The organism is Campylobacter concisus (assembly GCF_015229955.1).
Taxonomy (GTDB): Bacteria; Campylobacterota; Campylobacteria; order Campylobacterales; family Campylobacteraceae; genus Campylobacter_A; species Campylobacter_A concisus_AT.
Genome location: NZ_JAAKYZ010000001.1, coordinates 688,203 through 745,873 on the forward strand (window position 1 = coordinate 688,203; position 57,671 = coordinate 745,873).

Sequence of the window (57,671 nt, forward strand, 5' to 3'; positions counted from 1 at the left end):
CACGACCACTTGACCAAGGTCATTTTGCATAACAGCAATAAGAAAGATAGCAACACCAAAAAGAATAATATAAGGCATAAGTATCTTAATCTCATCTAGCAAGGTCCTTTTGCCCTCACTAAATTTTCTAGTAAAACTCCAAGCCAAGAAGTAGACAAAACCGATTTTAAAAAACTCAACTGGAGCTAGTGAAAAGCCAGGTAGCCTAATCCAACGCCTGGCACCACCAGCGTCAGTCACCATTGAAGATGGCAATGCATGCATTAGCCCCATGGCGATACCGCAAGATATAAGAAGGCCAAACCCTATCCAAACAAGCGTTTTTTCAGGATTGAGCCTAGAGAGCCACCACATAATGAAAATTCCGATACAACCAACAATAAATTGGCGGATAAAAAAGTGAAACTCGTCGTAATTAAAAAATAAAACCGTAAAAACTGGCAAAGATAGTGAAAAAATAATGCTTATAGCGATCAAAGTCGAACAAAGGTAGAAAATGATCTTATCAACTGCCAAAATTTAACTCCAAGTTTAAAAAGTGCCAAAGTATAATAAAAAACGGCTTACAAAGATATTATTTGCTATAATTGCAGGCTTTAAGGAAGGACATGAAAATAGGTATATTTGACTCAGGACTTGGTGGACTGAGTGTCTTAAATGAAGCTTTAAGCAAGCTTAGCGAGCATGAATTTTTATATTACGCAGACGTTAAAAATGTCCCATACGGACAAAAGAGCAGGGATGAGATCTTAAAATTTAGCTTTGATGCGGTGAAATTTCTTATAGAAAATGGCGCAAACGCCGTTGTAGTGGCTTGCAACACGGCAACAAGCGTAGCGATAAAAGAGCTTAGAGCAAATTTAAATGTACCTATAATCGGCATGGAGCCAGCCGTAAAAAAGGCTCATGACTTAAGCCATGATGATGCCTTAAAAACGCTTGTCATAGCCACTCCGGTCACCGTAAATGGTGCAAAACTAAAAGAGCTGATCGCAAATTTACACGCAAAAGATAAAACTGAGCTACTTGCTCTACTGCGCCTTGTAAATTTTGCTGAAAATGGGGAATTTGATACCAAAAACGTAAAATCATATCTAAAAGAAGAGTTAGCTAAATTTGATCTAAGCAAATTTGGTTTTTTAGTGCTTGGCTGCACGCACTTTAACTATTTTAAAGATAGCCTAAGAGAAATTTTGCCGTCAAATATAAGCATAATTGATGGCAACGAAGGGACAATAAATCGCCTTATAAGTGAGCTTGGACTAAAAATTTCTACTTTAGATCAAGTCCCAAAAGTTAGATTTTTCTATTCTGGTGATGAAGTATTCAGTAAATTTGAGCTAGATAAAATTTCAAGAAATTTAACCCATCTAGAAAAGATGAGGGCGATTTGCTAGGTTAAATCTAACCAAATACCACAAATAAAAATTTTATAAAATACACTAAATTTTACATATTTTTATATGTATTTAGGCTTTTCTTTGCCTTATTATATAAACCACACTTATTACAGCAACTACAGCCAAAAGAGTGATCGTGATCAATAAAAGTGTCTGTTTGCTAGGATTTGAACCTAGAAAATAGCCAACTCCAAGCAAAACAGCACACCAAATCCCAGCTCCAAGAGTGGTAAATAGGCAAAATCTAAATATATTCATCTTGGCAAGTCCAGCTGGTAGGCTGATGTATTGGCGAATGCCAGGAATCAGACGTGAGTTAAATGTAGAAATTTCGCCGTGTTTATTGAAAAATGCTTCAAATTTATCCATTTTTTCGTGAGTGATTCCCACAAATTTGCCGTATTTTAAAACGATCTCGCGACCAAAAAAGTAGCAAAGATAATAGTTAAAAATAGCGCCAAGCAGGCTTCCAAGCGTGCCTGCAAGAAAGGCCAAAATTAAACTCATTTCACCTTTATGCGCCAAATAGCCAGCCGGTATCATTGCGACCTCACTTGGAAATGGGAAAAATGAGCTTTCTAAAAACATCATGATAAATATGCCAGCATAACCCCAGCTACTTACGCTCGCAACTATAAAATCAATAACATCATGCAGCATTTAAATTCCTGAAAAATTTTAAAGTGAGCCATTTTAGCAAAGCATAGCTTAAGCTTTTTGACAAAAATAAAGAGAGTTTATAGCTTATAAAACAAAATGAAATTAGAAACAAAATAGGGCGAAAGCTCGCCCCGTTTTTAAAATGCAGGTATAACCTCGCCTTTATAGCGAGTAATGATGAAATTTTTAGTATCAGGGCTAAGCACCGCATCAATCAAAGCTTTGATCTTAGGGTTATTTTCATTGCCAGCCTTTGTGACGATGATATTAGCGTAAGGACTATTGGCGTCTTCAAGCAAAAGTGCGTCTTTTGCCACGCTCATACCAAGGTCAAGGACGAAATTTGTGCTAATAGCAGCGATATCGACATCATCAAGCGTTCTTGGTATCTGAGCACCCTCAAGCTCTACAAATTGTAAATTTTTAGAATTTTTAGTTATGTCATTTATAGTTGCAACTTTCACATTTTTATCGATCTCGATAAGGCCAGCTTTTTCTAAAATTCTAAGTGCTCTATTGCCATTTGATGGATCGTAAGCGATCGCAACTTTTGCACCATCTTTTAACTCTTTTATGTTTTTTATCTTTTTAGAGTAAAAGCCAAGTGGCTCGACATGGACATTTGCAACACTTACAAGATGCAAGCCTCTAGCCTTGTTTTGCTCTTCAAGATATGGTAAATGCTGAAAAAAATTTGCATCCAAACTGCCATCTTCTGTTGCGACATTTGGGATAGAGTAGTCTGAAATTTCAGAGATAACAAGGTCATAGCCTTTATCTTTTAGCTTTGGCTTTACAAATTCTAAAATTTCAGCGTGTGGTACTGGCGAGACGCCAACTACGATAGTGTGGTCCTTGTCGGCTGCGTGAAGGCTTAGAGCAACTAAAGATGCGGTTAAAAGTTTTATAAATTTCATTGTTTTTCCTTTTTTGATTTGATTTGAAGCGACGCTAAAAAGGTAAAAGCTTTTACGTCGCTTTTTATAAATTTAATTAAAACGCTGGGATAATAGCGCCGTTATATTTTGTCTCGATAAATTTCTTAACTTCTGGTGAGTTGATCGCTTTATCAAGAGCCTTAGTTTTAGGGCTATTCTCGTTACCAGCTTTAACAACTACATAGTTTACGTATGGGCTATCTTTGCTCTCGATCACAAGCGCGTCTTTTGTTGGATTGAGATTTGCATTTAGAGCGTAGTTTGTGTTGATAACTGCGATAGTAACGTCATCAAGCGTTCTTGGCACTTGAGCAGTCTCGATCTCTTCAAATTTAAGTTTCTTAGGGTTATCAACTATATCAAGCGGAGTTTTTAGTGGGTTGTTGTTTAGCTTGATAAGTCCAGTACTTGCTATGATGTCAAGTGCGCGGCTCTCGTTTGTTGGGTCATTTGGAATAGAGACAACTGCGCCATCTTTTAGCTCTTTTATGCCTTTGATCTTTTTAGAATAAACGCCCATTGGCTCGAGGTGTACGCCAACTGTTTTTACAAGGTGAGTGCCTTTGTTTTTGTTAAATTCTTCAAGATATGGGATGTGCTGAAAGAAGTTTGCGTCAAGGTCGCCATCCTCTGTCGCAAGGTTTGGTGTGGTGTAGTCGTTAAATTCTTTGATCTCAAGTGCGTAGCCATCTTTTGCTAAAATAGGCTTTACAACCTCTAAAATTTCAGCGTGTGGGATAGGTGTAGCACCAACGATTATTGTTTTTGATTTGTCAGCAGCATTTGCGCTAACGCTAAGGCCTAGGGCAACTAAAGAGGTAAGAAGTAGTTTTTTCATTTGTTATCCTTTTTTAAAATTTGCCAAGCACCAAAAAAGGATAAATTTAAGCTAGAAGGTTAAATTTCTTTTTAAGCGCTTAAGCTATTTCTAAGCACTTAAAAAGAAATTCTGTGCTTAGAGATTAGTCTTTCGACGACGCGTTTTTTAGTAGGCGGCACATCTGGCACATATCTGATTTCATCTTTTGTCCTTTCAGCTAAAATTAATTTGGCAATTTTAAGGAAAAAAGCTTAAAATCAGATAAAAACAAAGGCTTATTTTTTAGAAATTTTATATAAGTAGTTACCTAAAACTTGAAAAATTTGAACCATAATGATAAGAATAACCACGGTGTAGAGCATGATATCTGGGCGAAATCTCTGATATCCGTAGTTTATAGCGACAGATCCTAGTCCGCCACCGCCAACTGCACCAGCCATCGCTGAAAAGCCGATATTTACGATAAGAGTTAGTGTGAATGCCGAGATGATGCCAGGAAGCGCCTCTACAAACATCACTCTAAAGATAATCTGAAATTTCGAGCTTCCAAAGCTTTGAGCAGCTTCGATGATGCCTTTATCAATCTCTTTTAGAGCATTTTCAATGAGCCTTGCTACAAACGGAGCTGCACCAATAGTTAGCGGAACGATCGCAGCCGTAGTGCCGATACTTGTGCCTACGATCATTTTTGTGACTGGAAAGAGCACGATGATTAAAATGATAAATGGAAAGCTTCTAAGCACGTTTATAACGATATCTAGCACAAAATAAAGCTGCTTGTTTGGCTTTAGTCCATCTTTGTCTGAAAGTATGAGCAAAACCGCAGGTATGAGGCCTATGGCAAAGGCGAGTAGGGTAGAGACTATGCTCATATATAGTGTTTCGCCGATAGCTGGCAACAGTATCCTAGAAAATACATCTGGAAATTTAGAAAAATCAATACCAAACATCAAGCGACCTCCCATAAAACGCCACTTTGCTTGATGTAGTTAAGCACGTTTTCTTTATCTTTTTCATCTATGTTTATGACAAGCGAGCCAAGAACATTTTCGTTTAGCTTTTCAAGCTTGCCCCAAACTATGTTAAAGTCGATATTTAGGCTTCTAGCCATATGCGTGATCACGCTATTTTGGGCCACTTCTTTTGGGAAAAATAGCCTAATATTTGTGCCAGTGCTTGGCAGAATTTCAACCTCGCCCAAAAACTCTTTCATCTTCTCATCTGGCTTTAAAAATAGCTCTTCAATGCTTCCAGAGCCTATGATCTTGCCGCATTCTAGCAGTATCGCACGTTTTGCGATCGATTTTACAACCTCCATCTCGTGCGTGACGATGACGACGCTTATGTCTAGCTCTTTGTTTATCTTCTCAAGCAGCTCTAAAATTTGATTTGTCGTGTTTGGATCAAGAGCCGAGGTCGCCTCGTCGCTTAATAAAATTTTAGGATTTAAAGCAAGCGCTCTAGCGATCGCCACACGCTGTTTTTGACCGCCACTTAGCTCGCTTGGATAGCTTTTTGCCTTATTTTCAAGACCGACTAAATTTAAAAGCTCTCTCACTCTTTTTTCAGTTTCATCGCTTTTATAGCCCCAAAATTTAAGCGGAGTAGCGACGTTTTCAAAAACATTTTTTCTAGCCATCAAGGCAAAATGCTGAAATATCATCCCAACATCCCGCCTTAAATGTCTCTGCTGCGTCTCATCTAAATTTTTTATCTCTTTATCAAAGACTTTTAGGCTGCCACCTTGATAGCTTTCAAGCCCATTTATGCATCTTAAAAGCGTTGATTTGCCAGCACCACTGTGTCCCACTATAGCAAAAATTTCACCCTTTTTAACTTCTAAATTTATATCAAAAAGGATCTGCGTATCACCATAAAATTTGGTTAAATTTTCTATCTTTATCACTATTTTTCTCCAAGAGCTTCTAATTCTTCACATACTTTTTTAAATTTAGCCTCAGCGCTTTGCAAAGCCTCTTTGTTTGTCTCTATAACTTCTTTTGGTGCGTTTGCTACGAAATTTTGGTTATTTAGCATGACTGAGAGTTTGGCCATCTCTTTTTCAAGCTTTGTCTTTTGAGACCTTAGTCTTGTGATGATACCGCTCATATCAAGCCCTTCAAGCGGGACAAATGACTCTAAATTTTCACTCACGTCTCTTATTGAATTTTCGATTTTCTCATCTACAAAGCCGATCTCTTCGCATTTTGCAAGCAGCTTGATGTACTCTTTAACCTCGTCTAGATCTATTTTTTCATTAAATTTAACAAAGGCTTTTTCTATCTTTGAGTTGCCAAGATCGATAGTCGCTTTTGCACGGCGAATAGCCACGATTGCCTCGATAACTAGCTCAAATTTCTTCTCAACATCTAAATTTCGCTCTTTTACCTCTGGGTAGCTCATCACCATTATTGATTTTGCGTTTTCAAGCTGTGTGCCGCTAAGTTCCTGAAATAGATACTCTGAAAGAAACGGCATGAAAGGGTTTAGCAGCTTCATCGTCTCTTTAAATATACTTCCAAGCTCTTTTACGCTCGCTTTATCAGCCTTGCTAAGCTCGATGCCCCAGTCACAAAACTCATCCCAAAGGAATTTATAAAGTGTGTTTGCTGCGTCATTGAAGCGGTAAGCGTCGATGTTTTCGCGCACCTCTCTCACGCACTCGTTAAAGCGGCTATTCATATAAATTCCAAGCTTTGTTTGAAGTTTGATATCCTCTAAATTTTCAAATTTACTCTCATTTAGCATGAGATATTTGCTCGCATTATAAAGCTTGTTGGTGAAATTTCTTACCTGCTTCATCTTGGCGTCGCTTAGCTTGATATCGCGTCCTTGAACGGCTAGAAGAGTTAGCGTAAAGCGCAATATATCGGCGCTATACTCATTTATACTATCAAGCGGATCGATGACGTTGCCAAGACTCTTGCTCATCTTTCTGCCAAATTCATCCTTTACAAGCGCGTGCAGATAGATATCGTAAAATGGCAACTTACCAAGGGCATTTTCACCCTGAAACATCATCCTAGCAACCCAGAAAAATAATATATCAAAGCCAGTGATTAGTAGGTTGTTTGGATAAAACTCGGCGAGGTCTCCCTCAAACCATTTTTCATTTTTAAGCTCATTTTCATTGCCCCAGCCAAGTGTGCTAAATGGCCAAAGACCGGAGCTAAACCATGTATCTAGCACGTCTGGATCTTGGTGAATGTTTTTACTTTTACACTTTTTACACTCGCACGGCTCTCCCTCATCAGCCCACATATAACCGCACTCATCGCAGTAAAATACTGGAATTTGATGTCCCCACCAAAGCTGACGTGAGATACACCAGTCTCTTAGCTCTCTCATCCACGCGTTAAAGCTGTTTATCCAGTGCGGTGGGTAAAATTTAGCAAGGCCCTCTGATACCTTTTGTATCGCCTCGTCTGCGATCTCTTTTTTGACAAACCACTGCTTTGAGATGTATGGCTCGACGACGTTTTTGCAGCGGTAGCAGTAACCAACTTGGTTTTCGTAGTCTTCTATCTTCTCAACATTGCCAAGTTTTTCAAGCTCAGCTACTACGATATCTCTAGCCTCAAGCCTCTCAAGACCTGCAAATTTATCGCACTTGTCGTTTAAAATGCCTTTTTCATCAAAGACAGTGATAAACTCAAGGTTGTGCTTTTTTCCAACCTCGTAGTCGTTTTGATCGTGTGCAGGTGTGACCTTAACAAGGCCCGTTCCAAACTCCATATCAACGTGCTCATCTGCGATGATCTCTATCTCTCTATTTATGATAGGTAGCACCACTTTTTTGCCGATTAAATTTTTATAGCGCTCGTCGTTTGGATTTACCATTACGGCGGTGTCGCCAAAGTAGGTTTCAGGACGGGTTGTAGCCACTACAACAAATTCGCTTGGCTTGTCTGCAAAATAGTATCTCAAATGATAAAGCTTGCCCTTATTTTCTTTGTGTTCGACCTCGATGTCAGAAAGCGCGCCGTCGTGTGTACACCAGTTTATCATGTAGTTTTTCTGAACGATCAGCCCTTTGTCGTACAAATTTACAAAGGCTTTTTTAACAGCTTTTCTTAGGCCCTCATCCATGGTAAATCTCTGGCGTGACCAAGCCGGAGTGATGCCAAGCTTTCGCATCTGATGTACGATCATGCCACCGCTTTTTTCTTTCCACTCCCACACTTTTTCTACAAATTTCTCGCGTCCAAGCTCTTCTTTTTTGATGCCTTGAGCTAAAAGCTGCTTTTCAACGACATTTTGAGTGGCGATGCCAGCGTGGTCAAGTCCTGGCTGCCAAAGTGTCTTATAGCCGTCCATTCTCTTGTAACGAGTCATGATATCTTGGAGTGTGAAGGTTAGGGCGTGTCCGATGTGAAGCGAGCCAGTCACGTTTGGAGGTGGCATCATAATGCAAAATTTACGTCCATCTTTTTGGATATCTTTGTTTGCGTCTATCTCGAAGTATCCGCGTTCTTCCCAAATTTTATAAAATTTATCTTCTGTCTCTTTTGCATTGTAAAATTCTGCCACTTTTGTTTCCTCTTTCGTTTAAAAAATGCTTAATGTTATCTAAAATTTGTTTAAAAAAATCTTTGCAAAAGTGGGGAAATATGGGCTTGGGGCGGTTAAACGCCCCGAAATTTATATGGCTTATTTGACAGTAAAGCTTCGCTGAGCTAGGTCGTAGTCGTTTTGTCTTTCGTTATACATATTTTCAGTAGTGACTGCGCCAAGTGAGCATTTACCACCAAGTCTTACACGATAAGGCGTATAAAGCACAGCCTCTCTCTTATCACTATCTAATGCATAAAAACTTAAAACGCGATCATCTTTTATACTTTGATATTCAAGCTCAATGCTATCTTTAAGGCTCTTATTAAAACCACTTAAATTTTCATTTATCGGCTCAAAGCAGCTACTTACTATCTCGTTTATTACGCCATTTTTAACCATAGCTTTAGAATTTATCACTATTTTTGAATAGACAACATCATTTACTCTTAGGCTGTCAAGACCTAGCTCTTTGCCTTTTTCATCGACAAACGTTCTATAAACATCAAGCTCTTTTGGTTCTATTTTATGTTTAATCTCAAGTGGCACATAAGCGTAGCTTAAAATAGTGGCATATAGCTTGTTTTCGCCAAGTGGCGTGATGGTAAAATTTCCATCTTTTGCTGTAAATGATACACTTAAAAGGCCGTCAAATTCTTTGCTTTCGCCATTGTAGCTAAGCTTAAATTTATTATTTTTCTCACCAACATCTTTGCCAAAGTAGGCATTTAGCGCTCTAAGGGTAAATGCACGCTCTTGCGTAGAGCTTAGCTCATTTAAATTTGTGATCAAGAAATTTGCAAGATCATCTGAGTAGTCGTTTTTCTCAAAATATTTTGCGTGCAGATACAAAATAAATGCATTGTCTCTCATCTTTGAGCCAAAGCTAGAATAATCCCTGCTATAATCAGCCGCCTGAGCTTTTTTGATATCTTTTAGCGCCACCTTTGCTTCGTCATTTAAGCCGTTTAGCTTTAGAGCCGCTGCCATTAGATATTTATTAAGTGCGGTAGTATTGTAAGCTTTGTGGTCATAAATTTTATTTAGCACCGATTTATCAGCAACATTTGCGCGGGAGCTTACATAAATAGCATATAGAGCTTCAATATCTGTGTTTGTATATTTTAAGAGCGAATTTAATGCTCTTTGCTTTACATTTTTATTTAGCTCATATCCAGCCTCTTCAAGATCAAGCAGCACATCAGTTGCATAGATCGAAGCAAATGCATTAGTACTACTTAGATCGCTCCAGTAGCCAAAGCTACCATCTGGTTTTTGCATCTTAATTAGCTCACTCATACCGCTTGCAATAAATCTCTTTTGATCATTTTTTTCAAGCTCATCTTTTGGCTTTAAATTTAAAAGTGCAAGCAGTCTTGAGCTCCTTTGCTCCGCACATCCATAAGGGTACTCAACTAAATTTTTAGAAGCTGCTAATAGCACGCTTGAGACCGAGCTTGACGCATCTATACTAACATTGTGAAAGCCTTTTGGAAGCGAGATCATACTCTCTTTGTCAAAGACGCTACTTTTTGCATAGGTGCTTATCGTATAAGGATTAACTACATCAAGTAAATTTTGAGCTGTTTTTGAGCTGTTTTTGTCGCTTATTGTTATATTGTATTCGCCAGCTCCAGCTTCAAGAGCTGAAATTTTAAATGTAAAGGCTTTATTTTCAAGCGGCTTTAAATTCGCATTTTCTTTTGTTTTAATGCTTAAATTTTTACTGCTAGCCACTTTTATGGTTAAATTTTTATCCTCATTTGTTGTGTTTATAAGCCTTAAGTTTGCATTTAGCTCATCGCCTTTTAGCAGATAAACTAACGCGCTTGGCTTAATAATCACATCATCTTTTACTAAAATTTCTTTATTTACCGCATTCATGCTATTTTCATTATTTGCCACGACATCTACTCTAATGGCAGAGTTAAAGCCATTTGGCGTTTTAAACTCGTATGAAATTTCACCATTATCGTCAGCTTGAAGACTTACTAAATTTGCATATGTTTTTATCTTTTTGCTATCGACTGGGCTAGCATGTTTTGCCATCTTTGCCTCCATGGCAAGTGCTGCCATATCACCACCAAAGCTTAAAGTTTTGCCCTCAACCTTATAGTTTGTGAGCATATTATAAATGTCATAGTCAAAGACACCATCTGGTAAAATTTTGTCAAAAAATTTAAGTGGATCAGCTGGCTTTTGTGACGTTATATCAAGCACGCCAACATCTGTGATAAATAAATTCACATAAGCTTTTGGCTTTGTTTTTAGAGAAATTTTTATATTTTCATCACTTTTTGCTGTATTTGGTGCATCAATGCTTAGATCAAGTATCCTTGATGACTTATCAGCTTTAGCATAAACCTTACCGTAAGTCCTAAACGGAGTTAATCCACTATCTGTCATGCGGTAGATATTTGCACTCACGTAAAGTCCACTAAAATCAAAATCAAGTTTAAATTTCACATTTGCTGAGTTGTTTTTTATCTTAACGACCTTGTAGGCTTTCACGCCACCATCTTCAAGTGTAACAAGGGCGATTCCTTCTTTTATAGCTGAGCTTATATCAGCACTTAGTTCATCGCCTTTTTTGTAGATATTTTTATTTAGTTTGATTTGAGATTTGCTAAGCTCTTTTGTAGGCGCTAGAGTCGAGTAATTGTAGCCACTTACGTCCATATCAAGGCTTGTGCTTGCTCCACTTACTAGATTTGTAGCGATGATCACATATGAGCCACTTTGTGTAAATTTATAGCTAAACTCGCCATTATCTTTATAAAAATTATCCACATCTTCTAGTGTTTGAAACCACTTTATATAGCCATTTGCATCTCTTTGGTATTGCCAAGTGACACGTTTTATATCAAATTTTAAATTTGATTTTACGGCCTTTTGACTTGACATATCTACTACAACCGTTCTTATTTTTACATCTTCGTTTGGCTCAGCAAATGTCGTGCTTGCTGCGATACCAACCATATCCTTGTAAGGATAGAGTGTAAAGCTTTTTGTATCGCTTACGTTTTTGCCATCATCATTTACATTAAAATTTATCACGCCTGTTATGATAGAAGAGGCATTTTTAGTGCTAAAGCTGAGATCTATCATTTGGCTTGATTTGCCATCTTTTGAAAGAGTGAGATCATTTTCAAAAGATGGATAAGCACTTGGTTTTAGCGTATTATTTTTAAATTTATACTCTTTAAACTCGCTATTTTTATATTCATCATCAAAAAAGCTCACCTGCATGCTGCCATCAAGCTCGCTAGCAGCGCCACCAAAGAGATAGTTACTAGCTAGATTGGCTCTAACAAGCTCATTTGCGAAAAATTTATCTCTCTCAAGTGTTATCTCATTTTTTATCCTATTTGGCATAAAACTCTCAACAAAAAATGGCACATTTGAGATCACTTTGTTTGCGTAAATTACTTGCATATTAAATCTACCGCTAAGATCACTTAGTATCTCTTTTTCAAAATTTACCATGCCAACGTCATTTGTATTTTTTGAAATTTCAGCACTACTTTTGCCTTGTGGATCGAAAAATTTTATCTTTATAGGCATATTTTTTAAAGGATTAAAATCTCTATCCCTTAGGTAGATTGCACCCTTTAAACTCTCATTTGGTCTTATGATATTTGAAGCAAAATGAACGTATGCATCGATGCTCTCACTGGCATTTTGGCTCATAAATTTCGCTTCATTTACAGCTTCGTCTTCTTTTAAAATAAGAAAATTTTGCTCTTTTCCAAGAGAGACAACCACTGAGGAGATATCTTTGTAAATATCTTTTTTGTTAAATTTAAAAACGCCTATATCATTTGTCGCACCAACTACAATTTCTTCGTTCTTTTTGCCATAAATTTTCACATTTGCGTTTGGAAGCATTGTATTTTCGCCAAGACGATTTGCAAATACGAAAATTTCATCCTTACCAAGCTTTGCATTTACGGCGATATCACTTAGATATACTACTTTTGAAACGCTCTTATCTTTGCCGTAGTTTAAATTTATCTTATAAACGCCGTCTCCAGCCCCAGCAAAGTCAAGTTTGATTTTATTTAGAGAAATTTCATTTAATGCACCATCAAGCTTATAGCTTTTGCTTGCCACTTTTGCGCTGAAGTTGCTTAACTCTTCGTTATTGTCATTAAAATTTAAAAAATATCTAAAATTTTGATCGCTTAGCTTTTCAATGCTTACATTTAGCTCAGGCAAATTTGCACTTCTAATACCGATCTCACCGACACTTGAGATATATGGTTCATTATTTATAAAATTTGCAAACGGAGTAAAATTGCCAGCTACTACTTCATAGCTATTTTCTTCTCTTACTACATTTCTATCATCGCCAAAGCCTGGTTTAATGGTGATTTCATAACTATTTTGTGGCTTAAAATCGTCACTTGTGATATCAATGTAGTAATAATATTCGCTAAGTTCTGAGTTTTCTTCATAGTTGTCACTATATTTAACGTCACTGATGCTAAAGTTTTTTACACCTTTAATGTTTATAAATTTTTTTAAGTTAATATCGTCATCAAGCCAATTTTTTAGATAAATTCTAAAGCCCAAGATGCCATTATCAAGGCTTACTGGATAAATTTCTGGTATCTCAAGACTCTTTGAATTATCATTTATATTTGCGCTTTCTTCACTTATTTCATCGGCAAAATTTACTATCGTTTCACCTGAAAGCGTTGCGCCAAATTTGCTCTCAAATTTTTCACCAAAATCAAAAACTGGATTGCTTAAATTTTTATCAAGATTAAGCTCAAAACTATTGTTAGAAAGCTCAATTGCTTTAAATTTCGCATCTTTTACGGCAATATTTTTGATAGCTTCAATATTTACTTCATCATTAAATTTAACTATATATTTGCTATCGCTTATTTTTTCTATCTTTGTTAGCTCAAATTCTTTCGTGGCAAAACTAGCAGTGCTTCCGTTTTCAAGCTTGCAGCTATAATCCAAACCAGCGTGCATATCTTTTGTAAAAAATAGCAAGCTTTGACTATTAAATCTAACCGTACCATTTAATGCTGGTTGGCACAAAAGTAGCTTTTTATCGCTTAGCATACCAACAAAATTTTTATCTACTTCATCTTCTAGTCCAAACTCTACGCTTAGGGGCGATTTTATCTGCGCAGTGCCATTTAGGCTCAAAGCATATAAATTTGTCATTCCCAAAAGTGCTAGAAGTGCTACTTTTTGCCACATTTTATCTCCTTATTTTTATTGTTATTTCACTTTGATTTGAGTTTTGATCAAGGCATTTTATGCTGTGCTCGCCAAGAGTTAGATCAAACTTTTTTTCGCTTGCGTTTTCTATCTTAGAAAAGTTCAAATCATCTATTTTTAGGTAAATTTCATCACCTAAAAACGCGTAGCATTTTACCATAACTTGTGTGATATTTTCATCTGTCACTATCTCTTCACCGTCATACGGATAGGCAAAAACTGGCTTTTTGTCTTTAAAAATTTCAGCACAAGGACTTGTTTGCATCTCATCTTTATCCAAAAGCTCATTTTTAACCAAAAAATCAAGCTCTTCGCCTCTTAAACTTTCGCACTTATCCTTTAAATCTACACCCTTTATCCTATCATCAAGCGCCATTTTTTTACACTTTTCATAGTTAAAGGCATCAAGGCAGGTTGGCAGCTTTTCTATGCCATCTGGCTCACTTATAAATCTTAACTTCTCTTTTTGAGCGATTATCTTAAACATATCAAAAAGACTCTTTGATACGTCATTTAGCCCTGTTAATTTATCAGTTTTACTGGCATTAAAATTTCCAATCCAAATAGCAATTGTGTAATTTTCATCAACGCCTATGGCATAAAGATCACGTGAGTTTGCACTTGTACCAGTTTTAAAGGCAATCTTTGGTGTATTTTGGGCATACTGCCAAGCATTTTTTAGATATGATCTTGAGGCTTCGCTTAGCATTTTAGCAGTTAAATAGGCACTTTGAGGCGAGATGAGAGTTACATTTTTCTCTTCATTTTTGTAATTTTTGCCAGCAAACTCAAGTGGTCTATAAATGCCGTCATTTGCATAAATAGTATAAAGATGAGCAAGATCAAGCAGGCTCATTTCAGCACTTCCAAGTGTTATAGAAGCTCCATAATACTCCTTATTTTCATCTACCAAATTTACCTTTTCAAGTAGTTCGTAAAGTGAATTATCTTTTAGTTTTAAGTTTAAATTTATAACCGGAATATTTAGGCTGAAATTTAGAGCATCTTTTGCGCTTACGATACCTAAAAAATCATTACTAAAATTCTTTGGAGCATACTCTTTTATATAAATTTGCGTGTCTATTAACTGCGAATTTGGCGTTATAAGCCCGCTATCAAGCGCAAGTGAGTAGATAAAAGGCTTTAATGTGCTGCCAGTATTTCGCTTCATATTTAGTGCTGAGTTTTTGCCATCCCGTGCGTGCTCATCATGTGAGCCGATAAAAGCAACGACGCTCATTTTTTTATTGTCAATGACTACTGCAGCGGCATTGTTTGCATTTTTTGCCTTTAGCGAAAACATCGCATCTTTTAAAATTTTAAGCATATCTTTTTGTAAATTTAGATCCAAGCTCGCCTTTGAAATTTGGTTTTTAAAAGCGACATTTGCATAATCTTCCGCGGTTACGATAGCTTTTGCTCTTACATTTTTAAATGGCTCAGCCTGCGCTCTTTTAAATGCACTAAGATCAATTAAATTTGCCTTATAAAGCATCTTTATGACCCTGTTTTTTAGAGCATTTATGTTTGAAACGCGGTCTAGTCTATTTTTGTTTGGATTTTTAGGGATCGTGCTTAAAAGTGCGGCCTGAGCGTAGCTAAGATCGTTTAGCTCCTTACCAAAGTAAAAGAAACTTGCCGCCTTTGCACCCTCGATATTGCCGCCGTATGGGGCTAAATTTAGATAAAAATTTAAAATTTCATCCTTGCTAAAGTGAAGCTCAAGCTGAAATGCTCTAAAAATTTCTTTTATCTTGTTTTTATAGCTTCGATCACTTGACTCAAGCATCCTAGCTACTTGCATCGTGATAGTGCTAGCCCCTATGCGGTTGTCGCTTCTTAGGTTGTGGAAAAATGCTCTAAAAATGGAGGCAAAATTTACCCCAAAATGGTAGTAAAAGTATCTATCTTCAAAAAGTACGACGCATTGTTTTAGCGAGTTTGGGAAGCTTTGCTCGTGAAATCTCCAAATTCCGTCGCTACTAAGCTTCATATTTATGATCTCGCCATTTTTATCAAGCAAAATTTTGGCTTCGTCTTTTTTAAGCGCATCTAAATTTAGTGGATAAATTTGATCAAGTATCAAAAAAATAGCGACCATTAGAGCCAAAAATAGGACAAGGAATTTTAAAAATTTAAACTTTTTCATCGGCGTGATTATAGCTGTTAAAGTTTAAGTAGCTATAATTAGACCTTTTTAAAAAAGAGGAAACAATGCCCTTATCTAGGTTAAACAAAGAACAATATACCGCCGCAACCGCGCCATTTGGACACAATCTCATCATCGCTTCAGCTGGCACTGGCAAGACTAGCACCATAGTCGCTCGCATCGCTCATCTTTTAAATTTAGGCGTAAAGCCAGAAAAAATTTTGCTTCTAACATTTACCAACAAAGCAGCCAGCGAGATGATAGAGCGCTTAAATAGGTATTTTGACAAACAAATCACCTCCAAAATCACTGCAGGCACCTTTCACTCGGTATCATTTTCGCTTTTAAAAAGCCTTGATAAAGGCGTCACGCTAAAGCAGCCAAGCGAGCTAAAGACGCTTTTAAAAAGTCTTGTTGAGAGGCGTAAATTTTACCATTTAAGCGACGTCAAACCTTACGGCGGAGCCTATCTATACGATCTTTACTCGCTATTTCAAAACAGCGAGCAAGGCACAACATTTGGCAAATGGATAAGCGATAAGAGCGAAGAGCAAGGCGTTTATGCTGAAATTTATGAAGATGTTTTAGAGGAGTTTGAGGCTGAGAAGGCCAAATTTGCCTACGCTGATTTTAACGACCTTCTCATAAAAATGCGCGACGAGCTAAAAAAAGGGGCAAATTTAGCTTATGATGAAATTTTGATCGATGAGTATCAAGACACAAACACGCTTCAAGGCAGCCTAATAGACGCATTTGCGACAAAGAGCCTCTTTTGCGTGGGCGATTTTGACCAGAGCATCTATGCATTTAACGGCGCAAATATCGAGATCATAGGCTCATTTAAAGATCGCTTCCCAAACGCAAATATCTACGCTTTAAATGTAAATTACCGCTCAAGCTCAAGCATCCTTGCCCTTGCAAATAAGGTCATAAATAACAACCCGAGGCTTTATGAAAAGCACCTCACAGTTAGCCGAGAGGGAAATTTCAAGCCGCCAAGGCTGCTTGTCTATAACGAGCTTTTTGATCAGTATCAAAATATCGCCGACATCATCTCGCTCTCGCCATTTAATAGAGAAAATATCGCCATAATTTTTAGAAATAACTCCTCAGCTGATGGCATCGAGGTTGCGCTAAAAGAGCGAGGTATTGGCTCAAAGCGAAAGGGTGGGGTGAGCTTCTTTGAGAGCCGCGAGATCAAAGCGCTCATCGACATCATGGGAATTTATGTCAATCCAAAAGATATAATGGCATTTATCCACATCTGCGAATACGCAAAAGGCGTTGGCAGCGCAGTTAGCAAAGAAATTTTTGACGCACTACTTAAGCTTGGGCATGGAAATTTGATAAAAGGGATAGTTGAGCCAGATGATAGTGTAAATATCTCATCAAATAAAAGGCGAAACTACCAGCTAGGCCTTTTTGACGATCTTGATGAATTTGCCGAAGTTTCAAGGTTTTCTAAGCTTGGCTTTAGCGATAAATTTCTAGGTCATCCGATACTAAAACTACAAAAGCTAAGTGAGAGTGGGGCGCAGTTTTTATATGAAATTTACAACTTTTTAAGAGGCATGAGAAATATCTCAAAGCCAGCCACGATGATAAATGAGATAAAAAATAGCAAAATTTACTCGTTAATCGTCGAAAACATCAGCACAAAAAGAGCAACTCTAAAAAACGGTAATGTTGATCTGGCGCTTAAAGAAGAGGTCAAAGAGCGCATAATGGCAAAGAGCGTGGTGCTAAGCGAGCTAGCTAAAAAGTATCAAGATATCAGTAAATTTTATAACTTTTTAGCCCTTGGAAGCAACGAGATGAGCGAAGGGCAGGGCGTTAGCTTGCTTAGTGTGCATGCGAGCAAGGGGCTTGAATTTGACCAAGTCTTTATCGTCGATCTCGCACAAAATCGCTTTCCAAATTTAAAGCTAATGAGCATGGGTGGCAGCCTAGAAGAAGAGAGACGGCTTTTTTACGTAGCAGTAACAAGGGCTAAAGACGAGCTTTATCTTAGCTATGCAAAATACGACAAGATAAAGAAGGTGACCTATCAGCCAAGTAGGTTTTTGATAGAGGCTGGCATGGCGAAAGAGGAAGTTTAAAGAGAATTTTAATCTTATTAAGTAAAATTGACCAATTTTTTACAAAGAGAAGCGATGAAAAAATCTAAAATTTTAATAATCCTGCTTATTTTAGGCGTCGGTGGATATTTTATCTATGATAATTTTTTTAAGATAAAAGATGAAAAGGTGGAGTTTATCACCAAAAAGGCAAAGAAAGGTTCATTCAGTAAAAAAGTCGATGCGACTGGAGAAATTTTTGCTACCGAGCTAGTTGATGTGGGTGCTCAGGTGAGCGGCCAGATAAAAAAACTCTACGTTAAGCTTGGAGATCAGGTCAAAAAAGGCGATATGATCGCAAGTATCGATAGCTCGACCCAGCAAAATAACATCGATAATAAAGAGGCGCAACTAGCTATCTACAAAGCCCAGCTAGAAAGCGCAAAAGTGGCTCTAAATATCGCTAAAACGCAGTTTGATAGAGAAAATGCACTTTTTGCCAAAAATGCCACTTCAAAACAAGAATTTGAAAGCGCAAAAAATACTTATAGTACAAATAGCGCAAAGATAAAGGAGCTGGAGGCTCAGATAAAGCAGACAAATATCGAGCTAAGCACAGCTAAGATAAATTTAGGCTACACAAAGATCACCGCTCCAAGAGACGGCACCGTAGTAAGCGTGCAGGTTGAGGAGGGTCAGACTGTAAATGCCAACCAAACTACGCCAACTATCGTAAATATCGCTGATCTTAGCCATGTGAAGATGAAGATGCAAATAGCAGAAGGTGACATCACCAAGATAAAAGTCGGCACGCCAGTTGAGTACTCGATCCTCTCTGAGCCAACGAAGAAATTTCAAACGACTGTTAGCTCGATCGACCCAGGGCTTACTACGCTAAGTGACGGCAGCTACGGCTCAAGTAGCAGCAGTAAGTCTTCATACTCAAGTAGCTCTAGCAGCAGCTCGGCGGTCTATTACTACGCGCAAAGCATCGTTGATAACAAAGATGGAATTTTAAGAATAGGTATGACCACACAAAACGAGCTTTTAATAGCAAACGTCAAAGATGCCATCATCGTGCCAAGCATCGGTATCAAAAAAGATGAAAACGGCACTTTTGTCTATGTGCTAAAAGATGGCAAGCCCGTAAAAACAGCGGTCAAAACTGGCATAAAAGACAACCTCGATACGCAGATCATCAGCGGCATAAATGAGGGTGACGAGATCATCACATCTCAAGGCTCATCAAGCGAGATCGCTAAGATGATCGCAAAAGAACATAAGAAGTTTTAAGTGATAAGCCTAAAAAACATCACTAAAAGCTTTAAGCTGGGTGACAATGAGATAGAGATCTTGCATGGCATAAATTTAGAGATAAAAAAGGGCGAATTTATAGCCATCATCGGTCAGTCTGGCTCTGGCAAATCAACCCTGATGAACATCCTTGGCTGCTTAGACAGCCCAAGTGGTGGGCAGTACCTGCTAGATGGTAAAGATATATCAAAATTTGATAGCGACGCACTTGCCAAGCTTAGAAGGGATAAATTTGGCTTTATCTTTCAAAGATATAACCTGCTTAGCACGATGAACGCCCTTGAAAACGTCGCACTGCCTAGCATCTATGCAGGTGCAAACAAGAGCGAGCGAGAAAAAAGAGGGATGGAGATCTTAGACTCTCTTGGACTTAGCGAAAAGGCAAAAAATTTACCAAATAAGCTCTCAGGCGGACAGCAGCAAAGGGTCTCCATAGCAAGGGCACTGATGAATGGTGGCGAGATCATTTTAGCAGACGAACCAACAGGCGCGCTTGATAGCAAAAGTGGGCTAAGGGTGATGGAAATTTTAGTTGATCTTTATAAAAAAGGTCACACCATCATCATCGTCACGCACGACCCAAAGATCGCAGAGTACGCTAGCCGTGTGATCGAGATAAAAGATGGCAACATCGTAAGTGACAATGTCAAAAATAGCAAAATTTATGAAGCCAGCAAGCAAACCCAGCCAGAAAAAAGTAAATTTACCTACTATAAAGACCAGCTCATAGAGAGCTTTAAAATGTCAGTAAATGCGATGCTAGCGCACAAACTAAGATCGCTTTTAACGATGCTTGGCATTATTATCGGCATTACAGCTGTAATTAGCGTCGTTGCCCTTGGCAAGGGCTCGCAGGAGCAAATTTTAGCTGGTATCAGAAAGATCGGCACAAACACGATCGACATCATGCCAGGTAAAGGCTTTGGCGATATGCTCTCAGGCAAGGTAAAAACGCTCTCCATAAGCGACGCAAACATGCTTGCCAAGCAGTCTTTTTTAGACTCAGTCACGCCAAATACAAGCACTTCAGGCGTGCTAACTTATGAAAATATCTCGCTAAGTGCGAGCCTAAAAGGCGGTGGAGTAGGGAGCTTTGATGTAAATGGGCTAAAGCTAGAAGAGGGCAGAATTTACGATGATGACGAGGTTTTAAACTCAGCTTCAGTCGCTCTAATAGATCAAAACACTAAAAATAGCATCTTTAAAAATGATGATCCTATCGGTAAGATCATACTTTTTAACAAAAGGCCACTTCGCATTATCGGCGTTTTGCAAAAGGATGATTTTAAGATGGGCGATTCAAGCACGCTTAAAATTTACGCTCCATACACGACTGTGCTAAACAAGGTCACAGGGGATAAATTTATAAGCTCGGTCACCGCCAAAGTAAATGAGGGCGTCAATGCGCAAATCGCCGAAAAAACGCTAACTGAGCTTTTAGAGATCAAGCACGGCAAAAAGGACTTTTTTACAAGAAACTCAGACAGCATCAAGCAAACGATCGAAGAGACCATCTCGACCATGCGCCTGCTCATCTCAAGCATCGCCGTCGTCTCGCTCGTAGTTGGGGGCATAGGCGTCATGAACATCATGCTAGTCTCAGTCACCGAGCGCACCAAAGAGATAGGCATAAAAATGGCGATCGGAGCCAGACAGAGCAATATCTTACAGCAGTTTTTGATAGAGGCGGTGCTACTTTGCCTTATCGGCGGAGCCATCGGCATCGTCCTATCCTACGCTATTGGCTACATCTTTAACAACTTCTTAAACGGCTTTAGCATGATCTTTTCAAACGGCTCGATCGTACTTGCACTTGTCACGTCGATGGCTATTGGCATCATCTTTGGCTACATGCCTGCCAAAAACGCCTCGAAACTAAATCCAATAGATGCGCTTTCAAGGGAGTAATATGAAATTTCTAAGCCTAGCTTTAGTGCTCGTTTTAAGCGGCTGCGCTGTTAAAAATATAGATGAAAACTATAAGCAAATTTTACTTGAAGATAATGCAAGCCGTGAGCTAAATTTAAACACTTCTTGGTGGAAGCAGTATGAGCAAAGCTACCTTGATGAGCTTGTAGAACTTGCTCTTAAAAACAACACCGACCTTGCAAAAGCTGCGATAAATGTAAATAAAGCGCTCGCTCAAGCTGGCGTTTTGCAGGCAAATTTAATCCCAAGTTTTAACGCTGGTTTTGAGGCAACAAGTAGCAAAAATATAAAAGAGGGCGGTGCTTCTAGTAGAAACTTTGGCTCAAGCATAGGGCTTAGCTACGAGCTTGACCTTTGGCAAAAGCTAGCAAATAGCAAAGACGCAGCGATGTTTGAGGCAAAAGCAACTAAATTTGATCTAGAAGCTAGCAAACTAAGCGTCATAAACTCAGTAGCAGACGCTTATTTTCAAATTTTATATCTAAATGAGAGCATCAAAACTTATGAGCAAATTTTAGAAATTTATAATGAGCTAAATAAGATAGTTGGGCTTAAATTTAGGCTTGGCAAAGAGGAGGCGCTAAGCCTAAAACAGATAAACTCACAGCTCTTAAGCGCTCAAAATAAGATAGAAAGTGCCAAAAAAGAGCTTGTGACTGCCAAGAAAACGCTTAGGATTTTGCTAAATGAGAGGCCAGAGTTTGAGCTTAAATTTGAAGATCTCACGCTAAGTCCCGTTAAAAGAGTGGGCGTTGATCTAGATGTGCCAACAAGCGCCATAGCAAACCGCCCTGATCTAAGAGCGGCCATTTACCGCATAGAAGAGGGCATCTTAAACTACAAAGCGAGCCAAAAAGAGTTTTATCCAAGCATCACGCTAGGAGCCAGCCTCAAAAGTAGCACCGACAAAAAAGAGGAAGCCTTTAGCCTTAAATTTCTAAATGGCAACATCGCCCTGAATTTACCATTTTTAAACTATGCTAAGCTAAAGTCAAATTTAAAGGTTAGCGAGGCAAATTTCGAGCTTGCAAAGCTAAACTACATAAGCACTCTAAATAGCGCACTAAACGAGATAGACGCATTTTACAAAGGCTACCTAAACGACGAAGCGCTACTTGCTAACTACCAAGAGCAGATAAAAAACTACGAGGAAATTTCAAAAATTTACGAGCTAAAATACTCCTACGGCAAAGTCGAGCTAAAGCAGTTTTTGGAGGCTAAAAATAGCGAGCTAGAGGCTAAAATAGGGCTATTAAAAGCAAAATACACGCTTTTACAAGACGAGCTAAATATCTACAAAGCCATGGCAGGCAAATTTAATAGATAAATTTATAAGCTTAGTTTGGAGCTAAGAGACAAACGAGTGTAGCGCAGATAAAACCAAAGCAAACAAAAAAGAGTTGTGGAATTTCTCTCATTTATGAGAAGATATGCTAGAAATTTTAGACTCACCAATCTTTATACTAAAAAATATACACTAAATGTCCATATATTCTTTCTTTAGTTAAATTTAAAAAACAGGGTAGCTAAATTTTCTGCCACAATTATTTTTGAAAATTGTAAAATTTTAACTAATTTTTTACAAATATTTTTACATCAAATTTAATGGATAAATTAAAATCATACAAAAGATAAAATCCAAAATAAACCTATAAATCAATATTTAAATTCATATAAAAGAAAAAATAAGAAAATTAAAATAGCAATTTGAAAATTATAGTTTTCAATACAAATATATAAAAAAGCTTGTATTTTACCTTTTAACATATTCATATTAAGTATTATGCTTTTAAATTATCTTTTTAAAATGAAAGTCATATTTGATTTTTTGAAAACTTACACATTTAGAAGTAAGTTTTCAAAAATTAGAAGTTTTATAAGATTGTAGATTTTAAGCCAAAAGCTCTTTTGCGATCATACTTATGCGTTTTGCTTCAGCACTTGCTCCGATCTCATCTTTTGCTATTTTCATTACAGCACCTAAATTTTTACCAGCTCTTTCAATAATATTTTTTATTTTCTCTTTAAGCTCTTCATCGCTTAGTTGTGCTGGCAAATATGCCTTAATAAGCTCAATCTCGCCCTGCTCTTTTTTAGCCAAATCCTCTCTAGCGCCTTTTATATAAAGCTCAACCGAGTCAGCCCTCTTTTTGATCTCCTTTTGAAGTAGCGGAAGTACCACTTCATCAGTCATTTCAATCCTTTGATCGACTTCAACTTGCTTAAGTGCTGCATTTAGCATTCTTAAAGTATCTCTTTTAAACTCATCTTTTGCCTTCATAGCCTCTTTTATATCAGATAAAATTTGCTCTCTTATGCTCATTTTCTCTCCTTTAAATTTTTGAAATATTAACTAAAAATTTGTGATAATTTCTTGAAATTTTCCTTGCAGATAGGCCACACCAACACCCTCTCTAAGCCCATCGTCAATAACTAAAAATTTTGCTTCTTGCTCGCCTAGAAGCTCCTCTAAAAGTAAGGTTCCAGCGATGAGCGGATACTTTCTACTTCTTCCAACCTCCACATCAGCGCTCTTATCATCCATCTTTAAAAGTTCATCTACAAACCAAGCAAGATCATCATTTTTAAGCTCAAATCCGCTTACTTTTTTTGGATCATAGTTATCGTAGTTAAGTCCAAGTCGCAGCGCTGCGATAGTAGTTGGTACGCCAGAAGTCAGCACAATAAATTTATTTTTTAAGCTATTTAAAAATTCTCTTGCATCTTTTGTATAAATTTTTGCATTTTCTTGCATTAAATCAAGCGTTTTAAATTTCTCAAAAAATGTAATAATGCCAAATTTAAAGCTCATAAAATTTCCATCTTCGCCGATCTCTGAGCTTGCTCCACCGATGTCAATGACGCTAAAATTTTCATTTATTCCAAGCTTTTTAAAAGCATTTTGAACACCCAAAAATGTAAGCTTTGCTTCTGCTTTACCACTGATGATATGAAAATTTATGCCAAATTTTTCTCTTATCTCGCTAAAAATTTCCTCACTATTTGACGCTACCCTAAAAGCCTCAGTCGCGACTGCTGCGCATTTAAATTTGTCAAAATCAAATTTATTTTTAGCCTCCGCTATCGCTTCAAAGAGCCTATTTTTAGACTCATCTGCTATCTTGCCACTTTCATTTAGCCCTCTAGCAGCTCCTACTATCTTTTCATAAATTTGCTCATTACTAAAGCCATTTTGCTCTTTTTTGACAAGTGCTACGCGAAATGTGTTTGAGCCAAGATCGATCGCTATAACCAAAATTTATCCTTAAAAATTTTTTCAGATTCTAACATATGATAATTTAGTATCATTTAAAGTTGAAAAATTCTAAAAACTTTAATATTTTTCAAGATATAATCCCTATCAAAAACCTTATAAGGGGGCTTGATTGCTTCGAGATAACTTATTGGCATTTGTTATTTTTGCAATTTGTAGCGTTGGATTTTTCGTTTGGGGCTATCAATACATCCCGACAAATAACTACTTTTTATTCTTGATCGCTGGCATGTTTGGTCTTTTTATGGCCTTTAATATCGGTGGAAATGACGTTGCAAATAGCTTTGGCACAAGCGTTGGTGCTAAGACGCTAACACTTAAGCAAGCTCTCATCATCGCAGCTATTTTTGAGCTTAGCGGTGCGATATTTGCAGGATCAGAGGTTACAAATACGATTAGAAACGAGATCGTGAAATTTCCAAGCGATCTAAACCCGATGAAATTTGTCATCATCATGATCTCAGCCCTTCTTAGCTCAGGCCTTTGGCTATTTTACGCATCCAAAAAAGGTCTGCCAGTCTCGACCACTCACTCGATCGTTGGCGGCATAGTTGGAGCAGGACTTGCTATGGGCTTTATGATAAAAGATCCAGAACCATTTAACATGGTCTCATGGAGCGAGATCGGCAGGATCGCCGTAAGTTGGGTTATATCTCCACTACTTGGCGGCGTGATGTCTTACATTATATTTGGCTACGTAAAAAGTAAGATTATCGAGCCAACACATGAACTTAAAATGAATCTAAAAGCGCTAAAGGCTGAGAGAAAAGCATATAAAGAAAGCTTTGTAAAAGCACTAAAAACAAAGCCGGCCGAGGAGCAAATAGCTACTCTTTCAAAGATCGCAGTTATCGACGAGGACGAAATCGAAACCACTGAATACAGCGAGTATCGCTCAAAAATTCGCATCATGAAAGATGGTGAAAAAGAGATAGACACTTTTAAAGCGATGAAAAAGCACATCCCAATCATCGCTGGATTTGCCGCGATGGTGATCTCGTCGATGATGCTTTTTAAAGGGCTTGAGCATATAAATTTAGCCTTTAGTATTATCCAAACAGTCTGGATCATCTTCGTCATCGGAGCTCTAGCATATCTTGCAAGCCTTGCTATCATAAACGTCATGAGTAAAAACGATAGTGAAAAGAGCATCAATAGAATTTTCTCATGGTTTCAAATTTTTACCGCTTCATCTTTTGCGTTTTCACACGGCGCAAACGACATTGCAAATGCAGTTGGACCATTTGCAGCCGTACTTGACGTGCTAAAAACTGGCTCTATAAACGAAAGCTCGCCCATACCTAGTATCGCAATGGTAACCTTTGGTATCTCGCTTGTCGTTGGACTCTGGTTTTTAGGCAAAGAGGTGATCACTACTATAGGCTCAAAACTAGCCGAAATTTTGCCGACAACTGGCTTTAGTGCGGAGCTTGCCTCAAGTATCGTCATACTTCTAGCTACAAAGCTTGGCATACCAGTTAGCTCGACGCATATCCTAATAGGCGCAGTTTTGGGCATTGGCATCGTAAATAAAAACGCAAACTGGAAAATGGTAAGACCTATCATCTTAGCTTGGCTCATCACTCTTCCAGCGGCTGCTATCTCATCGGCTATATTTTACTTTGCCCTTGCTAAATTTCTAGGTGTTTAGTCATATTTTTAAATAGCAAAATCGCCCTATTCTTTTGATGTTTTTTGTATAAATTTTATATGAAAGCTTGGCAAGTCGATCCAACCTGCCAAGTAAATTTGAAGTTATTTTTTCTTAATGATAATCTTCTCACCATCGCTATCAATGGTGATCTCATCGCCACTTTCAAGCTCATCTTTTAAGATCATATCAGCGATCTTATCCTCAACTAGCTCATAAAGAGCTCTTCTAAGAGGTCTTGCGCCATAAACTATGTCAAAGCCAGCTTTTGCGATAAATTTCTTGGCCTCTTCGCTTAAAACTGCCTTGATACCGCGGTTGTGAAGAGTTTTTTCAAGCTCTTTAAACATGATCTCAACGATAGAGATTAGGCCTTGTTCATTTAGAGGATTAAATATGATAGTATCATCAAGCCTATTTAAAAACTCAGGTTTAAAGTAGTTTTTAAGCTCGTTTTTAACGGCTACATCGCGGTCTTCACCCTTTAGCTCCATTATTAAATTTGAAGCGATGTTTGAAGTTAAAATGATGATCGTGTTTTTAAAATCAACCGTTACACCTTTGTTATCAGTCGCGCGTCCATCATCTAAAATGCCCAAAAGTATGTTAAATACATCCTTGTGAGCCTTTTCAACCTCGTCAAAAAGTATGACTGAGTAAGGTCTTCTGCGAACTGCCTCTGTTAGCTGACCGCCCTCATCGTAGCCTACATATCCTGGAGGCGCACCAAGAAGCCTGCTCACGCTATGTTTTTCCATATATTCGCTCATATCAAAGCGGATAAGCGCCTTCTCATCGTCAAATAAGAACTTAGCCAAAGCCTTAGCAGACTGAGTTTTACCAACGCCTGTTGGTCCAAGAAATAAAAATGAACCAATCGGTCTTTGACCCTCATTTAGTCCAGCTTTGTTTCTCTTAACAGCACGTGCAAGTGCGTGTAGTGCGTCATCTTGACCAACAACGCTCTCTCTTAGATGCTCTTCGATGCGCAGATATTTCTCTTTTTCGCTTGTTAGCATCTTTTTAACTGAAATTCCAGTCCATTTGCTCAAAATTTCAGCCACAAGCTCTTCATCGACTTGATTTTTAAGAAGCACGCCCTCTTTTTTCATGCCTTCCCATTTTTCTTCAAGCTCGTGTTTGTGCTTTTTAGCGTCAGCTATCTTGCCATATTCTATCTCGGCAGCTTTTTGAAGATCACCATTTCTTTTTGCTATCTCAGCTTGTGATTTTAAGCTATCTATCTCTTTTGTTGCTTTTGAAATTCCGCCAAAAACAGCCTTTTCGTTTTCAAATTTTGTATCAAGTGCTAGCTTTTTCTCATTTAGGTCAGCTATCTCTTTTTCGATCTCGCCAAGTCTTTCTTTGTTTTTATCAGCATCCTCCATCTTTAGAGCTTCTTTTTCTACTTGAAGCGTTACGATTTCGCGTTTTATCTTTGAAAGCTCGTATGGCTCGCTCTCTATTTGCATCTTAAGCTCAGCTGCTGCCTCGTCTATAAGGTCGATCGCTTTATCTGGCAAGAAGCGGTTTGCGATGTAGCGGTCACTTAACCTTGCTGCGGCAACTAGCGCGCTATCTGTTATCGTGATGCCGTGGTGAACTTCAAGACGCTCTTTTATGCCACGTAAAATTTGAAGTGCCTCATTTACGCTTGGCTCTTTAACGTCTATTGGTTGAAAACGTCTTTGAAGCGCCGCATCTTTTTCAAAGTACTTTCTATACTCTTTTAATGTCGTCGCACCAACAGCGTGAAGCTCGCCACGTGCAAGAGCTGGTTTTAGGATATTTGCAGCATCCATTCCACCCTCGCTCGCACCAGCTCCAACTATGGTGTGAATTTCATCTATAAAAAGTATGATGTTACCAGCTTTTTTGACCTCGTCGATGACAGCTTTTAATCTATCTTCAAACTCGCCTCTATACTTTGCACCAGCTACGACTGCACTCATATCAAGCGCGATGACACGCTTGTTTGCAAGGCTTGTTGGCACGTCGCGAGCCACTATCTTTTGAGCCAAGCCCTCAACGATGGCTGTTTTACCAACGCCTGGCTCACCGAGCAAGATAGGGTTGTTTTTGCTCTTTCTTATTAAAATTTGCATCATTCTAGTGATCTCTTCATCACGGCCAATGACTGGATCAAGCTCTTTATTTAGCGCTTTTTGCGTTAGATCGATACCAAATTTCTCTAAGCTATCAAGAGTATCATCGCCAGTTTGGCTATCTATCTTTTTACCGCCTCTTATGCTCTCAAGGTTCTTTTTGATCTCTAAGATGTCGCAAAATTTGCTTAAAATTTGTTTGATCTCACTAAGCTCAAGAGATGAGATGATCCATGTATCAACAGCTATGTAGCTATCTCCCATGCTTACCATCAACGCTTTTGCATTTTCAAGAGAATTTATAAGCTCTCTTGAAACTGAAACGTTATCTTTTGTAACGTTTGAGCTACTTGGAAGTGAAGAAATTTTACTTTTTACTTCAAGCTCGACGGCGTCTTTACTTACATTCATTTTATTAAACACTTGGTTTAAAATAGAATTGCTATCTGCAAGCAAAGCCCAAAAAATATGAAGCGGAACAACTTGCGGATTTTTAGAAAATATCGCTAAACTAATACCTTTTTCAAGAGTTTCTTGCATCTGAGCTGTTAAATTTTCTGTTATATCAGCCATTAAATCTCCTTGGATTATTTTATATGGTCGCCATTATATAACTTTAGTCTTATATTGTCAAGTATTTTTATAATGCTTGTCACTCTTTTTATTTAATTGCTAAAATTTGCTGTTATAAATTTGTATCAAAAACTATCTAAAAGCAAAAATATAAGCTTAAATTTATACTTTTTTTAGCCAAAAGCTAATAGAATTGAGCCAAAAGTTATAGGAGAAATTTTGAATAAATTTAGTAGATTTTTTGCACTAAAAATTACAGGTGCTTTGCTTATCTCAAGTGTAGCAGTGAATGCACTTTTTGCAAAGAGTGAAGACGAAGCAAGTGCGAAGCTTGAAGCACTTTCAAAGCTTACAAAAACAATTTCAACCGTTGAAAAATACTATGTTGATGATATTAAATTTAAAGAGATCATTGATAAAGCCATAGCAGGGTTAATGCAAAATTTAGATGCCCACTCAAGCTTTTTAAATGAAAAAGCTTACAAAGATATGCAGGTGCAAACAAGTGGAGAATTTGGTGGCCTTGGCATAACAGTTGGCATGAAAGATAGCGCACTAACCGTTATTTCACCGATAGAAGATACCCCAGCTGATAAAGCAGGTATAAAATCAGGCGATATTATCTTAAGGATAGATGGCAACTCAACTATCGGCACAACGATAGATGAAGCTGTAAATAAAATGCGTGGCAAGCCAAAAACTCCAATAACTATCACAATTTTGCGAAAAGGTGAGCAAAAACCATTTGATGTAAAGATCATAAGAGATCTTATAAAGGTTGAGTCTGTCTATGCAAAAATGATAGAAAATGATAACATTCTTTACGTGCGTGTCACAAATTTTGACAAAAATGTTGTTACAAAGGTAAAAGAAGCAATCAAAGAATATCCAAAAGCAAGTGGTATCATACTTGATCTTAGAAACAATCCTGGCGGACTTTTAAATCAAGCTGTCGATCTAGTGGATCTTTTTGTAGATAACGGCGTCATCGTCTCTCAAAAGGGTCGCGACGCATCTGAAAATGTAGAGTATAAAGCAAGTGCTAGTAAAACTCTTTCAAAACTACCGCTTGTTGCACTAGTAAATGGCGGAAGTGCTAGTGCTAGCGAGATCGTAAGCGGCTCACTTCAAGACCATAAACGTGCTGTAATAATTGGCGAAAATACCTTTGGCAAAGGAAGCGTTCAAGTAATCCTTCCAATAGACGATACAGAAGCATTAAGGCTAACTATTGCAAGATACTACTTACCAAGTGGCAGAACTATCCAAGCAGTTGGCGTAACACCTGATGTAGTCGTGCATCCTGGCAAAGTGCCACAAAGCGACGATAGTGCATTTAGTATCAAAGAGAGCGAGTTAAAAGCACACCTAAAAAGCGAGCTAAACAAGATAAATCCTACAAGCGAGGGCAATAAAACTGAAGCAAAAGATGATAAAAAGATAATCACGCAAAAAAAAGTTGATGAAGATATTCAATTAAAAACAGCAATTGATACGATCAAAATTTTAAAAATAAAACAATAAATTTAGAAGGAGATCTCCATGCAAAAAAGAGAGCTTATTTACGAGGGAAAAGGCAAAAAAATGTATGCCACAGACGATGCAAATCTGCTTGTGGCTGAATTTAAAGACGATCTAACAGCATTTGATGCTCAAAAAAGAGGCAACGAAGCTGGAAAAGGCGCATTAAATAATAAAATTTCAACACAGCTTTTTAGGCTTTTGGAGAGTAAAGGCATCGTGACTGACCTAGTTGAGACTATTAGCGACACTGAGCAAGTAGTCAAAAAATGTGAGATCATACCTCTTGAAGTTGTTGTTAGAAATATCGCAACTGGTTCACTTAGCAAAAGACTTGGCATAAAAGAAGGCACGGTTTTACCTTTTACACTTGTTGAGTTTTACTACAAAAACGACGATTTGCACGATCCATTAGTAACAGATGAGCACTGTATCATTATGGGATTAGTAAAGAGTGAAAAAGATCTTCAAACTCTAAGACACACAGCAAGAGAGATCAACTCTATATTATTTAAATTTTTTGCCGAAAGAGATCTAAAACTAGTCGATTTTAAAATAGAATTTGGTATCGATAAAGACGGCAATATCATTTTAGCTGATGAAATAAGTCCTGATAGTTGTAGATTCTGGGATGCTAAAACTAATGAAAAACTTGACAAAGATAGATTTAGACAAGACCTTGGTAGCGTAAAAGTCGCTTACGAAGAAGTTTTAAGAAGAATTTTATCGTAAGGACAAAAATGAAAGCTGTTGTAAATATAGCATTAAGAAGTGGGGTCCTTGACCCTGCTGGCAAAGCAGTGGAGCATGCTTTAAATTCTCTCGGATTTAGTGGTGTATCAAATGTCAGAATAGGCAAACAAATCGTTTTAGATATCGATGAGAGCGATAAAAACAAAGCAAACGAGCAGCTAAAAGTGATGTGTGAAGAGCTTTTAGCAAATACTGTCATCGAAGACTATGAGATCGTGCTATGAAAGTAGCGATAATACTTTTTCCTGGCACAAACTGCGAAGAAGATACAGCTCATGCATTTAAATTACTTGGTTGCCAAACAAAGATCATTTGGCACAAAGAAGATAAAATTGATGCTGATCTAGTCGTACTTCCAGGCGGTTTTAGCTATGGAGATTATCTAAGAACAGCTGCGATAGCCAAATTTAGCCCAGCGATGCAAGCTGTAAAAGAGCATGCAAAAAAAGGCGGCTACATCTTAGGGATTTGCAATGGTTTTCAGATGCTGCTTGAGCTTGGACTCTTAAAGGGTGCGATGAGAAGAAATGAAAATTTAAATTTCGTCTCAAAATATCACCATCTAAAAGTGATCTCAAATAACAATAAATTCTTAGCAAATTTAGCCAAAAATGAAGTGGTTAATATCCCTATTGCTCATGGCGAGGGCAACTATTATACTGATGAAAACACTCTAAAAAGCCTTTATGACAACGATCAAGTATTACTAAAATACTGTGATGCTAAAGGCAACGAAATAAATCCAAACGGCTCAGTCGATAGCATAGCAGGAATTTGTGATGAGAACAAAAAGATTTTTGGTCTCATGCCTCACCCAGAGCGCGCTTGCGAGAAAATTTTAGGTACAGATGATGGTATAAAGATGCTAAAAGGTCTAGTTTGGTAAAACATTTTCTTTTTATCTCCCTACTCGTACTAAATTTATTTGCTGTAAATACTGACGAGGTAAGCGTTTTTGACATGATGGACGAAGCTAGGGAGGATAAATTTGTAAATAGCCCTACTTCAAATCCAAAAACTCAAAAACCACCAAAAGAACAAGATTTTTCAAGAAAATTTGTGTCACCACAGCCAGAGCGTATCACTCCAGAGCAGATGCGAAACATCGTGCCAACAAACGAGCCAGATATTAGCGTCCCAGACAATCAGGTATATGACAAGATCAAAGTAAAAGAACTTCTTTTAAAAGCCACAAATGTACCAAAAAATGTTGTTATAGGAGAAATTTTTAGTGTTGAGATAGTGGCTGATACACAAAATGACTTTGAGTTTGAGTTTGAGACACAGCTTGATGAAACAAATATCAAATGGCTAAATAAGAAAAATTTTCAATGGGTAAAAAGCGAAGACAACAAATATGTAGGTACTTTTTATCTTGAGGCAACAAGCATTGATGCAAAGACTTTAAAAGTTAGCTTGGATCTAAAAAGAAATGGCGAGAACTATCAAAACTCTAGCATAAATATCTTTTTACCAAAGCTAAAAGAGCTTAGAAGCGATGAGAACTACAACCATATCGTCGCTGATAACCTTGAGGTAAAGAAATTTAAGACAACAAAATTTGATGATATAAACAATATCATGGTTGTAGAAATTTATGGCAACAACGTAGATCTAAGTGCTTTTAATATTGAAAATAAGACAATTTTAAAGCAAGGCGTAGATACTATAAATGGCGATTTTAACTCACAAAGTGCATATTATTTTGCAGTATTTAAGCCAAATAAAAAATCGCTTGACTTTAACTATTACAACCTAAAAAAGGCCAAATTTGAAAGCTTTTCTTTGCCAGTGAGTGTTGAAGATGACGATGTCAGCACACAAATCGGACTAAACCCAAAACAAAGCGAGTTTAGCACCTATAAAGATGTCATAATCTACTCTTGTGCGGTAATTTTTATATTATTAGCTATTTGGCGCAGAAGGCTTAGCTACTTTTTCGTAGCAGCCATTTTTATAGCACTTGGAATTTATACCTACAACCCTTTTGGTAAGGCTGTTCTAAGACCAGACATTAGCGTTTCGATCTTGCCTACAAAAAACTCAACCATCTTTTACACATCTCATAAAAATGAAAATGTAGAAATTTTAGACACAAAAGGTGACTACTCAAAAATTTTATTTGCTGATGGTAAGATTGGCTGGGTAAAAAAGGATAATCTTGTCAAAAATTAGAGCTTTATTTTTTGCTATTGAGTTTGTTATCAGCGTTGTTCTAGTCGTTTTTTTTATGTGGCTATTTAATGACAAAAATAGAGCCATAAGAAAATTTTGGGGAAGATCGCAAAGGTTTTTTGGTGGCTATAAACTTGAAGTGATAGGCAATTTTAGTGATGAAGCAAATATCTTGCTCATAAACCACCAAAGCATGCTTGATATCATCGTCATCGAAGAGCTACACCCAAAAAATGTATGCTGGATCGCAAAGGCACAGATCGGCAAAATTCCTATAATTGGTAAAATTTTAAGCTTGCCAAAAATGATAGCGGTTGAACGTGAAAATAAACACTCTCTTATAAAGCTTTTAAGTGAAGCAAAAGATAGAGTTGAAAATGGTCGCGTCTTAGCCATATTTCCCGAAGGAACTAGATCTCAAACTAATAAGCTTTTACCTTTTAAAGGTGGTGCAAAGATGTTAGTTGAAAAGCTAAATTTGAAAGTTCAACCTATCGTTATCGTAGGAAGCGATGCTATGAAAGTGAAAGAATTTAGCTTTAAAAAAGCAGATATCAAGCTCTTTTGCCTTGATTTAGTCGATACTTCAAAAGACAACTGGCTAGAGGCGACTAGAGAGAGTATGCAAAAAGTCCTAGACAAAAATAGAAAATAAATTTGGCTTTGCAAATTTACAAAGCCCCTCCTGCTCTATATCATTATCTATAAAAATTTGACTTTATACTAGAAATTTTTATCAATAAATTTAAAAAGGTCTAGCGGGAGCTAGACCTAAAAATATTAGCTTAAGAGGTAAGCTTTCAAGTCCTAAAGACACTAAGTTTTGAATTTAATGCATCTGTCATCTTGTTTAGATGTTCTGCTGCTGAAGCTATCTCTTCGACACTTCTAGCATTTTCAGATGAAATTTGGTTGATATTTGAGATGCCTTCCATGATTTCATTTACATTTTTGCCAGTTGCTATGTAGTCTTGCATAGTCTTATCAGACATTGCTATGGCATTATTCATTGTCTCACTCATAACATTTATAGTTTTTTCAACGTCGCTTGCCACGTGAGTTAACTCTTGGATCTGTTTAGAGTTGATACCCATTTGCTCACTGCTATCATTGATCGCTTGAACGATGACATTGATAGTTGCATTTATCTCAGTTAAACTCTTTTGAGTCCTCTCGGCTAGCTGTCTAACTTCATCAGCAACAACGGCAAAGCCACGTCCATGCTCGCCTGCTCTTGCAGCCTCGATAGCTGCGTTAAGTGCAAGTAAATTTGTTTGATCAGCTATATCATTGATAACAACAAGGACTGATTTTACCTGCTCGGCATCACGGCTAAGCTGATCGATCTTATCAGCCATTTGATTTTCTACATTAGCAGAATCAATAATCTGCGCCGATAGCGATCTTATAGCTTCAGTTGCCGTTTTTATATGCGTGCTTGCTTTTTGAAGATCGTCTTTGCCAGCCTGAGCTACTGCTAAAGATTCTTTCATATTTTCTTGCATTACTTTACATCTTTGATTTGTCTCTTCCACTATTTCGGTTGATTTTTCTACACGTTTGCCTGTCTGAAGAGATGTAGAACTAAGCTCATTTGCAACGGAGCTATTTTCACTTGAAAGGTGCTTTGTATCACTTATTAATATTCTTATTCTTTCAATAAAATCATTTATATCTTTACTTATTTTAGCTATTTCATCTTTACCATAAATAGGAATTTTAATTGTAAAATCAGATGTTATCGCATTTAAATTTGTTCCTAGTCTATCGATAGGATTTGCAACCATCTTTTTAAGTAAGAGCATCGAAACAGCTATCAAAAGTAAGGTAACTATGATGCTTGCTATGATGAAATTTTTGCTAACTACTTTTAGTGGTGTTAAAAAATCATCAGTAACAGCTGAACCTAAAACCATCCAGTCTAGTTTATCAAATGACTCAAAAGCAACTATGCAGTCAACCCCACCAATTATAATAGGCTCAATGCCCTTTCCTTTTTTAACAATATTATCCATAGTAGTTTTTAATTCACTACTTAGCTCTTGATTTGCCTTGGTTGGATGAAAGTCAAATTTACCAGTTTTAGTATTGTAAAGAGAAAAATATCCATGCTTACCAAGTTTCATCTCAGAAAAAGTCTTTTTCATATTGTTTAATCCCTCGGTAGGATCATAACCAACAAATAAAATTCCTATTACCTCGTTATTTTCAATAATAGGATCATAAATGCTCATATAGTTGCGTCCAAATAAATTTACAACGCCTATATACCTCTCTTTATTCATGATATTTTTATAGGCTTGACCGTTTTTGTCAATCATCGTACCAACAGCTCTACTACCATCAGTCTTCGTCACCGATGTACTAACTCTTAAAAAATTATCACCCGATTTTGCAAAAATGGTTGAAATTCCACCTTTTGTAGCTTTATTAAATTTATCCAGAATATCGTAGTTGTTGTTTAAAATACCATTTTGAGATATTAGATCTATCGCTTCGTATTTGTCAGTCTTGCTCATCTGGTGATTAGTTGAAATTTTTCCAATCATCTCTTTAAAAACACTCATTATTAGCTCTGCACTACTTACATTATCTTTTTCAAATAATTTAACCGTATTCATAGCAAGCTGGACGTTTTGTTCTACTGTTGTAAGCACACCATCTTTTATCTCGCGCTCTAAAATATTTGATGTATATACAACAAAACATGCCATAGATACTGCCAAAACCGTAGCAATCGTTGCTGAAACTTTTACCAAAATGCTTCGTAAATTCATTTTGTCTCCTTTTTCTAAAAATTTTCGTCTTGATTATAGCACTATTTTAAATAAACTTTATACAAGAATGCATAATTAATAATAATTAATAAATTATCATTATTATTTTATTCATAAACTATAACTTTTTTGAAATCATTTTAAAAAATTAATTTAAAAACCTTGATAGTTATGCTATCAAGGTTAAGTATATTTTTATCACTTTGTGTTATAATCTGCCAAAAATTTTAAAACAAGGAAAAGAAAAATGGCAGATAAATTTGAATTTCAGACCGAGGTCAATGACCTTTTAAATTTGATGATCCACTCTCTTTACTCAAACAAAGAGATATTTTTAAGAGAGCTCATCTCAAACTCAAACGACGCTCTTGACAAGCTAAACTACCTATGCTTGACCGATGAAAAGTATAAAAGCTTAAGCTACACTCCAAGGATCGATATCAAAGTAGATGATAAGGCTAAAATTTTAACTATCAGCGACAATGGTATTGGTATGGATAAAGACGAGCTTATCGCAAATTTAGGCACGATAGCAAGAAGTGGCACAAAAGGTTTTATGAAAAATTTAAGCGGCGATGCCAAAAAAGATAGCTCGCTGATCGGTCAGTTTGGTGTTGGCTTTTACTCAGCATTTATGGTGGCAAACAAGATCGAGGTCATAAGCAAACGAGCACTTAGCGACAAAGCCTATAAATGGACATCTGATGCAAAAAGCTACGAGATCGAAGATACTAAAAAAGATGGCTTTGGAACGGATATCATCTTACATTTAAATGATGATGAGTTTGCAAATTCTTGGCGTATTGAAGAAATAGTCAAGAAGTATTCAAATCACATTCCTTATCCTATATTTATGGACAAACAAAGCTATGTCGCTCCAAAAGAAGGCGAAAAAGAAGGCACATATGAGACTAAAAATGAGCAAATAAACAAGGCAAATGCGCTTTGGAGACTAAATAAAGCCAGCCTAAAAGAGCAAGACTACAACGACTTTTATAAGCAAATTTCTCACGATAGTAGCGATCCTCTTCTTTATATCCACACAAAAGCTGAGGGCAAGATCGAGTACTCAACTCTATTTTATGTACCAAGCACCGAGCCATTTGATCTATTTAGGGTTGATTATCAAAGTGGCGTGAAGCTCTATGTGAAAAGAGTCTTTATCACAGATGATGCAAAAGAACTCTTGCCGCCATATTTAAGATTCATCAAGGGTATCATTGATGTTGAGGATCTACCATTAAATGTAAGCCGTGAAATTTTACAAGAAAATGCGATCATGAGAAGCGTCAAAGAGCAAAGTGTGAAGAAAATTTTAAGCGAGCTTGCAAAGTTAAAAGATAACGACCGCGAAAAATACATAAAATTTTACAAACTATTTGGCAAGGTTTTAAAAGAAGGTCTTTATGGATTTAGTGCTGAAAAAGAGCAAATTTTAGATCTTTGTCTGTTTAAAAGCTTAAAAAGAGATGGTTTAATTAGCCTAAAAGAGTACAAAGAGGCAATGAAAGATGATCAAAAGTCGATCTACTACATCAGTGGCAACAACGAAAATATGCTAAGAAATTCTCCGCTTCTTGAGAGCTTTAAGAAAAATGATATTGAGGTTCTTATTATGGATGAAGAGATCGATACGATCGTAATGCCAATGGTTAATGAATTTGACAAAACACCTCTAAAATCAGTCTCACACGCTGATATAAATGACGAGATCAAAAATGATGAGAAGATCGATGAGAGCAAGGTTGCAAACACACTTATTAAAATGAAAGAAATTTTAAAAGATGAAGTCAAAGATGTAAGACTAAGCTCAAGACTCTCAAGCTCGGCTGCGGTGCTAATTTATGATAAAAACGATCCTGATTACGCTATGCAAGAGATGCTAAAACAAATGGGACAAGGCGTAAATGCTCCAAAAGTTAAACCGATCTTGGAGATCAACGCTGATCATGAAATCTTTGCAAAACTTGAGAAAAATGAGGCGATGGTTTATGACATCGCGCCTTTACTTCTTGATATGGCAAGGCTAAATGAGGGCATGAGCCTAGAAAATCCTGCTAAATTTTCAGAGCTATTAACGAAAGTCATGTTAAAAGCTATCTAAATTTATAAAGCCCAAGAGAAATTTTGGGCTTTACTCTTCTTTATAAAATTTAAATTTCTATAATAGATCGACCTGTACACCATCTTGGATCTCAAGAAAAACAGTGTGTCTTGTGTTTATTGTATTTCCATTGATAGTTTCTTGGCGATTAAATGTCGCTTTATAGACTTGATTTACTGCGTCACCCTCGCTTGTGACATCTACTTTGTTATATATGTCACCTACAACACTATGTTTTCTATTTAGCGTAGCAACATCAGCTTTTGTAGCTTTTACAAAGTCATGTGTGAGCTGTACTAGGTCTTTGCTATCGCCTATGACTTTTAACACTGTATTTACACTCTCACTAGCTGCACTATTGCTTGCATCCCTTGTGTTTCTGCTATCAATAATATCAAAGACACCATCTGGGCTAAATTTTATAGATACCGCCTGATCGGCACTTCCTAGCTGGATCTTTTCAAAGTTATTTATCTTTTTAACGTTATCTAAATTTGAAAAATCCACATCATCAACAACTATCAGAGTGTCCACGCCGCCTCTGCCATCTATCATTCTATCCTTACTATAAACAAAAGCATCGTCTAGGTTGCCACCTTTTATATCACCCTCTTGTCTTAGATATACTAGATCGCCAAAATTTGATTCGCCGTATTTACTAGCGTCACTTAGCTCGTAAGAATTTGTAGTCCCTATCTTTTTTAAATGTCCATTTTGAATAAGTGCTTCAACGTAATTATTACTAAAGAGATGCGTGCCGCTACCTTGTGCTCCAACTAGCATAGATGAAGGATATGGATCTTGAGGGCCATAAGTGTTTGCTACACTTTTTGGAAGCATATATAAAGATAAGTTCATCTCACCAGTTCCGTCCATATACTCCACATCAAGTTTATAAAAACCAGCTTTATCAAATGTAAAATCCCTACTCCACCACTGACCATTTTTACCATACGATGCTTCCGTCGTCGGGTTTATATATGTTGTTGGACTTCCAAATTTTTGTATCGTTCCATTTATAGTAAGCTCTGCATAGTTATGCAAATCTGCTGCTCTTACAGAGTATATTCCAGGTGCACTTACATATATCCAGCCATTCATCTTCATAACAAGATCAGATCCAACAGGATTTGACTCGCCAAGAGTATAATTGCCAGGCTTGCCCTTTAAAACTCCATTTGCAAAGCTTATATTATCACCTGTGCCAGCAGCAGTATCGACGCCATTTCTAAATTTCTTTGGTGCATATGGATTAGACGCATCATATAAGGCACTATCTTTATGCCTACCAACTCTAGCTAGGTCCTCCGCATGCATATTTCCTTGATTAGACAACGTCTTATAGTGTGTTCCTGAAGCAAACTGCACAACATCGTAGGTGGTAGAGGCACTTGGAGAATAAATTTCCATATAGTCTTTATAGATAGGCTTGCCGCCTTGCGTACTATAAACACCGGAATTGTTACCAACTCTAGCTCTCCATGACGGATCTACGTAGTTGTAAAACCACATATCAGCATCAAGACCGCTATTGCCAATAAATGTAACAGTACTAATAGATACGTTTCCTGCGGCGTCAGAATTTTTTATCATAAAATTTGCCCCAGTACTATTGGCTGATAGGGCAAAATTTTCAGAATAGCTATGTGTGTTATCAAGAGACGAGCTTTTGTGAACAGAATTTAGCAAATCATAAAGATCAACTTTATTTATGGTATTTTTATTAAGAGTGTTGTTACCATTTGAGTCGGTTCCGATACTGCCTGAAATATCTACACTAGTAACATTAGACGTAGCATTTGGTGTGCCTATCGCATCTGGAGTAGCATCAAGATCGACTCGAACCAAGAGATCATCATCTTTTGTTTCATCACTCTTTAAAACAGTCGCTCTAATATTTGAGTATCTTTCATCTAGCTTTATCCCAAGCGCTTCAAAGTCCATATTTACACGCTTGTCCGCACCTACAACTAGATCTATATAGTTTTGTCCGTTTGGTAAAATTTTAGCATTACCATGGTCATCTTCAAGAGCTAAACGAAGCTTGGTTCCAGGAGCACGGTCTACACCAAAGACTATATTTGGCTGCTCATCGTTGGTAAGAGAAATATTGTACTCTTTTATAGTTTTGCTCTCATTATCAAAGTTATTTTTCTGAATAACTTTTTCATTATCTCCTGCTCTTAAGTATTTTGCGATATTTATAACCCCTCCATCTATCTGCGTGGCAAGCTTTACATCGTCAATATACTCTAAAATTCCAAAATCAAACAATCTACCACGGATACCATCAGTCGTCGTAGCCTCACCAGGTGTTGTGATAGTAGCTCTAACCGGCGTAGAATGATCCATAGAAATAGGAACGTCTGGTATGCTAAATTTACCACCGGCTATTGGAAGCGGTGCCGAACCATCGCTTGGCACGGCTGTTAGTCCATCGTCGCTTATGGTATATTTGACAGTTGTTGTAACAGATGGTATGGTAGGGGTTGATATCGTGACGTTTATGCTGCTTCCTGGTTTTGTATTATTAGGTAGGTAGATATCAAGATCGCTTTGAGTCGATGACGAGCCAGAAGGAGTTGTAATGCTATCTATCAGTCCATCACCATCATTGTCTCTTGCAAACTGCACCTTTATGCTATTATCTAGAGTTATCTTGTCTGTGACTGGGGCTGCTTTGTTGCCAGCTTTATCAGTAAATGTAGTTGTAAAATTTGTTGTAAGCCCATAAAGCCTTGTGGTGGTCTCTATGGTGCCATTATTTACACTAATAGGCACACCATCATCTCTCGTGGCACTATATACACCAGACGCGTTTTTAGAAATTTTAATAGTGATTTTATCTGTTTTACCATCACTTCCTGCAATATCTATCTCAAATTTATCACCATCTTTTGCATCGTTTGGAATTTTTATCTTTATCGGTGTCTTTACGCCATCAGGGCTAAAGCCACTCTCCTTGCTGATTAGAACACCATCTTTATCGCTATCTTTTGCAAACTGTACATGTGGGGATTTAATAGGTGCAACTATATCGCTTGAAATTTCACTCACGCTTGAAGCTTTTGGGGTGCCAGTCGTGCCATCAATGATCGTCGTACTTAGCCTTTTTCTACTTGGATCGCTCGAGTTTGTTGGATCAGCAATTGTGATCTTGCCATTTTTGATAGGAATAATCTCTGTACCACCATCAAGTGTAGCACTAAGTCCGTCAGATGAGATGGTATATGTCTTTGTTACGCTTGTTGGTGTGCTAGCTGGATTATCAACTTTGATACGGATCTTGTCGCCAGCTGTAGCATTGTTTGGCACATAAATATCTATCATTAAGGCCGCGCTACCACTTTTTGCGAGCTCGGCTAAATTTATCATGCCATCTTTATTCTCATCAAGTGTAAAAACAGCGATTGGGTCATTGTTATTTGCTATGGTTATGGTTTCAGTTGCGCCTGGATTGCCCGACTTACTTATCATTTGGATATTTACATTTGTTGGAGTTGAAGATGAAATTTTAACCGCATTTGCTACGTTAAAACCGACATTTCCACCACTTTCACTTGTAAGCGGATAGCTCTCGCCACTCTCTTTATCTACAAGCATATTACCAGATGTTTTAACCAGCACTTTTTCATGTAAAGTTCCGTCAGGATCAGTGGTAGTTAGTTTTATCTTGTCACCTATTTTAATATTTGGCGATAATATGACCTTTGCATTATCACTTGGTGTGCTAATTGCTGGATTAAAGCTATTTTCGCTTGCATCTATGACGCCATCTCGGTTTAAATCTTTACCCAAAACTACCTTTTTAAAAGCAAGAGCTGGAGTGATAGTATCAACACTTGTGGCTATATTTGCCACAGATGAATTAGTGCCATTTGCTAGAGTGATGCTAGAATTTACACTAAATGTAGCATTTGGAGTGACAGTGACACTTGGAATGATAAATTCTTTTTGCACTGGGTTTGTAGCATTTGACGAAATAGGTAAAATTTCACTTGGATTATTTATATTTATCACGCTTGTACCAGCTTGATCAACTTTATAAACAAGCATAGTCTTTACACCGTTGTTTATGACTTCTAATGTCACTTTGTCGTTTGGCTTGAAGTCATTATTAAAAGCAACCGCTATACTTGTATGGTTTGGATCACCGCCTGCTTCTGCAATATTTATATAGCTGTCGCCATCAATGTCTTTTAAAATTCTAACGCTTGGTGCCACAATAACTGGAACACTCTCTTTTTGCTCTACCGCTGCTACCGCACCGCTAATAGACCTATGTGCCAATGCCGACTCTTTTAATATGACTGGCAGTACAACCGCACCACCATCAACACCAATAATATTTGAGATGTGACCTTGTGTATCAAAATTTAAACCATTTATGCTTGCGAAGCTACTGCTGTGGCTTGAGCCATGAGAACTATGACTTTCGTTATGAGGGCTGTCGTCTTCGCCTTTGTTTTTTGTTTCTTCATTCTCAACAAGAAAATTTCTCTTATCTTCTTCTATCTGGGCTTCGCTGCCTTGCGTATTAAAATTTGCTTTTGATAGCTCTTTTGTGATGACGATAGTTTGGGGCTCAAGTAGCGCAATAGGCGAAGCGTGATAGAAATTTATAACGACTGTATCACCGCTGCTTTGTGTTATGATCTCGTCGCCTAAAAATATCTCATCTCCCTGTTTTAGTGCGATCAACTTTCCATTGCGTTTTACAAATACTTTTCCACTTATTTTTGCGACTATACCAACGTTTTGCATATTTAGTCCTTTAAATTTAATAATCAATCCATTTAAAATTTCACGCGATTATAGCTAAAAAATATTTTATATAAATAAAAGAATTTACATAATAAATTTTATTATTTTTGACCCATTTTTATATTAAAAAATAAATTAAAATTTTTATAAAATGCCAAATTTGCTTTGTTTGTAATAGAAAAATAAATTTTAAGAATTTCCCACGCCAAAAGACGTGGGATAAAATTTACGCTATCTTGGTAGCGTCGATGATGTTTAGATCAAGTCCAAGGTCTTCAACAGATAGTCCAAGTGCAAGACCTACAAGCTGAGATAGGTGAATGATTGGCTTTCTCACATTTGAGTGGTTTTCATCTTGATACCTCTCTTGATAGATGTCAAGTTGCATTTGACAAAGCGGACATGGTGTGACAACTACATCAGCGCCGTTTTCATCGGCGTTATTTACGATCTGGCTTGACATTTTTCTTACAGATGTGCCAGCTGGGTAACTAGCGTGAAAACCACAGCAGTCAAGTCTTTTCTCAAATGGCACGATAGTAGCACCAAGTGCGCCTACAACGGTTTCAAAGCTCTTTGGATTGACTGAGCTTTCCCTGTTATGAAGATCTTTTTCAGGTCTTAGGCTATGACAGCCGTAAAATAGCGCTACTTTTAGCCCACTAAGTGGCTTAACAACCTTTGCTCTTAGCGTTTCTACGTTTTGATAAAGCACCCAAAGAAGGCTTGTGATCTCGGTTGAGCCATTATATTTCATATTACCTTCAGCCAAGAAAGTATTTATGCGGTCCTTTGCACCCTTATCAAGCGTAGTTTTAGCTCTTGTTAGAGTTAGCATACAAGTTGAGCATGTCGTAAGCATCGGCATATTCATCTGCTCTGCAAGTGCTATATTTCTAGCATTTGCCACAAGCGTAGCGATAGGATCTACGTCTTGTGCTTGTTGGGCACCACAGCAGCTCCAGCCTTTTATCTCGTGAAGCTTCCAGCCAAGTATCGGAGCGATAGCCTCAAGCGACATCTTAGCCTCTTTAGCTGCTTGAGAGAGTACGCATCCTGGGAAAAAAGCGAATTCGTTTTGCATAATTACTCCTTACTAGCAGCTTTGCGAGCCGCATTTATCATTTTTACTAGATCATCATGTCCTTCTATGTCCTCTTCGCCAAAAATATGAAGTGGATTCATCTTACCTGCAAGCATTAAATTTGCAGCGATATCCATTTTGCCCATATTTCTAAACACTCCCTCAGAGCGAAGTGCAAGCTTGATCTCATTTAGTCTGCCTGAGCCATCAACTAGATCGGTTAAGAATGCCTCAGCGTGATCTGGTCCCATGCCATCATCAAAGCCTTTTTGTATAGCCATGATGCGAAGATCGGTTATATCCTTGCATGCGCTTATGCCTTTTGGACAGCGATCAGCGCACTCTTGGCATTTTACACACATCCAAAGACCATTATCTATAGCTGGTTTTAGGTGCGGCATAGGATCTTTGTTGCGTGAGTCAAAGGCCGCTCTATAAGCATGCACAAAGACAAATGGCTGCATATAATCGCTCGCATCAGCTTCAAGTTTATTACACTCACTAGCGCACGCACCGCAAAGTATGCAGTCCCATTCAAGCGCTACTTTTTCATACTCTTTTTGACTTTGCTTACAGCCTTTTTCTGCGCTAAATTCTGACTTAGCAGTAATGCTAGGCTTTATCTTGCGTAAATTTTCGATACTTGGCTCCCAGTCCACCATAAGATCAGATATAACCCTGAAATTTCCAAGTGGAGAAATTCTTATACTCTCTGGGTTATCATACTCAGCTAAAAGCTCATTCATCTTCGTATCGCAAGCTAGATACGAGTGTCCATTTACCCTAACAGCGCACGCTCCACATATCGCTGAGCGGCAAGATGCTGTGAAATTTAGCGTCGCATCCTTTTTTTGTTTGATATCAAGAAGCACTGTTAAAAGAGTTTTGCCTTTGATCTCTTCATTTGTTAGCTCATAAGTTGATTCATATTTTTTAGTTCCGTCAAAACGGTCGATAATAATTTTCATCCTAGCTCCTTACTCTGGCTTCTTGCCGTCAAGTGAAAATATGCCTGTCACAACGTCTTTGTAGCTAAGTTCAAGCTTGCCGTCTTTTAGTGTGACTATGCTGTGTTTTAAGAAATTTACATCATCTCTTTTTGGATAGTCCTCTCTTGTATGAGCACCACGACTCTCAAGACGATTTTGCGCTGCAAGACATGCTGCACGAGAAAGAAGTATAAGGTTGCCAAGCTCGACATAGTCAGTAAATGCTGTGTTCATTACTGGGTTTTTATTTGGCACTTTGATGGTGTCATATTTTGCTTGGATAGCTTCTAAATTTTTAGAGAGCTGATCAAGTTTTGCGCCAGTTCTAAAGATACCCATTAGATCCCAGTTGTTTTTACCAAGCTCCTCGCGAAGAGCATACATGTCGTTTACACCGCCTTCGCCTGTTGCTATGGCTTTAAATTTATCCTGCCACATTTTTGCTAGCTCAGAAGTCTTTTTACCGCTTGCAAATTTTGCATTTTGAGCATAAGCACCAGCACCCTTGCCAGCTAGATCGCCAGTTACAACTGCGTCAGTTAGGCTATTTCCACCAAGGCGGTTTGCACCGTGGATAGATACGCATGAAGCCTCGCCACCTACATAAATTCCAGGGATTTTTGTGCTCATATCGTCAAATTTTGCTACCTCTATACCACCCATTGAGTAGTGAGCTGTTGGGCGAATAGGCACTGGTTGCTCGATTAGATCGATATTTTGGAAAAGCATAGCTGTGTGGCGAATTTTTGGAAGCTTTTTCATAATAGTATCTTTGCCAAGGTGGCGAACGTCACAAAGCACATAAGCGCTCATACCCTCGCCAAAGCCTCTACCTTCGCGAATTTCTGTCTCGATCGCACGAGCAACGACGTCACGAGGAGCTAGCTCCATCTTTTCGTGATAGTTTTTCATAAAGCGCTCGCCCTTGTTGTTTAACAAGTATCCACCTTCACCGCGAGCAGCTTCTGTGATTAGTGTGCCACCATTTTGAACGCCAGTTGGGTGAAACTGAAGCATCTCAGGATCTTCAAAACCAAGACCTGCTTTAAGCGCAGCAGCGATGCCATCACCAGTTGCTATAAATGGAACTGATGTGCGGTTATAAAAAATTCTAGTGTATCCGCCAGTTGCGATGACAAGAGATTTGCAAAGAACTGGGTAAATTTGACCATCTTGGATGTTGCGAAGAACGACGCCTTCAACCTTGCCATCCTCAAGACCGATCTCAAGTAGCTCATGATCCATTAAAAATTTAACGCCAGCTGTGATAGCGTCGTCAAGACAGGCATGCATCAAAACGTGGCCAGTTTTATCAGCTGCGTAGTTACAGCGTTTTTTGCTAGCGCCACCCATGAAACGAAATGCCACGTCGCCATTATCTTTACGGGACACGTCGCCATTGTCTATACGAGAAAAGAGCATGCCATTGTGGTCTAGCTCGTGAATGACTGCGCCTGCTGCCTCGCAAAATTTCACAACTGCATCTTGATCAGCAAGATAAGCCGCACCTTTAACTGTGTCATAAGCGTGAAGCTTAAAGCTATCGCCATTACTAAAGTCAGTAACGCCGTTTATTCCGCCCTCCGCCATACAGGTCGCATTACGTGATGGCATCATCTTTGTAGCAACAACGACGGTTGAGTTTGGATATTGCTTGCGAACGGCTGTTGCTGCACGAAGTCCAGCACCGCCAGAGCCGATTATTAGCACATCAACAGATGGTAAGCCACTTTCATTGCCTTTTGGCAACTCACCAGCAAAAACATTGGTTGCACCAGCTGTTGTAGCTAGCGCACCTACGCTGATACAAGCACTTTGTAGAAATTCTCTTCTGGTAAATTTTTCACTCATTGATAACTTCCTATCTTAGTAAATTTTTAGCGTTTAAAACGCACCGCCAGTTCATTTCTTAATATTTTTTAAAACAACTATATTAATTAAATAATTAATAATGAAAGATTACATTAAATTTACTTAAAAGAAACATAAAGATTTATTTTAGATTAAGAAATGAGAGCTGATATTAAAATCAAAAAGGATAAAATGGGCTATTCAAGGTAGTTTATATAAATTTAGTGGTAGAAAAATTTATAAGATATATAAAAATTTCTACCGATTTGAAGTTTACTTTTATTTTTGAGTTTTTAAGCTTTAAAAGCTCTTTTTTTAGGATATTAGAAAGATAAATTTACTTTTATACTTAAATAAATATATTAAATATAATAAATAACATTATTTTTGTCCTATTATCAAAATTCACCCTTTGGGTGCAAAATTTCTTTTAGCTCGCTATCACTTAGCTTGTAGTTATAAAATCTCTCGTAAAACTCTCTTGTTTTTTGCTCTAAATTTAGATCGCTAAACTGCTCTGGGTAAAATGTCTTAGCCAGCCAAAGCGGATAAAGCGCACCTTCAGCACTTCTTACGCTCCAAAGATAAACGCCACTTGGCACTACAAAAATTTCTCCATTTTGCACAGCTTTTAGCTTGGCAAATGATGCATTTTTAGCGATAGCATCGGCGCTTTTTTGTGAATTTGTGATGATTATGTCTGGGTTAAAGATGATGACTTGCTCTTCATTTATCGATTTTGAAATTTTAAAATCCCCATCGCTTAGCTCTGAGCTTAAATTTATACCACCAGCCACACTAATATACTCAGCGCCGATATCTTTTGAGCTGATGGTGTTAAAGTTTCCTGAGTTATAGTTAAGCACCAAAACTCTCTTTTTTGGCGTTAAATTTGCTGTTTTTTGGCTTACAAATTTTATGTTGTCGTTAAAATAGTCATTAAACTCACGCGCCCCTTTTATGCTCTTTTCGCCCCAAATTTCAGCGATCTTGCTAAAGCTATCTTGTATCTCTTTGATGCTTTGAAATTTATCTATCTTTACAACCGCGATACCAGCGCTCTCTAGCTGAGCCTTGCTATTTTTATCAAACATCATGCCAATTGGCCCAAAAACAACTTGCGTTTTTGACGCTATGATAGTCTCGACGCTACTACTTAGCATGCCGCTTTTATTGTTGTTGCTCTTTATTTTTGGGAAAATTTTTGACATGAGCGCAGGCAGTTTTGGCGCACTGATCTTCGTTGCCAAGCATCGCAGAGACCTGCACAAATGCCCCTATCAAAGGCGTCGCACGCTCGATTACATCAGGCACTTCTACCTTTTTATCGTCGCTATCAAGCACCACTCTTGCTTGCAAACTAACAAGCAAAAAAGCCAAAAGCAAAATTTTCTTAAACATATCTTCTCTTTTCAATCCACCATCACGCAAGAGTAATGCTCGCGCTCATCGATGATATTTTTCACCACTCGTATATCTACGCCGTAAATTTTCTTTAAATTTTCGCCATTCATCACCTCGCTAGCCTCGCCGTAGATGTAGTTTTTATCCCGTCCAAGCATCGCAACCTTTGCATTTAGATAAAAGACCTGCTCTGGTTGATGAGAGGTTAAGATGATGATATAGCCTTGCTTTGCGAGCTTTTTTATCTCTTTTAAAACTCGCATTTGATTGCCAAAGTCTAAATTTGCCGTTGGCTCGTCAAGTAGCATCACCTTTGAGCGTTGCGCTAATGCCCTAGCTATCAGCGCCATTTGCCGCTCGCCACCACTTAGATCGGTGTAAATTTTATCTTTAAAGCTCTCTAAATTTAGCGTCTTTAACGCGTCTAGCGCTATCTTTTCATCCTCTTTGCTAGGGCGTTCAAATATACCAAGTCTTGCATTTGCACTCATCATCACCACGTCAAAAACGCTAAAGGCAAATGGCGGAGTGTGAGCTTGCGGGACGTAGCTTATAAAGCTTGCTCGCTCTTTCTCGCTCATCTTTAGCGCGTCTTTGCCGTCTATTAAAATTTCTCCCCCAAGTGGCTTTAAAAAGCCAAGTATCGTCTTAAATGTTGTCGTTTTGCCAACACCGTTGCTACCAAGCAGGCAAAAAATGTCGCCATCTTGTAAATTTGTATTGAAATTTTCTATAACGACCTTTTTATCGTAGCCGCAGCTTAAATTTTTTATCTCAAATTTCACGCAAAACCCTTTTTACTCTTATAGAGCAGATAGACAAAAACAGGCGCGCCAACTAGCGAAGTGATGACGCCAAGCGGGATCTCGCTTGCCATTAGGCTGCGTGAAGTGGTATCGACTATCAGTAAAAATAGCCCTCCGCAAAGCAGCGAAGCTGGAAAGAGTGTGATGAAATTTGCCCCCACGACAAAGCGCATGATGTGAGGGATGACGAGCCCAACCCAGCCCACGATACCGCAAAATGAGACTCAAGTAGCGGTTAGAAGTGTTGAGGCGATGATGATTATGATGTTGTAAAATTTGACATTTAGCCCCATCGCCCTAGCCTCTTCTTCGCCAAAGCTAAGCGTATTTAGCTTGTAGCGAAGCATAAAAAGTGGCACAAGACAGATCATAACTACGCAAAAAAGCAGAGCCAAATTTTTATATCCGCCACTTCTTGCTAGGCTTCCCATCAGCCAAAAAGTAACTTCTGGCAATTTATCTTCGCTATCAGCTAGAAATTTTATGAGCGAGCTAAGCGCTCCAAAAAGAGATGAGATGACGATGCCAGTTAGCACCATCACGAGTAAATTTAGCCTGCCCTTTGCGATGACGCTACTTATAAAAACAACAGCAAAAACGGCAAAAAGACCACAGCCAAAGGCACTAAGCTGCACGCCTATGTAGTTGAAATTTAAGATGATAGCCACGCTAGCTCCCACAGCTGCGCCACTTGAGACGCCAAGGATGTCAGGCGAGACTAGAGGATTTTTAAAAAGACCTTGATAGACAGCTCCAGAGCTAGCAAGCGCTGCACCAACAAGGACGGCAAAAAGTACCCTTGGCAAACGAATGAGCGTAAAGACCGTATATCCTTGGTCATCGCTTGGCTGCTCGTTTAAAATGGCTGTTTTTATAAACTCAAAAATTTGAGCGTAACTTATCTCGTAGCGTCCGATACCCAATGAAAAAAAGAGCACCAGCAAAAGAAGCGCAAATAATGCGAAAATGATCTTTTGGCTACTCAATTTTCATCTCCCGCACGTCCCACCAGATGAGATAGCTCTTTGTTGCTCTTTTAAATTTATATCCGTCATTTGTTTTAATAAGATACTTCTTCTACGTTTCGTTTGTAAATTTCTTCTTTTTCGGGCGCGATCTCACCGACAAATCTAAAATAAGAAAACGCCTCTTCAAGGCTAGCAAAATCCCTCTCAAAAATGGTATCTATTATCTTTAAATTTGGATTTGCTCCCATGTCGTAAGCGATGTTAAAGATAAAGTTGTAGCCAAATCTCCTATCACTAAGACCTGCCTCTTTTTCATCTTTTATCCCTTTTAAGAAGTCTTGCCAGAACGTTTTTAAGCTTGGATAATCCATTAAAAAAGAGGTCATCACGACATATTTTTTAGCAAATTTGCAAAGCTTTTTTATATCAAAAAGCCCAACTGAGCGTGATGCTAGTACGATATCGTGTTTTGGTATATCTTTTAAACTCTGCTCATCACTCCAGTCTTTTTGGATGAAATTTATATTTTTCGCTCCAGCCTCTTTTGCATTTTTCTTGGCATACTCAAGCATTTTTGCAAACGGATCTAGCGCACTTACGCTCTTTGCTAGCTTTGCAAGTGGCACGCTAAGCCTTGCTGGACCACATCCCACGTCAAGCACGCTATCATCTTTTGTGATAGGCAGGTTTGAGAGTAAATTTAGCGTAGAAGCTGCCTCCATGCGCGTCATCTCGTTATACATATTTGCGACATCGTCCCAATTTACGCCACCATCTTTGCCCTTTACTTTTTGCAAAGTAGGCAAAAACACTCGCTCCAAAATCGCTTGATAATCAACCAGCCCTTGCATCTTTCTCCCTTTGGTTATTTAAATTTACCCTACAAAAAGGACAAATTTAAAGAGCCTAAAGCCAAAATAAATTTGGCTTTAGTTTTGGTTTTAGAATTTAACTTGAGCTGAAAGCATGAAGGTTCTGCTTTGTCCTAAGAAAAGCGAAGTTCCGCGTCCAGCAACTGCACCATCCACATCAGATGGGAACATTCCCGCCCAGTATTTTTTATCAAAGAGGTTATTTATGTCAAATCTTATAGCTGTCTCTTTGCCTAGCCAAGCTTTTGTAGTGTATCTAGCTCCAATATCGGTTGTGAAGTAGCCATTTACGCTATGAGCATTAGCATTGTCGATGTAGCGTTTGCCTGTGTAGTGGAAATTTGTTGTAAATGCAAGTTTGTTTGTATTTGGCACAGCATAATCAAACAAGACATTTGCTTGAAATTTTGGCTCACCGATAACTGTTTTGCCTTCAGATACGCCATCTTTAGCATTTTTTATCTTAGCATCAAGAAGTGTAAAGCCACCATACATACTTAATGTATCAACAAGCTTTCCGCCAGTAGTTAGCTCAAAGCCGCGGTTTCTTTGTGTGCCTTGAATTTTATACTCTGCATTTGCTCCGCTACCGACTAGATATGCTACTGGACGTTTGATCTCAAAGATCGCAGCTGATAAATCAAGCTCACCTAGTCTAGCTTTTGCACCGATCTCATATTGTTTGCTTCTTACAGGATATACAAATAAAACATCACCTTTTCTAGCCCCCCCTCTAAACTCATAAATAGAGCCTTCACTTGTAATACTATCTGCATAAGTAGTATAAAGACTTATGTTTTCAACTGGCTTATAGACAAGGCTTACACCGTAGTTAAAGCCACTTTTATCATAGTTTTTCTCTTTAGATGGATCTAGCTTATAGCTTGTAAACCAGCTTCTTGAGACTGACAAGATAGTGCTAAAGTAGTCATTAAATTTAATATCATCAACAACAGAAATATTTTTCATATCGCTACTACTATTTTTATACCTACCACTTCCTTTTTTTACATGTGGATTATTAAATATTACTGGATGATATAAATTTGAGTTACCAAGTACTCTTTCTTCACCTCTATTTCTAGCACTATAAATAGTCCAGCGGTATCCATTTGTAGCTACGGCAAAATTATGTGATAAAGGACCTGTTTCAAAATTTGTCAAACCTTTTAAAAACCAGCTGTCTACATCAAATCTACCAGATGCACCACTACCACCACTTTTAGTAACTTCATAATCTCCATTTTGATTTAAGAATTTTCCATCGGTGCCATACATATCACGGATAGCCTTTTGCCACTGATAGCCACCTTCAAAATACCAGTTCTCTGTTGGAGCATATTTTAGTTTTACGCTAGCTGTCGTTGTTTTAAGGTGATTGCCACCAAAAGACTGCTCAAGTCCTCTTTTAGTATCTTTTACAGGGCTTGGTACATCAAAATTCGCCACTCCATTAGTTAATGGCATACTAAATCCACCCGGCATACCTGAATTTTTATGCTCGTAATGGCTAAAGTTTGTCTCAAGTGTTAAATTCTCTGTAAGGTAAAATCAAGTCCAAGTGAGGCTAAACGACGAGAAAAATTTACTATCTTTGGCATTCTTTTCACCGCCTGAATAGTAAAAGACACCTCTATATCCGACTTTTTCAAATTTATTTGAAGTATCAAGACCTAAGCCCAAATTTGACCTTGAGCTGTAATCAGTCCAGATGATATTTTGAAGCGGGACTGGGCGCTTACGAGAGTAGAGGAAATATCCAGAAGGCGTGGCACCACCATAAAGCGAGCCAGCAAGTCCGTTTTGGATTTGTAAGCTCTCAAACATCGCCATAGGTATAGCTGTGGTTGATGTAGAGTAAAAGCCGTCCCAAAGGACGTTACCTACGACTGAACCTTGAAAACCGCGAGTTTGCGGACGACCAACATCGCCACCGCCACGATATTGAATAGAAGCTGAAGGAAAGTACCTAACTGCATCTTCAAAACCTTGAACGCCTTGGTTATCAAGAACCTCTTTTGAGATCGTATTTACTTGATAAGGCATATCTAAAACTTTTTTGTCAGCCAAAGGACCAGCGGCTACTCTTTTGCTTAAAATTCCCTCATCGATACCACTCTCGCTGATGTTGTCACCAACTGAATTTACTTCGATACCCTCAAGTTTTGTCGTTTGCACAGCAAAAACTTGACTTAAAAAACCACTGCACATCAAAAGTGCAGCACATGTTGCAACCGAGATTTTGTAACTCAATTTTTACTCCTTTTATAAAAATTTTACATCTGAAATGTTACTAAAACGAAATATTAAATATAATTTATTAACTTATTAAATATTTAAAAATATATTTTATTTAAGAAAGCTAAAATAAGGCATCATAAGAACGATTTTTAAAAAATTTCATAGCTTTAGCAAGATAAATAAATACTATAAAATATAATCTTTTATATCGACAAATAATGCTTTAGGTTTTAAGAAAAGTAATAATTGATAAAAATATAATAAAGGCTAATTTTTTTATTTTTAGTAGGAATTTTGGCTAAAAATTAGCCAAAATTTATTCTAAAAGCTCTTTTGCGTATTTTAGACCTAGCTCGTAAGCTTTGGCATTTGCCTCTTTGACTTTCTCAGGCACGCTTGCTAGCATCTCTTCACGCACTAAATTTTCATCCATGCACTTGCTCATAGCCACAGCCACACCAAGGGCCACGACGCTTTGTGTGATGACATTTCCGACCTCGTCTTTTGCGATAGAGATGATAGGGATTTCATAAATTTTCCAGCGCTTTTTGTCTTCATCGCTCACTTTTACCAAATTTGGCTCGACAACGATCGCACCGCCCTCTTTCACACCGCTTTTAAAGGCGTTATAGCTTATCTGTGCAGTAGCAAGCATAAAGTCTATCTCGCCCTCGTTTGCATAAGGATATAAAATTTCTTTCTCGTCAAGTATGATATCGACCTTCGTTGGGCCGCCACGCACCTGAGATGTGTAGGTAGAGGCCTTCACACCGTATCCGCCAGCTTTTATCTTGGCAGCTGAGAGGATCTCGCCTGCTAGTATGACGCCCTGTCCGCCAACGCCGACAAATCTTAGTTGTGACTTCATGCTAGCTCCTCAAAATTTATCGCTTCATTGCTCATTGCAGCCCTTCTTACCATGTCGTAAGCCTTGGTGTATTCGATCTTTTCTTCATCTTTGTGAAGCACGCCAAGTGGGAAAATGCCCTTTTTTTCTTCGCCATCTAGCATGTCAAATTTGACCTTGCTAGTCGTGCGACCCTTTATCCACTCTAAATTTTTCACCGCCTCGCCCATTTTGTTCTTGCGGCCTAAATTTATGTGGCAGTTTGAAAATACATCAAAAAAGCTGTATCCATCGTGGCTAAAGCCCTCTACAAAGAGCTTTGTAAGCTTCTCTGGCTCGATGACGCTTCCACGCGCGACAAAGCTAGCTCCTGCGGCAGTTGCGAGCTTACAGGCGTCAAAGCTAGGATCGATGTTGCCGTATTGCGCTGTGACCGTCCACATGCCCTTTGGAGTGGTTGGGCTGGTTTGCGAGTTGGTTAGCGCATAGATGAAGTTGTTGATTAATATATGATTTAGCCCGATATTTCGGCGGCATCCATGTATCGTGTGGTTGCCTCCGATCGCTAGTCCGTCGCCGTCGCCAGTTACTACGATGACGTGCTTCTCTGGGTTTGCCATCTTTACGCCAGTAGCATATGCTACGGCTCTACCGTGAGTTGTGTGGATGGTATTGCAGTCAAGATATCCGCTAAAGCGGCCAGAGCAGCCTATGCCTGAGACCACGCAAACGTCGTTCATATCCCAGCCCATGGTATCGATAGCGCGGATAAGCGCTTTTAGTATGACGCCGTCGCCACAGCCCCAGCACCAAAGAGTAGGCATTTTATCTGTTCGTAAATATTTATCATAATTAAAAGCCATAAATTTCTCCTATTTTCGCCTCGATCTCGCTTGGGCTTATCGGCCTACCATTTGCTTTTAGCAGTTTTGCAAAGTCATCTCTTAAGGTGATCTTTGAAATTTCGCCACTATACTGACCTAAATTTAGCTCGCAGACTAAAATTTTCTTAAATTTATTTGATATCTCTTTTAGCTTTTTAGTTGGAGCTGGAAAAAGTGTGAGTGGCTTAAATAGCCCTACTTTTAGCCCTTTTTCACGTAAATTTAATATCGCTTGCTTGGCTGAAAGCGCCACACTACCAAAGGCGATGATACAAATTTCTGCGTCGTTAAGCATAAATTCTTCATATTTCTCGCACTCATCAGTGTGTAAATTTATCTTATTAAATAGCCTATTCATCGAGTATTCAACGATCTTTCCATCTTCTGTTGGAAAGCCAGTAGCTCCGTGATGAAGCCCTGTTATATGGTAGTGATAGCCTTTAAAGAAAGGATTTAGCGTGGCTGGCTCATCTGGTGCGGCCTCGTAAGGTTTATACTCTTTTGGCTCGCCACTAAATTCTCTTCTTTTATAAATTTCTAGCTCGCTAATCTCTGGCAAACGCACCCTTGCTTGCATATGGCCTATCGTCTCATCAAGTAGCAGCATAACTGGCGTCATAAACCTAGCTGCAAGGTTAAACGCACGCACAGTCTGCGTATAGCACTCCTCTAGACTGCTAGGGGCCAAAACAATCATATTTACATCGCCGTGAGTTGGGTTTTTAGCCTGCAAGATATCGCCTTGTGCGACGCGGGTTGGTAGGCCAGTTGAAGGGCCACCGCGCATGACATTTACTATGACGAGCGGTATCTCTGCGATAAAGCCAAGGCCTATTTGCTCAGCCTTTAGTGAAATTCCTGGACCAGAACTTGCAGTCATCGCCTTAGCGCCACTCGCACTTGCGCCAAGAGAAACTGAAATTCCAGCTATCTCATCTTCCATTTGTATAAATGTGCCGCCATGTTTTGGCAAAAGCACACTTAGCTCGTGGGCGATCTCGCTACTTGGAGTGATAGGATATCCGCCAAAGAAGTTACAGCCACACTCGACCGCAGCCCTTGCTACTAGGGCGTTTCCAGTTGATACTAGCTCTCTCATGCGCTCTCTCCAAGCTTTGCAAATTTATTTGCCTTTACGGCCGCAGCTCGCTCTTTGCTCTCAGCAGTTAGTTTTGCAAATTTAAAGCCTTTTTCAGCCACATAAATGGCAAAATCAGGACAGTGAAGCTCACAGTCGCGACAGCCTATACATGAGTCAGCATAGACGACCTCTATCATCTTACCAAGCACCGCCTTTGGCTCAAGCCTCATCGCTAGCACGCCTGCTGGGCAGTAGCTCACACAGACATCACAGGCTTTACACCTGCTCTCATCGACCCAAACAGGTACATTTTCTTTTATTATCATCTATATTCCTAATCCAAATTTTCTTTTAAAAATTTAATGTTTTTTCTAATATCAGCTTCGCTTTTACTTAGCTGCTCTTGCTCGCTTTCATTTATATTTAGCTCTAAAATTTCTTTTAAGCCCTCACGTCCAAGCCTTACTAGCCTGCCGCAACTTAGCTCATCATCAAGAAGCACGCTAGCACTTAAAATTTCATCACTCTTGCCCATGATCGCTTCACACATTTTCACAACTGCAGCCGCTGGTGCGTAGTAAGCTGAAGTGCCAAGAAGCTTAACGATCTTTGCGCCACCTGTGCTTGTCTCTTTTTTAAGAATTGCCAACTCATTTTCGTTTAAGCTTTCGCTAATGTTGCTAGCAGATACGATCATCTCGTCGTTGTGAGCACCAATTATCTTTGTCTTTAGCTCTTTTGCATCTTTATCTTTTAGAAGCGCTAGCTCATATCTGCATCTTGCGCCATCAAGCTCACCAGCCATGCCGATCACTTTATTTTTACTAAAACCACTAAATTTATGAGCCGTCCAGACCATCACATCAAGCGGATTTGTCACAACTATTATCACCGCATTTGGTGCAAATTTTGCGATATTTTGAGCTGTTTGTTTTACGACTACGGCGTTTTTAAGGAGCAAGTCCTCTCTTGTTTGACCCTCTTTTCTTGGGCTTCCAGCAGTTACCACTACGATATCACTGCCCTCTATTAGCATAAAGTCATCGCCACCGCAAACGGTAGTTTTAGCATTAAAAACGCAGCTTGACTGCGCTAGATCGATCGCTTTTGCACGTGCCACGTCACCAAATATATCCACAAGCGCGATCTCATCGCAAACTTCTCTCATACAAAGCGCATATGCTATGCTCGCACCGACGTTTCCAGCTCCAACTATACTTATTTTCATTTTCTCATCCTATTATTTGATTTAAAATTTTACTTGGTCTCATGACCTCATTTGCCCTCACTTCATCTGGCAAATAATATCCGCCAAATTCCACGCTTGCACCATCATCTTGTCTTATCTCTTTTAAAATTTCGCTCCCATTTTTTTCTAGCTCGTCTGCTAAATTTTCAAAATTTTCACTTAAAATTCCGCCACTTTTTGCCATCTCTCTTGCCCAAAATAGCGCTAGATAGAAGTGTGACTCCCTGGTATCAAGAGTGGCATTTGGCGTTTTGTTTTCATCTAGATAGCTAGCAACCGCTCTATTTAGCGCATCACTTAGCTCTTTTGCCTCTTTTTTTTGCTTAGCAAATGCTAGATGTTCAAGCGAAGCACTAAGCGCTAAAAACTCGCCTAAGCTATCCCAAAGTAGATGGTTTTTCTCTTTTAGCTCTTTTACAAGCGTTGGGGCCGTTCCGCCAGCACCTGTTTCAAACATCGCTCCACCAGCAAGTAGCGGCACAACTGAGAGCATTTTTGAGCTGCCACCTAGCTCAAAGATCGGAAAAAGATCGGTTAAATAATCTCTTAAAACGTTACCAGTTACGCTTATAACGTTTTTGCCAGCTCTTATTGCCTCAAGCGTTTTTGTAGTCGCTTGCTCGTAGTTTAAAATTTCAA

The 57,671-nt window shown here is 38.3% G+C and carries 41 protein-coding genes and 3 pseudogenes (2 of these 44 cut by a window edge); 13 read left to right on the top strand and 31 right to left on the bottom strand.

The genetic code is table 11. The features are described from left to right. A protein-coding gene (locus G6W45_RS03580) for an FtsW/RodA/SpoVE family cell cycle protein (RefSeq protein ID WP_103619258.1) crosses the window boundary here: on the bottom strand, nt 1–516 show its beginning. 645 nt of this gene lie to the left of the window's left edge; only the first 516 of its 1,161 coding nucleotides appear in the window; it begins with the start codon at nt 514–516; the stop codon falls past the left edge of the window. 92 nt (nt 517–608) lie between these two features. Here G6W45_RS03580 and murI point away from each other — a divergent pair, with 92 nt between their 5' ends. Then, entirely contained in the window at nt 609–1,397 is a 789-nt protein-coding gene (gene murI, locus G6W45_RS03585) for a glutamate racemase (RefSeq protein WP_194167543.1), read from the top strand. A 72-nt stretch (nt 1,398–1,469) separates the two neighbouring features. Here murI and G6W45_RS03590 read toward each other — a convergent pair whose 3' ends face one another. The 8 genes from G6W45_RS03590 to pbpC form a co-directional block, all read right to left on the bottom strand. Further along, entirely contained in the window at nt 1,470–2,060 is a 591-nt protein-coding gene (locus G6W45_RS03590) for a DedA family protein (RefSeq protein ID WP_194167544.1), read from the bottom strand. Between the two features lie 137 nt (nt 2,061–2,197). After that, nucleotides 2,198–2,977 (bottom strand): MetQ/NlpA family ABC transporter substrate-binding protein, encoded by a 780-nt coding sequence (locus G6W45_RS03595; RefSeq protein ID WP_021091343.1) that lies wholly within the window; start codon nt 2,975–2,977, stop codon nt 2,198–2,200. A 76-nt stretch (nt 2,978–3,053) separates the two neighbouring features. Further along, entirely contained in the window at nt 3,054–3,836 is a 783-nt protein-coding gene (locus G6W45_RS03600) for a MetQ/NlpA family ABC transporter substrate-binding protein (protein WP_194167545.1), read from the bottom strand. Between the two features lie 257 nt (nt 3,837–4,093). Then, on the bottom strand, nt 4,094–4,768 hold the full coding sequence (locus G6W45_RS03605) for a methionine ABC transporter permease (protein ID WP_194167546.1): 675 nt from the start codon (nt 4,766–4,768) through the stop codon (nt 4,094–4,096). Continuing rightward, complete coding sequence (locus tag G6W45_RS03610) at nt 4,768–5,724, bottom strand: ATP-binding cassette domain-containing protein (RefSeq protein WP_194167547.1); 957 nt, start codon at nt 5,722–5,724, stop codon at nt 4,768–4,770. The genes G6W45_RS03605 and G6W45_RS03610 overlap by 1 nt, the downstream gene beginning before the upstream one ends. Continuing rightward, on the bottom strand, nt 5,724–8,348 hold the full coding sequence (locus tag G6W45_RS03615) for a valine--tRNA ligase (RefSeq protein WP_194167548.1): 2,625 nt from the start codon (nt 8,346–8,348) through the stop codon (nt 5,724–5,726). Before G6W45_RS03615 ends, G6W45_RS03610 begins: the two co-directional genes overlap by 1 nt. A 120-nt stretch (nt 8,349–8,468) precedes the next feature. Continuing rightward, a complete protein-coding gene (locus G6W45_RS03620) occupies nt 8,469–13,589 on the bottom strand; it encodes an alpha-2-macroglobulin family protein (RefSeq protein WP_194167549.1) in 5,121 nt (1,706 codons plus the stop codon). 1 nt (nt 13,590) lies between these two features. Continuing rightward, entirely contained in the window at nt 13,591–15,759 is a 2,169-nt protein-coding gene (pbpC, locus tag G6W45_RS03625; protein WP_194167550.1) for a penicillin-binding protein 1C, read from the bottom strand. Nucleotides 15,760–15,824: 65 nt separating this feature from the next. Here pbpC and G6W45_RS03630 point away from each other — a divergent pair, with 65 nt between their 5' ends. From G6W45_RS03630 to G6W45_RS03645, 4 genes are read left to right on the top strand one after another with little or no spacing between them, the layout of a single operon-like run. Then, entirely contained in the window at nt 15,825–17,858 is a 2,034-nt protein-coding gene (locus tag G6W45_RS03630; protein ID WP_194167551.1) for an ATP-dependent helicase, read from the top strand. Nucleotides 17,859–17,912: 54 nt separating this feature from the next. Beyond that, nucleotides 17,913–19,109, top strand: a complete 1,197-nt coding sequence (locus tag G6W45_RS03635; RefSeq protein ID WP_194167552.1) for an efflux RND transporter periplasmic adaptor subunit — start codon at nt 17,913–17,915, stop codon at nt 19,107–19,109. Continuing rightward, nucleotides 19,110–21,038 carry a MacB family efflux pump subunit gene (locus tag G6W45_RS03640; protein WP_194167553.1) on the top strand — a complete coding sequence of 643 codons (1,929 nt, stop codon included), beginning with the start codon at nt 19,110–19,112 and terminating at the stop codon, nt 21,036–21,038. 1 nt (nt 21,039) lies between these two features. After that, nucleotides 21,040–22,386: a TolC family protein gene (locus G6W45_RS03645; protein WP_194167554.1), complete on the top strand. Its 1,347-nt coding sequence runs from the start codon at nt 21,040–21,042 to the stop codon at nt 22,384–22,386. 564 nt (nt 22,387–22,950) lie between these two features. Here the strand turns inward: G6W45_RS03645 and G6W45_RS03650 are convergent. Both G6W45_RS03650 and G6W45_RS03655 read right to left on the bottom strand, forming a co-directional pair. Beyond that, nucleotides 22,951–23,382, bottom strand: a complete 432-nt coding sequence (locus G6W45_RS03650) for a GatB/YqeY domain-containing protein (protein WP_107811231.1) — start codon at nt 23,380–23,382, stop codon at nt 22,951–22,953. A gap of 30 nt (nt 23,383–23,412) precedes the next feature. Beyond that, complete coding sequence (locus G6W45_RS03655; protein WP_107811230.1) at nt 23,413–24,315, bottom strand: Ppx/GppA phosphatase family protein; 903 nt, start codon at nt 24,313–24,315, stop codon at nt 23,413–23,415. A gap of 130 nt (nt 24,316–24,445) precedes the next feature. Between G6W45_RS03655 and G6W45_RS03660 the strand changes: the two genes are divergently transcribed. Further along, the gene (locus G6W45_RS03660) at nt 24,446–25,984 is read left to right on the top strand and encodes an inorganic phosphate transporter (RefSeq protein WP_194167555.1); all 1,539 of its coding nucleotides are present in this window, start codon (nt 24,446–24,448) and stop codon (nt 25,982–25,984) included. A gap of 104 nt (nt 25,985–26,088) precedes the next feature. Here the strand turns inward: G6W45_RS03660 and G6W45_RS03665 are convergent, their stop codons facing one another. Further along, nucleotides 26,089–28,662, bottom strand: coding sequence for an ATP-dependent Clp protease ATP-binding subunit (locus G6W45_RS03665; RefSeq protein WP_194167556.1), 2,574 nt, complete (start codon nt 28,660–28,662; stop codon nt 26,089–26,091). A gap of 207 nt (nt 28,663–28,869) precedes the next feature. Here G6W45_RS03665 and G6W45_RS03670 point away from each other — a divergent pair, with 207 nt between their 5' ends. From G6W45_RS03670 to G6W45_RS03695, 6 genes are read left to right on the top strand one after another with little or no spacing between them, the layout of a single operon-like run. After that, the gene (locus tag G6W45_RS03670; RefSeq protein WP_374057345.1) at nt 28,870–30,186 is read left to right on the top strand and encodes a S41 family peptidase; all 1,317 of its coding nucleotides are present in this window, start codon (nt 28,870–28,872) and stop codon (nt 30,184–30,186) included. An 18-nt stretch (nt 30,187–30,204) separates the two neighbouring features. Then, nucleotides 30,205–30,915: a phosphoribosylaminoimidazolesuccinocarboxamide synthase gene (gene purC / locus G6W45_RS03675; RefSeq protein WP_103624883.1), complete on the top strand. Its 711-nt coding sequence runs from the start codon at nt 30,205–30,207 to the stop codon at nt 30,913–30,915. Nucleotides 30,916–30,923: 8 nt separating this feature from the next. Continuing rightward, complete coding sequence (gene purS / locus G6W45_RS03680) at nt 30,924–31,160, top strand: phosphoribosylformylglycinamidine synthase subunit PurS (protein ID WP_087577064.1); 237 nt, start codon at nt 30,924–30,926, stop codon at nt 31,158–31,160. Continuing rightward, on the top strand, nt 31,157–31,822 hold the full coding sequence (gene purQ / locus G6W45_RS03685; protein ID WP_103624882.1) for a phosphoribosylformylglycinamidine synthase I: 666 nt from the start codon (nt 31,157–31,159) through the stop codon (nt 31,820–31,822). Before purS ends, purQ begins: the two co-directional genes overlap by 4 nt. Beyond that, the gene (locus G6W45_RS03690) at nt 31,816–33,111 is read left to right on the top strand and encodes an SH3 domain-containing protein (RefSeq protein ID WP_107776270.1); all 1,296 of its coding nucleotides are present in this window, start codon (nt 31,816–31,818) and stop codon (nt 33,109–33,111) included. The genes purQ and G6W45_RS03690 overlap by 7 nt, the downstream gene beginning before the upstream one ends. Continuing rightward, nucleotides 33,092–33,766 (top strand): lysophospholipid acyltransferase family protein, encoded by a 675-nt coding sequence (locus G6W45_RS03695; RefSeq protein ID WP_230862276.1) that lies wholly within the window; start codon nt 33,092–33,094, stop codon nt 33,764–33,766. The genes G6W45_RS03690 and G6W45_RS03695 overlap by 20 nt, the downstream gene beginning before the upstream one ends. 145 nt (nt 33,767–33,911) lie before the next feature. On the opposite strand, the pseudogene G6W45_RS10065 reads toward G6W45_RS03695, so the two are convergent. Both G6W45_RS10065 and G6W45_RS10070 read right to left on the bottom strand, forming a co-directional pair. Beyond that, nucleotides 33,912–34,964 (bottom strand): annotated as a pseudogene (locus G6W45_RS10065) (methyl-accepting chemotaxis protein); the annotation flags it as partial. Between the two features lie 27 nt (nt 34,965–34,991). Further along, a pseudogene (locus tag G6W45_RS10070) lies at nt 34,992–35,888 on the bottom strand (Cache 3/Cache 2 fusion domain-containing protein); the annotation flags it as partial. 247 nt (nt 35,889–36,135) lie between these two features. On the opposite strand from G6W45_RS10070, the gene htpG reads away from it, so the two are divergent. Next, nucleotides 36,136–37,992: a molecular chaperone HtpG gene (gene htpG, locus G6W45_RS03705; RefSeq protein WP_194167557.1), complete on the top strand. Its 1,857-nt coding sequence runs from the start codon at nt 36,136–36,138 to the stop codon at nt 37,990–37,992. Nucleotides 37,993–38,049: 57 nt separating this feature from the next. Here the strand turns inward: htpG and G6W45_RS03710 are convergent, their stop codons facing one another. From G6W45_RS03710 to G6W45_RS03780, 17 genes and pseudogenes are all read right to left on the bottom strand, one after another. Further along, complete coding sequence (locus G6W45_RS03710; protein WP_194167558.1) at nt 38,050–42,756, bottom strand: hypothetical protein; 4,707 nt, start codon at nt 42,754–42,756, stop codon at nt 38,050–38,052. A 226-nt stretch (nt 42,757–42,982) separates the two neighbouring features. After that, the gene (gene sdhE, locus G6W45_RS03715) at nt 42,983–43,840 is read right to left on the bottom strand and encodes an 8-methylmenaquinol:fumarate reductase membrane anchor subunit (RefSeq protein WP_087585917.1); all 858 of its coding nucleotides are present in this window, start codon (nt 43,838–43,840) and stop codon (nt 42,983–42,985) included. A 2-nt stretch (nt 43,841–43,842) separates the two neighbouring features. Further along, a complete protein-coding gene (gene sdhB, locus G6W45_RS03720; protein WP_103593330.1) occupies nt 43,843–44,808 on the bottom strand; it encodes an 8-methylmenaquinol:fumarate reductase iron-sulfur subunit in 966 nt (321 codons plus the stop codon). 9 nt (nt 44,809–44,817) lie between these two features. Continuing rightward, nucleotides 44,818–46,680, bottom strand: coding sequence for an 8-methylmenaquinol:fumarate reductase flavoprotein subunit (sdhA, locus tag G6W45_RS03725; protein WP_194167559.1), 1,863 nt, complete (start codon nt 46,678–46,680; stop codon nt 44,818–44,820). A gap of 398 nt (nt 46,681–47,078) precedes the next feature. After that, the gene (locus G6W45_RS03730) at nt 47,079–47,843 is read right to left on the bottom strand and encodes an ABC transporter substrate-binding protein (protein WP_242039035.1); all 765 of its coding nucleotides are present in this window, start codon (nt 47,841–47,843) and stop codon (nt 47,079–47,081) included. Between the two features lie 7 nt (nt 47,844–47,850). After that, a complete protein-coding gene (locus tag G6W45_RS09765; RefSeq protein ID WP_242039036.1) occupies nt 47,851–48,081 on the bottom strand; it encodes a hypothetical protein in 231 nt (76 codons plus the stop codon). 11 nt (nt 48,082–48,092) lie between these two features. Beyond that, the gene (locus G6W45_RS03735) at nt 48,093–48,869 is read right to left on the bottom strand and encodes an ATP-binding cassette domain-containing protein (RefSeq protein ID WP_194167560.1); all 777 of its coding nucleotides are present in this window, start codon (nt 48,867–48,869) and stop codon (nt 48,093–48,095) included. Further along, a pseudogene (locus G6W45_RS03740) lies at nt 48,866–49,828 on the bottom strand (FecCD family ABC transporter permease). Before G6W45_RS03740 ends, G6W45_RS03735 begins: the two are co-directional and overlap by 4 nt. A 122-nt stretch (nt 49,829–49,950) precedes the next feature. Continuing rightward, entirely contained in the window at nt 49,951–50,709 is a 759-nt protein-coding gene (locus G6W45_RS03745; protein ID WP_242039037.1) for a class I SAM-dependent methyltransferase, read from the bottom strand. Between the two features lie 90 nt (nt 50,710–50,799). Next, the gene (locus G6W45_RS09770) at nt 50,800–52,197 is read right to left on the bottom strand and encodes a TonB-dependent receptor (RefSeq protein ID WP_242039038.1); all 1,398 of its coding nucleotides are present in this window, start codon (nt 52,195–52,197) and stop codon (nt 50,800–50,802) included. 84 nt (nt 52,198–52,281) lie between these two features. Beyond that, nucleotides 52,282–52,983: a TonB-dependent receptor plug domain-containing protein gene (locus G6W45_RS09775; RefSeq protein WP_242039039.1), complete on the bottom strand. Its 702-nt coding sequence runs from the start codon at nt 52,981–52,983 to the stop codon at nt 52,282–52,284. A gap of 304 nt (nt 52,984–53,287) precedes the next feature. Next, nucleotides 53,288–53,839 carry a 2-oxoglutarate:acceptor oxidoreductase subunit OorC gene (locus tag G6W45_RS03755; RefSeq protein ID WP_194167561.1) on the bottom strand — a complete coding sequence of 184 codons (552 nt, stop codon included), beginning with the start codon at nt 53,837–53,839 and terminating at the stop codon, nt 53,288–53,290. Beyond that, entirely contained in the window at nt 53,836–54,681 is an 846-nt protein-coding gene (locus G6W45_RS03760; protein ID WP_194167562.1) for a 2-oxoglutarate ferredoxin oxidoreductase subunit beta, read from the bottom strand. Before G6W45_RS03760 ends, G6W45_RS03755 begins: the two co-directional genes overlap by 4 nt. After that, nucleotides 54,671–55,801, bottom strand: coding sequence for a 2-oxoglutarate synthase subunit alpha (locus tag G6W45_RS03765; RefSeq protein WP_194167563.1), 1,131 nt, complete (start codon nt 55,799–55,801; stop codon nt 54,671–54,673). The genes G6W45_RS03760 and G6W45_RS03765 overlap by 11 nt, the downstream gene beginning before the upstream one ends. Continuing rightward, a complete protein-coding gene (locus G6W45_RS03770) occupies nt 55,798–56,109 on the bottom strand; it encodes a 4Fe-4S dicluster domain-containing protein (protein WP_085657315.1) in 312 nt (103 codons plus the stop codon). Before G6W45_RS03770 ends, G6W45_RS03765 begins: the two co-directional genes overlap by 4 nt. 8 nt (nt 56,110–56,117) lie before the next feature. After that, entirely contained in the window at nt 56,118–57,011 is an 894-nt protein-coding gene (locus G6W45_RS03775; RefSeq protein WP_194167564.1) for a lactate/malate family dehydrogenase, read from the bottom strand. 4 nt (nt 57,012–57,015) lie between these two features. Then, a protein-coding gene (locus G6W45_RS03780) for an NADP-dependent isocitrate dehydrogenase (protein WP_194167565.1) crosses the window boundary here: on the bottom strand, nt 57,016–57,671 show its 3' end. 1,519 nt of this gene lie beyond the right edge of the window; 656 of the gene's 2,175 nt are visible here — the last part of the coding sequence; its start codon lies off the right edge, out of view — the gene reads right to left on this strand; its stop codon occupies nt 57,016–57,018.

What these genes read in the sequence shown, in the direction of transcription:
- G6W45_RS03635 (WP_194167552.1), top strand. Translation starts at nt 17,913, where the DNA reads ATGAAAAAATCTAAAATTTTAATAATCCTGCTTATTTTAGGCGTCGGT.
- murI (WP_194167543.1), top strand. Translation starts at nt 609, where the DNA reads ATGAAAATAGGTATATTTGACTCAGGACTTGGTGGACTGAGTGTCTTA.
- G6W45_RS03650 (WP_107811231.1), bottom strand. Translation starts at nt 23,382, where the DNA reads ATGAGCATAAGAGAGCAAATTTTATCTGATATAAAAGAGGCTATGAAG.
- G6W45_RS03770 (WP_085657315.1), bottom strand. Translation starts at nt 56,109, where the DNA reads ATGATAATAAAAGAAAATGTACCTGTTTGGGTCGATGAGAGCAGGTGT.
- G6W45_RS03760 (WP_194167562.1), bottom strand. Translation starts at nt 54,681, where the DNA reads ATGGCTTTTAATTATGATAAATATTTACGAACAGATAAAATGCCTACT.
- G6W45_RS03730 (WP_242039035.1), bottom strand. Translation starts at nt 47,843, where the DNA reads ATGCTAAGTAGTAGCGTCGAGACTATCATAGCGTCAAAAACGCAAGTT.
- G6W45_RS03645 (WP_194167554.1), top strand. Translation starts at nt 21,040, where the DNA reads ATGAAATTTCTAAGCCTAGCTTTAGTGCTCGTTTTAAGCGGCTGCGCT.
- G6W45_RS03595 (WP_021091343.1), bottom strand. Translation starts at nt 2,977, where the DNA reads ATGAAATTTATAAAACTTTTAACCGCATCTTTAGTTGCTCTAAGCCTT.
- G6W45_RS03775 (WP_194167564.1), bottom strand. Translation starts at nt 57,011, where the DNA reads ATGAAAATAAGTATAGTTGGAGCTGGAAACGTCGGTGCGAGCATAGCA.
- G6W45_RS03745 (WP_242039037.1), bottom strand. Translation starts at nt 50,709, where the DNA reads ATGCAAGGGCTGGTTGATTATCAAGCGATTTTGGAGCGAGTGTTTTTG.
- htpG (WP_194167557.1), top strand. Translation starts at nt 36,136, where the DNA reads ATGGCAGATAAATTTGAATTTCAGACCGAGGTCAATGACCTTTTAAAT.
- purC (WP_103624883.1), top strand. Translation starts at nt 30,205, where the DNA reads ATGCAAAAAAGAGAGCTTATTTACGAGGGAAAAGGCAAAAAAATGTAT.
- G6W45_RS03605 (WP_194167546.1), bottom strand. Translation starts at nt 4,768, where the DNA reads ATGTTTGGTATTGATTTTTCTAAATTTCCAGATGTATTTTCTAGGATA.
- G6W45_RS03710 (WP_194167558.1), bottom strand. Translation starts at nt 42,756, where the DNA reads ATGCAAAACGTTGGTATAGTCGCAAAAATAAGTGGAAAAGTATTTGTA.
- G6W45_RS09765 (WP_242039036.1), bottom strand. Translation starts at nt 48,081, where the DNA reads ATGTTTAAGAAAATTTTGCTTTTGGCTTTTTTGCTTGTTAGTTTGCAA.
- pbpC (WP_194167550.1), bottom strand. Translation starts at nt 15,759, where the DNA reads ATGAAAAAGTTTAAATTTTTAAAATTCCTTGTCCTATTTTTGGCTCTA.
- G6W45_RS03630 (WP_194167551.1), top strand. Translation starts at nt 15,825, where the DNA reads ATGCCCTTATCTAGGTTAAACAAAGAACAATATACCGCCGCAACCGCG.
- sdhE (WP_087585917.1), bottom strand. Translation starts at nt 43,840, where the DNA reads ATGCAAAACGAATTCGCTTTTTTCCCAGGATGCGTACTCTCTCAAGCA.
- G6W45_RS03755 (WP_194167561.1), bottom strand. Translation starts at nt 53,839, where the DNA reads ATGAAGTCACAACTAAGATTTGTCGGCGTTGGCGGACAGGGCGTCATA.
- G6W45_RS03600 (WP_194167545.1), bottom strand. Translation starts at nt 3,836, where the DNA reads ATGAAAAAACTACTTCTTACCTCTTTAGTTGCCCTAGGCCTTAGCGTT.
- G6W45_RS03590 (WP_194167544.1), bottom strand. Translation starts at nt 2,060, where the DNA reads ATGCTGCATGATGTTATTGATTTTATAGTTGCGAGCGTAAGTAGCTGG.
- purQ (WP_103624882.1), top strand. Translation starts at nt 31,157, where the DNA reads ATGAAAGTAGCGATAATACTTTTTCCTGGCACAAACTGCGAAGAAGAT.
- G6W45_RS03765 (WP_194167563.1), bottom strand. Translation starts at nt 55,801, where the DNA reads ATGAGAGAGCTAGTATCAACTGGAAACGCCCTAGTAGCAAGGGCTGCG.
- sdhA (WP_194167559.1), bottom strand. Translation starts at nt 46,680, where the DNA reads ATGAGTGAAAAATTTACCAGAAGAGAATTTCTACAAAGTGCTTGTATC.
- purS (WP_087577064.1), top strand. Translation starts at nt 30,924, where the DNA reads ATGAAAGCTGTTGTAAATATAGCATTAAGAAGTGGGGTCCTTGACCCT.
- G6W45_RS03620 (WP_194167549.1), bottom strand. Translation starts at nt 13,589, where the DNA reads ATGTGGCAAAAAGTAGCACTTCTAGCACTTTTGGGAATGACAAATTTA.
- G6W45_RS09770 (WP_242039038.1), bottom strand. Translation starts at nt 52,197, where the DNA reads ATGCCATTAACTAATGGAGTGGCGAATTTTGATGTACCAAGCCCTGTA.
- sdhB (WP_103593330.1), bottom strand. Translation starts at nt 44,808, where the DNA reads ATGAAAATTATTATCGACCGTTTTGACGGAACTAAAAAATATGAATCA.
- G6W45_RS03665 (WP_194167556.1), bottom strand. Translation starts at nt 28,662, where the DNA reads ATGGCTGATATAACAGAAAATTTAACAGCTCAGATGCAAGAAACTCTT.